53 protein-coding genes, 1 tRNA gene and 2 pseudogenes (2 of these 56 only partly in view) are annotated in these 55,828 nt (G+C 67.5%); 33 read left to right on the forward strand and 23 right to left on the reverse strand.

All coding sequences use genetic code 11. The annotated features are described in order from the left end of the window. From QZ853_RS08055 to QZ853_RS08080, 6 genes are all read right to left on the reverse strand, one after another. Positions 1–528, reverse strand: partial view of a DNA topoisomerase I gene (locus tag QZ853_RS08055; protein ID WP_295571873.1) — the 5' end (the start) only. It extends 1,965 nt beyond the left edge of the window; the window shows 528 of its 2,493 coding nt (coding positions 1–528); it begins with the start codon at positions 526–528; its stop codon lies beyond the left edge, outside the window. A 193-nt stretch (positions 529–721) separates the two neighbouring features. Next, complete coding sequence (locus tag QZ853_RS08060; protein WP_295571874.1) at positions 722–1,654, reverse strand: RDD family protein; 933 nt, start codon at positions 1,652–1,654, stop codon at positions 722–724. Between the two features lie 49 nt (positions 1,655–1,703). Next, positions 1,704–2,447 (reverse strand): pilin, encoded by a 744-nt coding sequence (locus QZ853_RS08065; protein ID WP_295571875.1) that lies wholly within the window; start codon positions 2,445–2,447, stop codon positions 1,704–1,706. Positions 2,448–2,485: 38 nt separating this feature from the next. Continuing rightward, complete coding sequence (locus QZ853_RS08070; protein ID WP_005411195.1) at positions 2,486–2,959, reverse strand: DUF494 family protein; 474 nt, start codon at positions 2,957–2,959, stop codon at positions 2,486–2,488. 43 nt (positions 2,960–3,002) lie between these two features. After that, the gene (gene dprA / locus QZ853_RS08075) at positions 3,003–4,130 is read right to left on the reverse strand and encodes a DNA-processing protein DprA (RefSeq protein ID WP_295571877.1); all 1,128 of its coding nucleotides are present in this window, start codon (positions 4,128–4,130) and stop codon (positions 3,003–3,005) included. Between the two features lie 103 nt (positions 4,131–4,233). Further along, positions 4,234–5,367: a LysM peptidoglycan-binding domain-containing protein gene (locus tag QZ853_RS08080; RefSeq protein WP_295571879.1), complete on the reverse strand. Its 1,134-nt coding sequence runs from the start codon at positions 5,365–5,367 to the stop codon at positions 4,234–4,236. 126 nt (positions 5,368–5,493) lie between these two features. Between QZ853_RS08080 and def the strand changes: the two genes are divergently transcribed. The 5 genes from def (at position 5,494) to QZ853_RS08105 (ending at position 11,545) form a co-directional block, all read left to right on the forward strand. Continuing rightward, the gene (gene def / locus QZ853_RS08085; protein WP_295571881.1) at positions 5,494–6,006 is read left to right on the forward strand and encodes a peptide deformylase; all 513 of its coding nucleotides are present in this window, start codon (positions 5,494–5,496) and stop codon (positions 6,004–6,006) included. A gap of 120 nt (positions 6,007–6,126) precedes the next feature. Next, entirely contained in the window at positions 6,127–7,050 is a 924-nt protein-coding gene (gene fmt, locus QZ853_RS08090; protein WP_295571882.1) for a methionyl-tRNA formyltransferase, read from the forward strand. A 3-nt stretch (positions 7,051–7,053) separates the two neighbouring features. Beyond that, positions 7,054–8,394, forward strand: coding sequence for a 16S rRNA (cytosine(967)-C(5))-methyltransferase RsmB (gene rsmB, locus QZ853_RS08095; protein ID WP_295571883.1), 1,341 nt, complete (start codon positions 7,054–7,056; stop codon positions 8,392–8,394). 22 nt (positions 8,395–8,416) lie between these two features. Beyond that, complete coding sequence (locus QZ853_RS08100) at positions 8,417–10,138, forward strand: glycosyltransferase family 39 protein (RefSeq protein WP_295571885.1); 1,722 nt, start codon at positions 8,417–8,419, stop codon at positions 10,136–10,138. 117 nt (positions 10,139–10,255) lie between these two features. Further along, on the forward strand, positions 10,256–11,545 hold the full coding sequence (locus QZ853_RS08105) for an O-antigen ligase family protein (protein WP_295571888.1): 1,290 nt from the start codon (positions 10,256–10,258) through the stop codon (positions 11,543–11,545). On the opposite strand, the gene QZ853_RS08110 is transcribed toward QZ853_RS08105, so the two are convergent. Both QZ853_RS08110 and QZ853_RS08115 read right to left on the reverse strand, forming a co-directional pair. Then, on the reverse strand, positions 11,518–12,639 hold the full coding sequence (locus QZ853_RS08110; protein WP_295571890.1) for a glycosyltransferase family 4 protein: 1,122 nt from the start codon (positions 12,637–12,639) through the stop codon (positions 11,518–11,520). The two genes, QZ853_RS08105 and QZ853_RS08110, sit on opposite strands and share 28 nt — an antisense overlap. 43 nt (positions 12,640–12,682) lie before the next feature. Beyond that, complete coding sequence (locus tag QZ853_RS08115; RefSeq protein WP_295571892.1) at positions 12,683–13,501, reverse strand: glycosyltransferase family 2 protein; 819 nt, start codon at positions 13,499–13,501, stop codon at positions 12,683–12,685. Between QZ853_RS08115 and QZ853_RS08120 the strand changes: the two genes are divergently transcribed. After that, the gene (locus QZ853_RS08120) at positions 13,500–14,558 is read left to right on the forward strand and encodes a CDP-glycerol glycerophosphotransferase family protein (RefSeq protein WP_295571963.1); all 1,059 of its coding nucleotides are present in this window, start codon (positions 13,500–13,502) and stop codon (positions 14,556–14,558) included. The genes QZ853_RS08115 and QZ853_RS08120 overlap by 2 nt on opposite strands. Before the next feature lie 55 nt (positions 14,559–14,613). On the opposite strand, the gene QZ853_RS08125 is transcribed toward QZ853_RS08120, so the two are convergent. The 4 genes from QZ853_RS08125 to QZ853_RS08140 form a co-directional block, all read right to left on the reverse strand. Further along, positions 14,614–16,152 (reverse strand): PH domain-containing protein, encoded by a 1,539-nt coding sequence (locus QZ853_RS08125; protein ID WP_295571894.1) that lies wholly within the window; start codon positions 16,150–16,152, stop codon positions 14,614–14,616. Then, the gene (locus tag QZ853_RS08130; protein ID WP_295571895.1) at positions 16,149–16,667 is read right to left on the reverse strand and encodes a PH domain-containing protein; all 519 of its coding nucleotides are present in this window, start codon (positions 16,665–16,667) and stop codon (positions 16,149–16,151) included. Before QZ853_RS08130 ends, QZ853_RS08125 begins: the two co-directional genes overlap by 4 nt. A 51-nt stretch (positions 16,668–16,718) precedes the next feature. After that, on the reverse strand, positions 16,719–17,852 hold the full coding sequence (gene ribA, locus QZ853_RS08135) for a GTP cyclohydrolase II RibA (RefSeq protein ID WP_295571897.1): 1,134 nt from the start codon (positions 17,850–17,852) through the stop codon (positions 16,719–16,721). A gap of 65 nt (positions 17,853–17,917) precedes the next feature. Then, a complete protein-coding gene (locus QZ853_RS08140; RefSeq protein WP_345777896.1) occupies positions 17,918–18,838 on the reverse strand; it encodes a lauroyl acyltransferase in 921 nt (306 codons plus the stop codon). Positions 18,839–18,898: 60 nt separating this feature from the next. Between QZ853_RS08140 and dtd the strand changes: the two genes are divergently transcribed. The 7 genes and pseudogenes from dtd to QZ853_RS08175 all read left to right on the forward strand — a co-directional run bounded on the left by dtd (position 18,899) and on the right by QZ853_RS08175 (position 24,078). Next, entirely contained in the window at positions 18,899–19,339 is a 441-nt protein-coding gene (gene dtd / locus QZ853_RS08145; protein ID WP_295571900.1) for a D-aminoacyl-tRNA deacylase, read from the forward strand. 90 nt (positions 19,340–19,429) lie between these two features. Beyond that, on the forward strand, positions 19,430–21,283 hold the full coding sequence (gene rpoD, locus QZ853_RS08150; RefSeq protein WP_125426734.1) for an RNA polymerase sigma factor RpoD: 1,854 nt from the start codon (positions 19,430–19,432) through the stop codon (positions 21,281–21,283). Between the two features lie 561 nt (positions 21,284–21,844). Then, positions 21,845–22,174: a hypothetical protein gene (locus tag QZ853_RS08155; RefSeq protein WP_295571902.1), complete on the forward strand. Its 330-nt coding sequence runs from the start codon at positions 21,845–21,847 to the stop codon at positions 22,172–22,174. Between the two features lie 40 nt (positions 22,175–22,214). Beyond that, a tRNA-Ile gene (locus QZ853_RS08160) sits at positions 22,215–22,290 on the forward strand. A 180-nt stretch (positions 22,291–22,470) separates the two neighbouring features. After that, positions 22,471–22,590: pseudogene (locus QZ853_RS08165) on the forward strand (Arm DNA-binding domain-containing protein); the annotation flags it as partial. Positions 22,591–22,682: 92 nt separating this feature from the next. Then, positions 22,683–23,327, forward strand: coding sequence for a hypothetical protein (locus QZ853_RS08170; protein ID WP_295571904.1), 645 nt, complete (start codon positions 22,683–22,685; stop codon positions 23,325–23,327). A 64-nt stretch (positions 23,328–23,391) separates the two neighbouring features. Beyond that, positions 23,392–24,078, forward strand: coding sequence for a hypothetical protein (locus tag QZ853_RS08175; RefSeq protein ID WP_295571905.1), 687 nt, complete (start codon positions 23,392–23,394; stop codon positions 24,076–24,078). 24 nt (positions 24,079–24,102) lie between these two features. Here QZ853_RS08175 and QZ853_RS08180 read toward each other — a convergent pair whose 3' ends face one another. Continuing rightward, positions 24,103–24,495, reverse strand: coding sequence for a DoxX family protein (locus QZ853_RS08180; protein ID WP_295571907.1), 393 nt, complete (start codon positions 24,493–24,495; stop codon positions 24,103–24,105). Between the two features lie 120 nt (positions 24,496–24,615). Between QZ853_RS08180 and QZ853_RS08185 the strand changes: the two genes are divergently transcribed. The 3 genes from QZ853_RS08185 to QZ853_RS08195 all read left to right on the forward strand — a co-directional run bounded on the left by QZ853_RS08185 (position 24,616) and on the right by QZ853_RS08195 (position 26,594). Then, positions 24,616–25,035, forward strand: coding sequence for an H-NS histone family protein (locus QZ853_RS08185; RefSeq protein WP_295571909.1), 420 nt, complete (start codon positions 24,616–24,618; stop codon positions 25,033–25,035). A gap of 101 nt (positions 25,036–25,136) precedes the next feature. Next, entirely contained in the window at positions 25,137–26,123 is a 987-nt protein-coding gene (locus tag QZ853_RS08190; RefSeq protein WP_295571910.1) for a glycoside hydrolase family 43 protein, read from the forward strand. 63 nt (positions 26,124–26,186) lie between these two features. Further along, positions 26,187–26,594 carry a hypothetical protein gene (locus tag QZ853_RS08195; protein ID WP_295571912.1) on the forward strand — a complete coding sequence of 136 codons (408 nt, stop codon included), beginning with the start codon at positions 26,187–26,189 and terminating at the stop codon, positions 26,592–26,594. 22 nt (positions 26,595–26,616) lie between these two features. On the opposite strand, the gene QZ853_RS08200 is transcribed toward QZ853_RS08195, so the two are convergent. Further along, entirely contained in the window at positions 26,617–27,258 is a 642-nt protein-coding gene (locus tag QZ853_RS08200; protein WP_295571914.1) for a glutathione S-transferase family protein, read from the reverse strand. 477 nt (positions 27,259–27,735) lie between these two features. Between QZ853_RS08200 and QZ853_RS08205 the strand changes: the two genes are divergently transcribed. From QZ853_RS08205 to QZ853_RS08210, 3 genes are all read left to right on the forward strand, one after another. Continuing rightward, positions 27,736–28,188 (forward strand): PA2169 family four-helix-bundle protein, encoded by a 453-nt coding sequence (locus tag QZ853_RS08205; protein ID WP_008267995.1) that lies wholly within the window; start codon positions 27,736–27,738, stop codon positions 28,186–28,188. A gap of 103 nt (positions 28,189–28,291) precedes the next feature. Next, complete coding sequence (locus QZ853_RS20565) at positions 28,292–28,492, forward strand: hypothetical protein (RefSeq protein WP_345777897.1); 201 nt, start codon at positions 28,292–28,294, stop codon at positions 28,490–28,492. Between the two features lie 119 nt (positions 28,493–28,611). Further along, entirely contained in the window at positions 28,612–28,962 is a 351-nt protein-coding gene (locus tag QZ853_RS08210) for a VOC family protein (RefSeq protein WP_295571917.1), read from the forward strand. Between the two features lie 15 nt (positions 28,963–28,977). On the opposite strand, the gene QZ853_RS08215 is transcribed toward QZ853_RS08210, so the two are convergent. Next, a complete protein-coding gene (locus QZ853_RS08215) occupies positions 28,978–29,277 on the reverse strand; it encodes a KGG domain-containing protein (RefSeq protein ID WP_295571919.1) in 300 nt (99 codons plus the stop codon). A gap of 112 nt (positions 29,278–29,389) precedes the next feature. On the opposite strand from QZ853_RS08215, the pseudogene QZ853_RS20570 reads away from it, so the two are divergent. The 3 genes and pseudogenes from QZ853_RS20570 to QZ853_RS08235 all read left to right on the forward strand — a co-directional run bounded on the left by QZ853_RS20570 (position 29,390) and on the right by QZ853_RS08235 (position 33,774). Further along, positions 29,390–30,041 (forward strand): annotated as a pseudogene (locus QZ853_RS20570) (hypothetical protein). Between the two features lie 98 nt (positions 30,042–30,139). Further along, the gene (locus QZ853_RS08230) at positions 30,140–31,033 is read left to right on the forward strand and encodes an NAD(P)-dependent oxidoreductase (protein WP_295571924.1); all 894 of its coding nucleotides are present in this window, start codon (positions 30,140–30,142) and stop codon (positions 31,031–31,033) included. 209 nt (positions 31,034–31,242) lie between these two features. Beyond that, entirely contained in the window at positions 31,243–33,774 is a 2,532-nt protein-coding gene (locus QZ853_RS08235) for a methyl-accepting chemotaxis protein (RefSeq protein WP_295571926.1), read from the forward strand. A gap of 77 nt (positions 33,775–33,851) precedes the next feature. Here QZ853_RS08235 and QZ853_RS08240 read toward each other — a convergent pair whose 3' ends face one another. Beyond that, positions 33,852–34,238 (reverse strand): DUF2628 domain-containing protein, encoded by a 387-nt coding sequence (locus tag QZ853_RS08240; protein ID WP_024957921.1) that lies wholly within the window; start codon positions 34,236–34,238, stop codon positions 33,852–33,854. A gap of 216 nt (positions 34,239–34,454) precedes the next feature. Between QZ853_RS08240 and QZ853_RS08245 the strand changes: the two genes are divergently transcribed. Then, on the forward strand, positions 34,455–34,625 hold the full coding sequence (locus QZ853_RS08245) for a hypothetical protein (protein WP_005419553.1): 171 nt from the start codon (positions 34,455–34,457) through the stop codon (positions 34,623–34,625). Between the two features lie 55 nt (positions 34,626–34,680). Here the strand turns inward: QZ853_RS08245 and QZ853_RS08250 are convergent, their stop codons facing one another. Further along, the gene (locus QZ853_RS08250; protein WP_295571927.1) at positions 34,681–36,726 is read right to left on the reverse strand and encodes a TonB-dependent receptor; all 2,046 of its coding nucleotides are present in this window, start codon (positions 36,724–36,726) and stop codon (positions 34,681–34,683) included. 494 nt (positions 36,727–37,220) lie between these two features. Between QZ853_RS08250 and mdoH the strand changes: the two genes are divergently transcribed. The 5 genes from mdoH (at position 37,221) to hemC (ending at position 43,119) form a co-directional block, all read left to right on the forward strand. After that, positions 37,221–39,146 carry a glucans biosynthesis glucosyltransferase MdoH gene (mdoH, locus tag QZ853_RS08255; RefSeq protein WP_295571929.1) on the forward strand — a complete coding sequence of 642 codons (1,926 nt, stop codon included), beginning with the start codon at positions 37,221–37,223 and terminating at the stop codon, positions 39,144–39,146. Positions 39,147–39,196: 50 nt separating this feature from the next. Further along, entirely contained in the window at positions 39,197–39,856 is a 660-nt protein-coding gene (locus QZ853_RS08260) for an alpha/beta hydrolase (RefSeq protein ID WP_295571931.1), read from the forward strand. A gap of 3 nt (positions 39,857–39,859) precedes the next feature. Continuing rightward, positions 39,860–40,903, forward strand: coding sequence for a sensor histidine kinase (locus QZ853_RS08265; protein ID WP_295571933.1), 1,044 nt, complete (start codon positions 39,860–39,862; stop codon positions 40,901–40,903). A 10-nt stretch (positions 40,904–40,913) separates the two neighbouring features. Then, positions 40,914–41,645 carry a LytTR family DNA-binding domain-containing protein gene (locus tag QZ853_RS08270; RefSeq protein ID WP_295571935.1) on the forward strand — a complete coding sequence of 244 codons (732 nt, stop codon included), beginning with the start codon at positions 40,914–40,916 and terminating at the stop codon, positions 41,643–41,645. A gap of 562 nt (positions 41,646–42,207) precedes the next feature. Beyond that, positions 42,208–43,119: a hydroxymethylbilane synthase gene (gene hemC, locus QZ853_RS08275; protein ID WP_295571964.1), complete on the forward strand. Its 912-nt coding sequence runs from the start codon at positions 42,208–42,210 to the stop codon at positions 43,117–43,119. 109 nt (positions 43,120–43,228) lie between these two features. Here the strand turns inward: hemC and QZ853_RS08280 are convergent, their stop codons facing one another. Then, on the reverse strand, positions 43,229–44,005 hold the full coding sequence (locus tag QZ853_RS08280) for a DUF481 domain-containing protein (protein ID WP_046987542.1): 777 nt from the start codon (positions 44,003–44,005) through the stop codon (positions 43,229–43,231). Positions 44,006–44,111: 106 nt separating this feature from the next. Beyond that, on the reverse strand, positions 44,112–44,714 hold the full coding sequence (locus QZ853_RS08285) for a hypothetical protein (protein WP_295571937.1): 603 nt from the start codon (positions 44,712–44,714) through the stop codon (positions 44,112–44,114). 81 nt (positions 44,715–44,795) lie between these two features. Here QZ853_RS08285 and QZ853_RS08290 point away from each other — a divergent pair, with 81 nt between their 5' ends. Further along, on the forward strand, positions 44,796–45,767 hold the full coding sequence (locus QZ853_RS08290) for a YafY family protein (RefSeq protein ID WP_197584427.1): 972 nt from the start codon (positions 44,796–44,798) through the stop codon (positions 45,765–45,767). 26 nt (positions 45,768–45,793) lie between these two features. Then, positions 45,794–46,588 carry a MetQ/NlpA family ABC transporter substrate-binding protein gene (locus tag QZ853_RS08295; protein ID WP_295571940.1) on the forward strand — a complete coding sequence of 265 codons (795 nt, stop codon included), beginning with the start codon at positions 45,794–45,796 and terminating at the stop codon, positions 46,586–46,588. A gap of 105 nt (positions 46,589–46,693) precedes the next feature. Here QZ853_RS08295 and glpK read toward each other — a convergent pair whose 3' ends face one another. The 3 genes from glpK to QZ853_RS08310 form a co-directional block, all read right to left on the reverse strand. After that, the gene (glpK, locus tag QZ853_RS08300) at positions 46,694–48,193 is read right to left on the reverse strand and encodes a glycerol kinase GlpK (RefSeq protein WP_295571941.1); all 1,500 of its coding nucleotides are present in this window, start codon (positions 48,191–48,193) and stop codon (positions 46,694–46,696) included. A 110-nt stretch (positions 48,194–48,303) separates the two neighbouring features. After that, the gene (glpD, locus tag QZ853_RS08305; protein WP_295571942.1) at positions 48,304–49,788 is read right to left on the reverse strand and encodes a glycerol-3-phosphate dehydrogenase; all 1,485 of its coding nucleotides are present in this window, start codon (positions 49,786–49,788) and stop codon (positions 48,304–48,306) included. Between the two features lie 194 nt (positions 49,789–49,982). Then, complete coding sequence (locus tag QZ853_RS08310; RefSeq protein WP_295571943.1) at positions 49,983–50,618, reverse strand: OmpW family outer membrane protein; 636 nt, start codon at positions 50,616–50,618, stop codon at positions 49,983–49,985. A 186-nt stretch (positions 50,619–50,804) separates the two neighbouring features. On the opposite strand from QZ853_RS08310, the gene QZ853_RS08315 reads away from it, so the two are divergent. The 3 genes from QZ853_RS08315 (at position 50,805) to lpdA (ending at position 55,125) form a co-directional block, all read left to right on the forward strand. Beyond that, complete coding sequence (locus QZ853_RS08315) at positions 50,805–51,320, forward strand: DNA-deoxyinosine glycosylase (RefSeq protein WP_295571945.1); 516 nt, start codon at positions 50,805–50,807, stop codon at positions 51,318–51,320. A gap of 167 nt (positions 51,321–51,487) precedes the next feature. Continuing rightward, entirely contained in the window at positions 51,488–53,209 is a 1,722-nt protein-coding gene (gene aceF, locus QZ853_RS08320) for a dihydrolipoyllysine-residue acetyltransferase (RefSeq protein ID WP_295571948.1), read from the forward strand. Between the two features lie 107 nt (positions 53,210–53,316). Beyond that, complete coding sequence (gene lpdA / locus QZ853_RS08325; protein ID WP_295571950.1) at positions 53,317–55,125, forward strand: dihydrolipoyl dehydrogenase; 1,809 nt, start codon at positions 53,317–53,319, stop codon at positions 55,123–55,125. A 299-nt stretch (positions 55,126–55,424) separates the two neighbouring features. Here the strand turns inward: lpdA and QZ853_RS08330 are convergent, their stop codons facing one another. Further along, positions 55,425–55,828: the 3' end of a hypothetical protein gene (locus QZ853_RS08330; protein ID WP_295571952.1), read on the reverse strand. The gene runs 415 nt beyond the window's last position; 404 of the gene's 819 nt are visible here — the last part of the coding sequence; its start codon lies beyond the right edge, outside the window; it ends in the stop codon at positions 55,425–55,427.

Here is a 55,828-nt window from a genome sequence, read left to right on the forward strand (position 1 = left end):
CAGCGCCGGGCTTTGCACGCGGCCGGCGGACAGGCCGCGCTGGACCTTGCGCCACAGCACCGGCGACAGGTTGAAGCCGACCAGGTAGTCCAGCGCGCGGCGCGCCTGCTGGGCATCGACCAGGTCGCTGGCGATCGCGCGCGGCTGGCTGATCGCTTCCTTGATGGCGCGCGGGGTGATCTCGGTGAACACCACGCGCTGCATCGGCTTGTCCTTGACCAGCCCGCGTTCCTTCAGGATCTCGGCGATGTGCCAGCTGATCGCCTCACCCTCGCGGTCCGGGTCGGTCGCCAGCAGGATGTCGTCGGCGCCCTTGGCAGCCTTGGCGATCGCATCGACGTGCTTCTCGTTCTTGTCGATGACGTCGTAGTGCATGGCGAACCCGTTGTCCGGGTCGACCGCGCCTTCCTTCGGAATCAGGTCACGCACATGCCCATACGAGGCCAGGACCGTGTAGTCCTTGCCGAGGTATTTGTTGATCGTCTTGGCCTTGGCCGGCGATTCGACGATGAGCAGGTGCTTGGGCATGGCAGCAGGGTCTGTGGGGCGAACCGTGGGGAAGGGGCCGCTAGGGTGGAGCAAACGGCCGCATTAGTGAAGCGGCCACGCGCAAATCCATAAACTGAACGCCCGGTAATGTGCCGGGCGTTCAGGTTTCACCTTATTAGAGGAATCACGCCCGGCCGGGCCGTGTCAAGCAGCCAGGCGTGAGGATGGCCATTCAGGAGGCCATCTTGGCAATGAAGCCGACCGCGGCGACCAGCAGCACCAGGCCTGCCAGCATCAGTAGGGCGGTCAGCACCAGGACGAGGAGGGTGACCGTGCCCAGCTCGCGGCGCTGCAGGTGCGGCTGGTCGGTGTAGGCCCAGCGATCGACCACCAGGGTGTCGCAGATCATGTCGTGCAGGCCCTGCTTGCGCTCGGTGAAGGCCGCCATCAGGAAGCCGATGCCGAGGGTGAAGCTGCTCAGCAGCATGGCCCAGTAGCGTCCAAACGCGCGGCCCAGGGTCAGGCGCTCGCCGTTGCTGCGCACGACCTTGATGCCAACCGCCATCTTGCCCAGCGTGGCGCCGCCGCGCGAGGCATGGAACCAAGTGTAGTAGGCCATGCCGATGCCGAAGTTGATCAGTGCGCTGGCCACCTGCGCGACTACTTCGATAGCCGATTCGCCACTGCCGGCCGCGCCCATGCTGGCGCCGAGCACCACGCCGATGATGCCGCCGATGATCGCGCCGGGGATGACCAGCACGAAGTAGTCGATCATGTAGGCCGCTACGCGCTTCCAGAAGCCCGCGTAGACCACTTCACCGCCCACCACCGGCTGCGCATGGCCGGCGGCACCGGCTGCGGCCGGGGCGCTGTAGGGCGAGCTGCTGAGGGCGCCGGTGCCGGGCAGCGGCGCCGTGCCATTGTCGATGGCGGCATAGTCGCCACGCAGGTCGAAACCGCCACTGCTGGTGGCGGTGGTGGCATCGGCCAAGGTCTGCAGGCCAAGCTCGTCGACCACCTGGCGCAGGGCGGCCCACTGCGCCATGCCTTCGCGCCAGACCAGGGAGTCGAGGTTCAGCTGGCCGCGCTGGAAGCGCTGGCGGATCTCCTCGACCGGCATCGGCCCCTGGCGTTGCTGTCCTTCTGCGTAGTACCACTCAGTCATTGCATGTTCCCTGTTGGGTCGTCCTTGGAGGTTTCGGCGTGCCTGCGGCTCAGCCGCGGCACGCGGTCGGCAGGTACTTGTCGTCACTTTCGCCGCTGCATTCCCAGCGACCGCTGTCACGATCGTATTCCAGCCACAGCAGATCGCCGTCGATGCTCTTGCCGGGCATCGCCAGCGTCGCCTCGATGCCGCAGTGGCCGTTGTTGAAGCGGCCGATGTTCACCGCCGAAAGGCCGGCCTGGGTGAAGTCGCCCGGGGCCGGGAAGCCGGCATCGTTGGCGCCGGGGCAGCGGCCCTGCTCGTCGGCGAAATGCTGCACCTGGTCCTGTAGCGGGTGCAGCGCATCGGCTGCGGCAGCAACCTTGGCACGCATGGTGTAGTCGCTGTAGGCCGGCAGGGCGATCGCGGCCAGGATGGCCATGACCGGCACCAGCACCAGCAGCAGGCCGCCACCGATGATGGCAGTCAGCGCACAGCCGGACAGTTTCTTCTTTGGCGGCGGCAGCGTGGTCGCCGCTGCTGCGGTGCTGTAGGGGGTGGAGGGCGGCAGCACCGGCGGCCGCGGCGCTGCTGGCTCGGGTTCCGGCTCAGCCGCTGCGGTCGGCACGTCCAGTGCCGGCACGATCAGGCCCAGTTCGTCCACTACCGTGCGCAACGGCTGCCATTGTGGCAGGCCGTCGCGCCACACCAGGGTGTCCAGGGAGATCTGGTTGTTGCGGAACAATTCAACCAACTGTTCCGCCGGCAGCGGACCCTGCTGCCGGTTGCCTTCTGCATGGAACCACTCACTCACGGGACGCTCCTGAATGCGCTATGCCCCCAAGTGTACGGTCAGTGCAGGGGTTCTGGCTCGTCCATGAACATCTGCGTCTCCATCCAGGCATAGGCTGCTTCGGAGCCGGGCTGGTTGAACAGCACCATCAGCACGACCCATTTGAGGTCGTCCAGGTCCAGTTCGTCCTGGTCCAGGGCCATTGCCCGGTCCAGCACCAGTTCGCGCTGGTCGGCGTCGAGGATGCCGTGCTGTTCCAGATACAGCAGAAAACCGCGGCATTCCACGTCCAGCTTGTCCAGTTCGGGGCCGTGATAGACGCGCACGGGGCCGTCGACCCGCGCCTGGGCCACGCTCGGCCGCTGCGCGGCCAGGGCGTCGAGCCAGTCGAACGCCTTGTTGATCTCGGTTGGGCTGAAACCGGCCTGGATCAGGCCGTTCTGGAGCGAATCGCGGTCACGGATCAGGTCCGCATCTTCGCTGAAATAGTGTTCAAACAGGTACAGCAGTACGTCCAGGATGCTCTCTTTCATTGCCCCTCGGCCTGCGTCGCGCGACGCTGTGGAGGTGAAGAAACTAGGGAGTTCGACAGTAGCGGCCGTGTACGCACACCACGATTCCCGCCAGTTCCATGGCCAGCAGCATGGAGGACACCTGTGACGCCGTCAATCCACAATGCGTGATCAGTGAATCCATACCGCTTGGGTTGTGGTCCAGGGCCCGCCACAAGCACTGGTAGTCAGGGTCGTCGGCCCAGCGTGCCGGCAGGAGTGCCGGCGGTGCCTGTTCAGTGGGGGTGGCCAGCCGCGATTGCAAGGTCGGCAGCTGGTGGCGCAGGGCCGGGGCCAGCAGCTCGAGCACGTCCTCGGGGCGCTCGACCAGCGCCGCACCCTCGCGGATCAGCCGGTGGCAGCCGGCGGCTCGTGGGTTGAGCACCGAGCCGGGCAGGGCGCAGACCTCGCGGCCGGCCTCGGCAGCCAGCCGAGCGGTGATCAGGGCGCCGGAGCGTTGCGCGGCCTCAACGACCACCGTGGCCAGCGCCAGCCCGGCCACCAGCCGGTTGCGCGCCGGGAAGTGGCCAGGGCGTGCCGGCGTGCCCGGCAGGTATTCGCTCAGCAGCGCGCCCTCGGCGACGACCTGCGCCTGCAGCCGGGCATGGCTGTCCGGATACACCCGGTCGGGGCCGGTGCCAATGACCGCCACGGTACAGCCGCCCGCGTCCAGGGTGGCCTGGTGGGCGGCCGCGTCGATGCCGGCCGCGAGCCCACTGGTCACCGCCAGGCCGGCCTCGACGAAGCCGCCGGCAAAGCGTGCCGCCAGCGCCCGTCCGCCCGGCGTCGGCGAGCGGCTGCCGACCAGCGCCACCGAGGGCCGCCAGGCCAGGCTGGGGTCGCCGGCCACGAAAAGCGCCAGCGGTGGGTTGGGCACGTCCAGCAGCGGTGGAGGAAAGGCCGCGTCGGTGAAGGCCAGCAGGTGATGGTGGTCGTCCTGCAGCCAGCGCAGCGCACTTGCCCACGCCTTCGGGTCGGGGCGCTCCAGTGCCGCGCACTGCTCCGGCGTGCAGCCGTGTGCACGCCACCCTGCGACGCCCAGGGCGATGGCCGTCGTGGCGTCCTCGGCCCCCTGCAGCAGGGCCCGCCGCGGCGCCAGCGCGCCGCCCGCCATCATCAGGCGCAGCAGCGCCTCATCCACGTGTCTGGTCATTCCCCCACTATCGGCCGGATGCAACGAAGGCGCCCTAGGGCGCCTTCGCATGTAACCGTCAGGGTTTGCCGGAAGCCGACCCGTAGCGTCGACTGCCAGTCGACTACCGCGCGTCCGGATGCAGGGCGTTGTAGCCCACGCGCACCGGCTTCACGCCCTGCATCACCAGCGCGTAGCTGACGTTGTCGAAGGTACGGAACACCATCGCGTGCGCGGCGTATTCGTCGGGCAGCGAGACCCGGCCTGCGCCGGTGCTGAGCGAATCGTCCATGCGCGACGAGGTCGGGTACTTCATGCGGTGCGCCACGTGGCGGCCCGGGCGCCACAGCGAGAACACGGTGCCGTTGTCCACGCCCTGGCTGCGGCCGGCCGAAATCGCGATCACGTCGCGCGGGCCCCCAGCGGTGAACATGTCGGTCACCGCCAGCACGCGCACGTCGACACCTTCGACGCTGGCCGCCGGCACATGCGGCACGAACTGCAGGTCGTAGGGCCTGGCCTCGATCGGAACCAGGCGGTCACCGGCACGGACCTCACGGCCACCTTCGTTCTTGTCCAGCACCAACGTGGACGCCTCGACCTTGCCGCCGGCGACATGGGTAATGGTGCCGGTGGCGACCTGGGCCAGTTCGTAGCCGAGCACGCCGCGGCGGTGGTTGGGGGCGCTGTAGGCGCGCCACAGGTTGCCGCTGCCCGGTGTGACGTCGCCGTTGGCGGTCAGGTCCTCGGTCGGCTTGGGCTGGGCATAGCGCACGGTCGGGCGCACCACTGCCCAGCGCTGGCCCACCTGGGCGTCGGCCAGGCGCACATAGACGGCGTGGCCGCTGGTGGCGCGCAGGCGTTCTTCTTCCAGGCCGGCCACGTAGGGCAGCTGCTCGATGCTGTCGACTACGCTCAGCTGCTTCAGGAACGGCTCGACCTGGGCCAGCGGAATGGCATTGATCGGGGCCTCCTGGCGCGGGCCGGGCTGCGACGACACGGTCACCCGGTCCAGGTAGGCCAGGCTGAGCACGTCACCGGGATAGATCAGGTGCGGGTTGGCGATCTGCGGATTGGCCTGCCAGATCTCCGGCCAGAGCCACGGCTTCTGCAGGAAACGTGCGGCGATATCCCACAACGTATCCCCTTTTCGGACCACATAGGTGTCCGGGTGCCCGCCATTCACTTCCACGGCGGTAGCATAGGCAGCCACGGTCAGCATCGCCGCGGCGACGACCGTACGAAAACGAAGCAACATAGGTGTGAAGCCCTGATTCCCCAACAGGTCCGCGCACTATAGTCCAGAAACCGGGGCGCAAGGCAAGCGTTGGAGCTAGAATCTGCGACGTATGCCGGCGTGCCGGCCCCCTATCCGGAAACAGCCATGGCCCTTCTCCCCATTCTTGAGTTCCCCGATCCGCGCCTGCGTACCAAGGCCGCGTTGATCGAAGCCGCCGAAGTCACCACGCCGGCCTTCCAGGAGCTGATCGACAACATGTTCCTGACCATGTACGACGCTCCGGGCATCGGCCTGGCCGCCACCCAGGTGGACGTGCACAAGCGCTTCATGGTCATCGACGTCAGCGAACAGAAGAATGAACCGCATGTGTTCATCAACCCGGAGATCGTCGCCAAGGACGGGGGCCGGGTGTACCAGGAAGGCTGCCTGTCGGTACCGGGCATCTTCGCCGACGTCACCCGTGCAGACACCATCACCGTGAAGTACCTGGACCGCAACGGCCAGGAACAGCAGCTCGAAGCCGGCGAAGTGCTGGCGACCTGCATCCAGCACGAGATGGACCATCTGGACGGCAAGCTGTTCATCGACTACCTGTCGCCGCTCAAGCGCGAAATGGTGCGCAAGAAGCTGGCCAAGCAGCGCAAGCACGTGGCGTGATCGCCAATCCGGGCCGCCCTTCGGGTGGCCTGTGCCTGCGCGGCGCGCGCGGGCTGCACGGCGCCGGCCGACGGCGCCGTTTTCTTTCCTGCACGAATCCATCCTGCAAGTGGGGTAGCCATGAGGATTGTCTTTGCCGGTACGCCGGAATTCGCGGTGTCGTCGCTGCGCGCGGCGGCGCGCCTTCATGAAGTAGTGGCGGTCTACACCCAGCCCGATCGCCCGGCCGGCCGTGGCCGTGGCCTGGCGCCGTCGCCGGTCAAGCTCGAAGCCGTGGCCCGCGGCATTCCGGTCTACCAGCCGGACTCGCTGAAGAACGAAGCCGCCCAGCAGCAGCTGCGCGACCTGCAGCCGGACCTGATGGTGGTGGTGGCCTATGGGCTGATCCTGCCGAAGGCGGTGCTGGCAATTCCGACCCACGGCTGCTGGAACGTACACGCCTCGCTGCTGCCGCGCTGGCGCGGTGCCGCGCCGATCCAGCGTGCGATCCAGGCAGGCGACGCGAAGACCGGGGTGTGCCTGATGCAGATGGAAGCCGGCCTGGATACCGGCCCGGTGTTGTTGCACCAGGAACTGCCGATCGCCGCCACCGATACCGGCGGCCAGCTGCACGACAAGCTGGCCGAACTGGGTGCACAGGTGCTGTCCGATGGCCTCGGCCTGCTGCGTGCCGGCATCAAGCCGATCGCACGGCCGCAGCCGGAGCAGGGCGTGACCTACGCGCACAAGCTGGACAAGGCCGAAGCGAAACTGGACTGGGCGCAGGACGCGGCTGCGTTGGCGCGTACCGTGCGTGCGTTCAATCCGTGGCCGATCGCCGAGGCGACGCTGGCCGGTGAGCGCGTGCGCATCCACGGTGCGGTGGCGCTGGATCTGGCACATGGCCAGGCACCGGGCACGGTGCTGGCGGCCGGTCGCGATGGCATCGACATCGCCTGCGGCCAGGGCGCGTTGCGCCTGCGCGTACTGCAGCGTGAAGGTGGCAAGGCGATCACCGCCGCCGACTACCTCAATGCCCGCCGCGACCTGCACGTGGGGGCATAAGCGGTGTCGAAGCAGAACGATTCGTCCGTCGTCAAGGCGGCGCCGGGCGCGGCCACGCGCATGCTGGCCGCGCGCGTGCTGGCGCAAGTGTTCACCCGCGGCCGCTCGCTGAAGGCCGAACTGGCCTGGGCCCTGCCGAAGCTGGCCGACAGCCGCGACCGCGCGCTGCTGGAAGCGCTGTGCTTTGCGGTGCTGCGTCGTCGCAGCACCTATGACGCAGCATTGCAGGGCTGGATGCAGAAGCCTCTGTCGGCGCGCGATGCTGACCTGCGCACCCTGCTGATGGTCGGTTTTGCGCAGCTGGACGTGCTGGAACTGCCAGCGCATGCGGCGCTGTCGGCCACGGTCGATGCGGCGCGCGCGCTGGGCCGTGAACGCCAGGCCGGGCTGGTCAACGCGATCCTGCGCCGTGCGCAGCGGGAAGGTTTCCCGGAACAACCGGCACGCGACGCGTTCCCGGAATGGTTGGCCGATGCGATCGAACGCGACTGGCCAGCCCAGGCCGAGGCGATTTTCGCCGCCAGCCTGCAGCCGGCACCGCTGTGGCTGCGCGCCAATCATCAGCACGGCGGCCGCGACAAGGCGCTGGCGGTGCTGGCCGAGGCCGGCATCGCTGCCGAGGCGGCCGAGGCGAGCACGCTCAGTGCCGATGCGCTGCGGCTGGCCAGCCCCGTTGCGGTGAACCAGCTGCCCGGTTTCGCCGAGGGCGCGCTGTCGGTGCAGGACCTGTCGGCGCAGTGTGCCGCCGATGCGCTGGCGCCGGCCGCCGGTTCGCGCGTGCTGGATGCCTGCGCGGCGCCCGGTGGCAAGTCGGCGCACCTGCTGGAGCGAGACCCGAGCCTGCGCCTGCTTGCGCTGGACATCGATGCGCGCCGCCTGGCCCGTGCACGCGATACCTATGCCCGTACCGGCGTGGGCGATACCGCGCAGACCCTGGTCGCCGATGCCAGCGATCCGGGCGCCTGGTGGGACGGCGTGCCGTTCGATGCGATCCTGCTGGATGCGCCGTGTTCGGCCACTGGCGTGATCCGCCGCCAGCCCGACGTGATGTTCCACCGCCGCGCCGAGGACATCGATGCGCTGGTCGGCGTGCAGGCGCGCCTGCTGGAGGCCTGCTGGTCGATGCTGCGCCCGGGCGGCGTGCTCTTGTATGCCACCTGCTCGATCCTGCGCGCCGAGAACATCGACCAGGTGCGCGCGTTCCTGAAATGGCATCCGGACGCCGTGGCACAGCCCCTTGGTGACGCATTCGGCGTGGATTGCGAAGGCGTGGCACGCCAGCGACTGCCCGGTGACAACGATGCTGACGGTTTCTTCTACGCGCGTCTGATAAAAGCAGCCTGACCCCCGCTGCCGTTTCGAGCCCATGCTGAAAACCAACGCGTCGCGCCAGACGTGGTTGTTCGTGGTGATGGCCCTGCTGGTGCTGGGGGCCGGTCTCGGTCTCCGCGATCCGTGGCCGTCCGACGAGCCGCGCTTCGCGCTGGTGGCCCGGCAGATGGTCGACAGCGGCTACTGGTTGTTCCCGCATCGTGGCACCGAGCTGTATTCGGACAAGCCACCGATGCTGATGTGGTGGCAGGCCACGCTGTACGGCGTGGTCGGCCACTGGCGCGTGGCGTTCCTGCTGCCTTCGCTGCTGGCGGCGCTGGGCACGCTGTGGTGCGTGGTCGACCTCGGCCGCCGCCTGTGGACGCGACGGGTCGGGCTCTACGCTGGCTGGGCGCTGCTGTTCGCACTGCAGTTCACCTTCCAGGCCAAGAAGGCGCAGATCGATCCGCTGCTGGTGCTGTTCATCACCCTGGCCAACTATGGCCTGCTGCGGCACCTGCTGCTGGGCCCGGCCTGGCGCTGGTGGTGGCTGGGCTGGTTTTTCGCCGGCATCGGGGTGATCACCAAGGGCGTGGGCATGCTGGCCCTGCTGATGATCGTGCCCGCCGCCGTGGCCTCGGCGCTGCAGTGGCCGCGGGTGCGCCTTCATGTGCGCGACGGCCGCTTCTGGCTGGCGCCGCTGGCGTTCCTGCTGGCCGTATCGCTGTGGCTGGCGCCGATGCTGCTGACAGGGTGGGCGACCGGCTCGGACCAGTACCGCGCCTACATGAACGACATCCTGTTCCGGCAGACGGCGCGCCGCTACACCCAGTCCTGGGATCACCACCAGCCGTGGTGGTACTTCTTCGGCGTCATGCCGGCGATGTGGATTCCGCCGCTGCTGGCGCTGCCGTGGGCGATTCCGGCCTGGTGCCGGCGTCTGCGCCGCCGCGACCCGCGCTATCTGCTGCCGCTGTCATGGTGGTTGCTGGTCCTGTTGTTCTTCTCGATTCCGCAGGGCAAGCGCGATGTCTACCTGCTGCCGGCGTTGCCGATGTTCTGCCTGGCGCTGGCGCCGCTGCTGCCCGGGTTGCTGAAGCGGCGCGATGTGCAGTGGCTGCTTGCCGCACTCAGCGGCGTGCTGGCGGCTGGCCTGGCGCTGGTCGGTGTACTGGCGCTGCTGGGCGATCCGGACTTCGAGATACGCCTGACCCACGGGCGCGGGCTGCTGCCCGGTGCGACCGATGCGCTGGCCTGGGCGATCCTGGCGATGGGTCTGTTGGGCGGGCTGAGCCTGATCGTGACCGGCTGGCGCCGCAGCCACCTGGCGCTGGTCTCGACGCTGACCGTGGCGTGGGTGCTGTATGGCCTGGTCGGCTATCCGCTGCTGAATGATTCAAGCTCGGCGCGCGGCCTGATGCGCGAGGTTGGCATGCGCCTCGGCCCCGACGCGGAGCTGGGGCTGGTGGCCTGGAAGGAGCAGAACCTGCTGATGGCCGACCGCCCGGCCGCGACGTTCGGTTTCGACAACCGCTGGCACGAGCAACTGCAGGCGGCGGTGCGCTGGCAGCGCTTGGCACCCGGACGGCGCTGGCTGCTGGTGAACGAGGATGCGATGCAGGGGTGCATCGACCGCTCGCGCGCCGGGATGGCCGGCATCTCCAATCGACGCCGCTGGTGGCTGGTCCCCGCTGAAGCCGTGCGCGGGACGTGCGCACCCACGCGGGCGGAGCTGCAGCGTGAGTATCGACTGCAGGGCCCGCCCGAAACGGACTGAACGAACAAGCCACCAACATCACCGGCCTGCACAGATCCGCGGCACGGTCTGCCCTAGAATGAGGGCCGTTCCCGGCGCCGTGCCGGTATTCCGTTTCCGAACTACCGACCGCACCACGTGACCCTGCTTTCCCTGCCTATCTCCCGCGTGACGGGTCTGCTGGCCGGCGCCTACGCCTTGGTGCTGGGAGCGCTGCCGACGCTGCTGATGATCACCATGGAAGGGGGCAGCGCAGGTTTCTACCTGGCGATCCTGCTGTCGATCCTCCTCCTGCTGCTGCCTTCGGCAACGCCGCCGTTGCTGCCCGGCTCGGCCAGGCGCTATGCCTGGATGGGTGCCGGCATGGCGGTGATGCTGGTGGGCGTGCTGACCAGCCTGGCGGTGCACGGCATCTGGAAGGGCTCGGAAGTGGAGAAGGCCGCGCGCCTGCTGTCGACGCTGCTGATCCTGTTCGCGGCGTTGCGGGTGCCGCGCAGGCTGCTCGGGCGTGCGTTGCTGGGTACCTTGCCGGCGGTGTGGGCGGCAGCGGTCATCATCGGCTGGCTGACGCTGGAAACCGGCGTGCGGCCTGCCACCCAGCAATTCAACGCGGTCACCTACGGTGACCTGACCCTGCTGTTCGGCGCGCTGAGCCTGTTGTCGCTGGGCCTGCCGGTGACCCGTTTCCGCCGCATCGAGGCCACCCTGAAGCTGCTGACCGGCGTGCTCGGCCTGGTGGCCTTCCTGTGGACGCAGACCCGCGGCGGCCTGCTGGCGATTCCCTGTTTCCTGCTGATCGGCCTGCTGGTGATGGGGCGTCGGCTGGGCCGGGTGAAGATCGTGCTGGGCCTGGTGCTGGCGGCCGGCGTGGGCATCATCGCCACCCACGATGGCGCGTTGCGCGATCGCATCGACGCCGGCGTGAGCGAATACAGCGACTGCAGTGCCGACCATCTGGCCGACACCTCGGTCTGCATCCGCCTGCAGTTGTGGACCGCAGCGGGCTACATGATCCGTGAGCAACCGTTGTTCGGGGTGGGCGGCGGCGATCGCTTCCGCGTGGAACTGGAGCGACTGGCCGAACAGGGCAAAGTCTCGGCGATGGTCGCGCGCGATTTCGGCGAGACCCACAACGACCTGCTGTACTTCCTGGCGACCTACGGTGTGCTGGGCGGGCTCGGCCTGGTGCTGGTGTACCTGGCGCCCGCGCTGGTGCTCCTGCCGCGGTTGTGGGACGGCGATGAGCGATCGCGGCTGCATGCGGCAGCTGGGCTGAGCATCTGCGTGGCGTTCGCGGTGTTCGGCTTCACCGAGATGATGCTGCGGGACATGCGTACCGCAGCATTCTATGCCGCCTGGGTCGCCCTGCTGCTGGCCCTGTCCGAGCCGCGCAGCGCGGATCAGGACGCCGCCAGCGCGGCCTCGTAACTGGCCAGGGTCGCATCGGCAAACGTCTGCAGGCCGAACTCGGCCAGTGCATGGCGGCGTGCGGCCACGCCCCGTTCCGGCAGCGCCTGGCGTTGCGCGTAGAGGGCCTGCACCTGTGCTGCGATGGCTGGCACATCCCGGGTGGGCACGACCCAGCCGTCGACGCCCTGATCGATGTTTTCCGGCAGGCCGGCAAAATCACTGACCAGCATCGGTTTGCCGCTGGCCATCATTTCGCGGCACGCGAAGGAAATCGTCTCGACGTCGTTGGACAGCACGAAGCCCACGTCACCGGCGGCAATCAGCGGTCGCGTATCGGTCAGCAGGCCGGTGAAGTGCACCTGTGCTGCCACCTCTCCCAGCGCCTGTACCTGCTCGCGCTGCTGTGCACTGGGCAGGTGGCCGGCCACCGCCATGTGCACATGTGGGCGGACCGCATTGGGCAGCAGCGCGATGGCCTGGGCCAGGTCGATCCAGCCCTTGTAGCCGTCGGTGCCGGCATTGCTGACCAGCACCAGCGCCTGCGGGTCCTGCGTCCATTGCCGGCGCAGCGCCTGCCCGGTGTCGGCCGGCATCGGTGCGTAGTGGGCCAGGTCGACGCCGTTGCGCACCACATCGATCGGGCAGCGCCGGTACGGGCCCTGTTCCAGCAGGCGCCCGGTGTGGGCCGATACCGCGATCACGCGGTCGGTGGCCCAGCGCGCGCGGAAGGCGTTGCCCAGGGTGTTGGTCGGCTTGCTGTTGTGCTTGGTGAGCACGATCGGCGGGCGGCGCATGCCGAACAGGCCCTGCATCACGAAGCGGTGGTCGCGGGCACCGTTGACGTGGACCAGGTCGATGCCTTCATCGCGCACCAGCCGGCGCAGCGCGCGCTGTTCGGCCAGTTGTTGCGGCAGGGTCGGCAGGCCGCTGCCAAAGGCCATCGGCAGCGCGGTGGCGATTCCCTCCGCGGCCACCGTGCGCAGCAGGCGGCTGTCGGCGGGGGCGGCGACATGCAGGCTGTGCCGGCCGTGCAGCGCACGCGCCAGCGAAACGATGTACGTGGTGTGGCCGCCACCGTCGCCGTAGTGGAAGTTGGTGTACAGGATTTTCATGGGGCATCTTCAGGCAACGCGCGGGCAGTGTGACACAGCAGGCTCAGGAGCGTTCCGCCGGTGGCGCCGGGTCGGCGACCGCCTGGCCGTTGCCCAGCATCCACAGCATGATGGTCTTCTGCCGCACGTAATTGGCACGCACATAGGCATAGACCAGCCCATGCCAGCCATCGCGGAAACCACCGCGGAACAGCAGCCCGCGCCAGAACCGCCAGGCCGGCGCCAGTACCAGCTTGGCCAGGGTGGCGCGCTTGCCGCGTGCGAACTCATGCTCGGCCATCATCCGCGCGTACTTCTCGGTCTTGGCCAGCTGCTGCTGCAGCGAACGGTACGGATAGTGGATCAGGTCACCGTGCAGGGTGCCGACGCGGCCATCGACGCTGGCCGCCTCGTGGATCTCGCGCTTGCCACGCCAGCCGCCCTGGCGGCGGTCGAACAGGCGCATCACCCGGTCCGGATAGGCGTTGCCGTGGCGCAGGAACTTGCCGAAGTATTCCGACAGCCGGGCGAAGCGGTAGCCGGCATGGCCACTGAAGCCGCCGTCGCGGGCCTGCTCAATGGCCGCGCGCAGCTCCGGGCTGATGCGCTCGTCGGCGTCCAGGCACAGCACCCAGTCGTGGCCGGCCTGCTCGACGCAGAACGCCTTCTGGCTGCGGAAGCCGTCGAACGGGCGCTGCAGCACCCGCGCACCGCCGGCCTCGGCGATGGCCACGGTGGCATCGTTGGAGAACGAGTCGACCACGATGATCTCGTCGCAGAAGGCCAGCGAGGCCAGGCAGTCGCCGATGCGGCCGGCCTCGTTGAACGCGATAATGCAGGCCGAGATGCGAGGCCGTTCGATGGGAGCGGTCGTGGAGGACATGATGGCCGGTTACCTGTTGTTTGCGACGGAGCGTTATGCGCTGCCTATTCTCGCCCCGTTGGCGCAGGCCTTGCACGCCTCCGGGCAGGAGGTGGCGGCCTGGTTCGAGGACGGCGCGGCCGGCAGCAGCCTGCCCGGGGTGCCCAACTTCGGGCTGAAACAGGCCCTGGCGATGCGCCCGCGGGCAGTGTTCAGCGCTGCCAACTGGGTGCCGACCTTCCTGTCCGGGGCCAAGGTGCAACTGTTCCACGGCTTCAACGTTGAGAAGCGTGACAGTGCGCGTGGCCACTTCCGGGTGCGCGGCATGTTCGACCTGTACTGCACACAGGGGCCGGCCACCACCGCGCCGTTCCGCGAGATTGCCGGGCAGCAGGGCCATTTCGCAGTGGCCGAGACCGGTTGGCCGAAGCTGGACCCGCTGTTCCGCGACGATGGCGGCGAGAGTGCCGCGCTGCGCGCGCCGGCAGGTGATCGCCCGGTGATCCTGTTCGGCTCGACCTTCACTGAGCGGCTCAGCGCGGCCCCGCACCTGCACGCGCAGATCGCCGCCGACATCGCCGCCGGCGACCGCTACTGGCTGCTCACCCTGCACCCGAAGTGCGCGCCGGAGCTGTTCGAGCGGTACCGCGCGCTGGCGGGCGCCAACGCACGCTTCATCGAGCCGGAGCAGGTGATGGCGGCACAGCGCGCGGCCGATGTGCTGGTGTCGGACACCTCGTCGATCGTTTCGGAGTTCATCGTCCAGCACAAGCCGGTGGTGACCTTCCGCAACCGTGTGCCGAAGCCGCACATGATCGACTTTGACGACCCGGCGCAGCTGCCGGCGATGCTGCAGCGCGCGCTGCACCCGGATGCCGCGCTGCAGGCGGAGATCGTGCGTTACGCCGATGCCATCCACCCGTACCGCGATGGCCTGTCCAGCGAGCGGGTGATCACCGCCACCGAGGATTTCCTGTCTGGCGAGATGGGCGCGCTGCGCCGCAAGCCGTTCGGCAGCTGGGTACGCGACCTGCAGATCCGCAAGGACCTGGGCTACTGGGGGCCGTCGCAGCGGTGAAGGGTGTGATGTGGAGCCACGCCATCGTGGAGGCACGGCCGGACCCGGCCCGCCGTCACCAGCGCAGCTTGCGCCGCGCCAATGCCACCGCCAGCTGCTCCATCATCTGTTGTGCCTGGGCCTGCGGCAGATAGTTCAGCGCCAGCGCCACATCGCCATGTGCACCTGCGGTATCCAGCTGCAGGCTGCTGGTGCCCAGCAGCTTGTCCAGCGGCGAGCGCTGCAGGCGCAGCCCCTGCACCTTGTCCAGTTCGGCCCAGCGCCACCAGCGCTTCCACCAGCCGCCACGCACCGCCACATAGTGCGCATCCAGATACCAGCCCATGCGCGCCATCTGCTGGTATGCGACCCACAACGCCACCGGCAGCCATGCCAGCACGATCAAGCCCCACGTCCCCCATCGCCAATACGCGGCTGCAGCCAGCACTGGCACCAGCAGCAGTACGCCCAGGCACAGCCGCCACCAGCCGCGCTGCGGAACGGCCTGCCACTGCGCCGGGGGCCAGTGCAGCTGTGGGAGCAGGTGCTGCACCAGCTGTTCGCAGTGCTCCCGGGTTGCCAGCGGGGCGAGTTCGCGCAGGGCACGATCCTCATCGCGCGATGGACCACCGGCGGCGCTGTCGATGCGTAGCTGGCGCAGGCCGAACCAGCGCTGCAGGGTGCCTTCGCGCAGCGTCCAGGCCTGGATGCGGCGGCGCGCCACGCTGCTGCGGGTCCGGCTGAGCAGGCCGGCCGACACCGTCAGGCGGCGCTCCTGTTCGCTCAGGGTGAAGCCGTGATAGCGCAGCAGGGTCAACACCACCGACAGTGCGCGCAGCGCCAGCCAGCCCAGCAACAGCGCCGCGGCCAGCAGCAGGGCGCCGCCAGTCACGCCCGGGTGCAGATTGCTGGCATAGCCGAAGATTTCGCGGCCACCGCGCTGGAGGGCGTCATCCATCACCGGCCGCGGCACGGTCTGGAACAACACGCCGAATGCGGCGATCGCCAGCGCCCAGCCGCGGTTGGACAGCAGGCCCATGCGCATCACGTCCCAACCCGACAGGCGCAGCAGCACCCGTTCGTCACTACTGTCCACGACGTCGGCCGCGGCGACCGTGGCGGCCGCCTGCGGGGCCTGGCCGCGCTGCCGCACCAGCCGTTCCAGCGCCAGCGCCTGCTCCAGTTTCAGTACGCGCATCTCGGCTTCCGGGCGCGTGCCGCCGGCCGACTCCAGGCGCAGTTCGGCCACGCCGAACAGGCGGTGCAGCGGGTTCTGCCGTACTTCCACGTTGTGGATGCGGGCGAACGGAATCTCGCGGCGGTTGCGTGCCAGCAGGCCGCTGCGCACGGTGATCGCATCGCTGCCGATGCGGTAGCGGTAGCTCAGGTACTGCAGCACCGAGACCACCACCAGAACGACGATCGCCGACAGCGGGAGGAGCTGCGCCCACAGCGGATCACGATCACCGCGCTGGCCGAACACCAGCAGCGCGACCAGTGGCAGCAGGTAGTGGCGCAGCTGCATCAGCAGCACGAACAGCCACGACCATGGGTGCAGGCGATGGTCCTCGCCACCGGCAGGCGGTGACGCGGGCAGGGGCGGAGGCAGGCTCACAGGGCGTCGGCGTCCTGGTCCAGCTGGTGCGACAGCGTGTCGCGCAGTCGCTCGGCGTCCGCGTCGTCCAGGCCGCTCACGGTGACCGCGCTCATGCGCGTACCGGCGGTGTGCACGATCAGCGTGGCCAGGCCTGCGCGGCGTTCCAGCGGGCCGCGACGCAGGTCCAGGTGCTGCACGCGCGAAACGGGAATGCGCGTTTCCAGCTGCCACATCAGGTCGCGGCGCAGGCCCAGGCCCTGCGCATCCAGCCGCCAGCGGGTGCGGGTCAAGCGCCGATGGCCCAGCCATGCACCGAAGGCGATACCCAGCAGCAGCCCGGCCGCAGCGGTCCATAGGCCACCGGGCAGATCGAAGAACCACGCGGCCGCCGCCAGCGGCAGGCCCGGCACGAACAGGCCACCGAAGGCGCCTTCCAGTGCGGCCAGGCGCGCGGCGCGTTGCGGCAGGGCCTGCCACTCGGTGGCGGGCGGTGCAGGAATCGAGGCGTCGGTCACGCGGGCTCCGTCAGGCATCAGGGCAGGCGGCGGTCGCCGCATGGCGCAGACGGTAGCAGGTCGGCCGCGTTACTGGGCAGCCTGGATCAGCGCATCCACGTCCAGCATGTGGCCGGCGCGGTCGGCCTTGGTGCGCAGGTAGTGCTCGTTCTCGGCGGTGATCTCGCCGGTGACCGGAATGCAGTCCAGCACCTCGATGCCGGCATTGCGCAGGCGCTGTGCCTTGGTCGGGTTGTTGCTGAGCAGGGCCACGCGGCTGATGCCCAGACCGCGCAGCATCGCCACTGCGCTGCCATAGCGGCGTTCGTCGGCACCGAAGCCCAGCTGTGCATCGGCGTCGATGGTGTCCAGGCCGTCGTGCTGGTAGCCGTAGGCGCGCATCTTGGCCGCGATACCGGTGCCGCGGCCTTCCTGGTCCAGGTACAGCAGCACGCCGCCGCCGAGTTCCTTCAGCTTGCGCAGGCCGCGCCGCAGCTGGTCGCCGCAGTCGCACTTGAGGGAACCGAACAGGTCGCCGGTCAGGCACGAAGAGTGCACGCGTACCGGCACCACCGCCGACAGGTCCGGCTCGCCGACGATGATCGCGACCTGGTCGCGCTGGGCCACGCCACCGCGGAACACCGCGAAGGTGGTCATGCCGACATCGCGCAGCGGCACCGGCGAACGCGCGACCAGCTCGTAGTCGTGGGCGGCGTGTGCCGCGCCCTCGGCGAGGTCGCACAGGGCCACCTCGGCGGCACCGTCGAAGGTGGTGTCGCCTGCCTCCAGGCGCACCGCCACCATCGCCGGCAGCAGCAGGCCGAGGCGGGCCAGCTCCACCGCACCGGCATCGAAGTCGTCACCGGCGCTCCAACACTCCGGCATCGGGCCCGGCTCGCGCAGGTAGCCCAGCGAGGGCAGGGCATCGAAGGCGACCCCGGCCAGCGGCAGGCGTGCGCCCTGCGCGGCTTCCACGCCGAGCACGCGGGCGCGTGTGGCGGTCAGGAACAGGTAATGGCGTTCGCGTGCGGCAGCGGCGAAGGCCGCAAAGCTGCTGGCGGTGGCACTGTCCAGTGCGATCACCGCCAGGCGCTGGCCCCGGCCGTCGTGGAGCAGCACCGGGCGACCGGCGCGCAGTTCGGCCACCGCGCGTTCGCAGCGGATCGCGGCGGGATCGCCGAACAGGGAAGAAGCAGGCATGGCAGGACCGGGGGAGGCGGACATCGCAGTCTCTATGGGGGCACCAGCGTCGTATTCAACGTGTTGCGGCCAGCGGTCGCAGGCGGCCGTCAGTGCGGATGTTCCTCGGTCGCGTACGGGTCTTCCTCGCCGCTGCCCGGTGGCCGCAGCGTATAGCGCTTGTAGGTCCACTGGTACTGGGCCGGGTCGCGGCGGGCAATGCGCTCGATGCCTGCATTGAGCGCGGTGGCCGCCACCTGCGGGTCCGGGTCGGCCACGGCCGGGTCGGTCGGCTCGATGTGCAGGGCGAATTCCATGTCGGGCCCGATGCGTTCACACCAGCCGTACAGGACGGTGGCGCCGGTGCGCTCGGCCAGCCGGTTGACCAGGGTCATGGTCAGCGCCTGCACGCCGAAGAACGGCACGAATACGCCGTCGCCGGCCTTGGGCTGCTGGTCGGGCAGGATGCCGGTGGCACCGCCGTCCTTGAGGACCTTGAACAGCTGGCGCACGGCCGGGCCTTCGGCGCGCACCTGTTGCACGTTCTGGCCACCGCGCACCAGCTGCAGGAAGGCGTCGCTGGCCTCGTCCTCCGGCGGCTTGTAGACGATGGCGATCTGCCCGCGCGAAGCCAGCCACTGGTTCAACAGCTCCCAGTTGCCGAAGTGCGGGGCGGCCACGATCACGCCCTTGCCGCTGGCCAGCGCCGCGTCGTACAGGGCCTCGCCGTGGCGCTGCTTCAGGTGCAGCCGAAGGTTGTCGGCCGGCGTCTGGCTCCACAGCCTAAGGGTTTCGATGGCCTGCAGCGCGGTGGAGCGCAGCAGATCGCGGTGCAGGCGGTCGCGCGCGGCAGCGTCCAGCTCGGGGTAGGCCAGCTCCAGATTGCGCCGGGTGACGCGGCTCTCGCGGGCGTTGAGGGCGATCCAGGCCCACGCCAGGGCGCGCGCGAACCCCCGCAGCAACGGCCAGGGCAGGCGGGCGAACAGGGTGGTGGCGCGGTAGACCAGCCGGGCTTTGCGGTGCGGATTCATCGGCGCCAGTTTAGCCAAGGGCGCTGCTATCGTGGCCGCCCTGTTCATTGGAGGCCCTCGATGCTCATTCTGATCCAGCGTGTCAGCCAGGCCGCCGTCCACGTCGACGAGGTAGCGGTGGGGCAGATCGGCCCCGGCCTGCTGGCCCTGGTCGGCATGGAACCGGGCGATAGCGAGGCCCAGCTGCGGCGGATGGCCGAGCGCCTGCTGGGCTACCGGGTATTCGCCGACGAGGCCGGGAAGATGAACCGCTCGCTGCGCGACACCGGCGGCGGCCTGCTGCTGGTCAGCCAGTTCACCCTGGCCGCCGACACTCGTTCGGGCATGCGGCCGAGCTTCACCACCGCCGCGCCGCCGGACGAGGCTGAACGCGGGTTCAATCGATTTGTCGAGATCTGTCGTGAAAATCACGCACCCGGGGTGGAAACGGGCCGATTTGGTGCCCATATGGTCGTCAGCCTGGTCAATGACGGTCCCGTGACCTTCCTTCTCCGGCCCTGAGCCTGCGGGACCACCGCCCGGCAGGCGGGGCCCCGGGCTGGTATAATGCTACGTTCCCTATTTCTCCCTAGCCGGTGGCGCGAGCACTACATGGCCAACGAACGTCCTGCCCAATCCGAAATCAAGCAACTGATCAGCAAGGGCCTGGAACAGGGCTACCTGACCTACGCCGAAGTCAATGACCATCTGCCCGACGACATGGTCGACCCGGAACAGATCGAAGACATCATCGGCATGATCAACGGCATGGGCATCGATGTCCATGAAGTTGCGCCGGATGTGGAAACCCTGCTTCTCAACGACGGCAACACCGGCAACCGCGAAGTCGATGACACCGCGGCCGAAGAAGCCGCCGCCGCGCTGAGCGCGCTCGACACCGAAGGTGGCCGTACCACTGACCCGGTGCGCATGTACATGCGCGAAATGGGCACCGTCGAGCTGCTGACCCGCGAAGGCGAAATCGCCATCGCCAAGCGCATCGAGGAAGGCCTTTCGCAGGTCCAGGCGGCCCTGGGCCAGTTCCCGGTCTCGGTCGAGTCGCTGCTGACCGACTACGAAGCCCACAAGGAAGGCAAGAAGCGCCTGGCCGAAGTGATCGTCGGCTTCAACGACCTGACCGATGAAGAGCCCGCACCGCCGGCGGCCGCTGCCGATGACAGCAGCGATGCGGACGCCGAAGGCGACGAGGACGAGGACGACGATGTCGACGGTGCCGATGAAGAAGCCGCACCGACCGGTCCGGACCCGGAGGAAGTCGCTGCGCGCATGCAGGCGCTGAGCGATGCCTTCAACGCCTTCAAGAAGGCCGCGACCAAGGGCGACAAGAAGAACCTGCCCCGCCTGCGCGAAGAAATGTCGGCGGTGTTCGTCACCCTGAAGCTGCCGCTGCCGCTGACCGATGTGCTGACCAAGCAGCTGCGCGACACCATGGCGTCGATCAAGGCCCATGAGCGACGCGTGCTGAACCTGGCCACCGTCACTGCCCGCATGCCGCGCAAGGACTTCATCCGTTCCTGGGAAGGCAACCAGACCAACCTGGAGTGGGTGGAAGACGCACTGAAGCGCAAGCAGAAGTGGTCCTCGGCCCTGCGCGAAGTGAAGGACCAGATCATTGCCGAACAGCAGGCGACGATCGACATCGAGACGCTGACCCAGCTGGACCTGGAAGAGCTGAAGGAAATCAGCCGTGCCATGGCCTATGGTGAAGCCAAGGCGCGCAAGGCCAAGAAGGAAATGGTCGAGGCCAACCTGCGCCTGGTGATCTCGATCGCCAAGAAGTACACCAACCGTGGCCTGCAGTTCCTCGACCTGATCCAGGAAGGCAACATCGGCCTGATGAAGGCCGTGGACAAGTTCGAGTACCGCCGCGGCTACAAGTTCTCGACCTATGCCACCTGGTGGATCCGCCAGGCGATCACCCGCTCGATTGCCGACCAGGCACGCACCATCCGTATTCCGGTGCACATGATCGAGACGATCAACAAGCTGAACCGCATTTCCCGCCAGATGCTCCAGCAGTACGGCCGCGAGGCCACGCCGGAGGAGCTGGCCAAGGAAATGGACATGCCGGAAGACAAGATCCGCAAGGTGATGAAGATCGCCAAGGAGCCGATCTCGATGGAAACCCCGATCGGCGACGACGAGGATTCCCATCTGGGCGACTTCATCGAGGACACCAACGTGGAGTCCCCGATCGAGAACACCACCAACATCAACTTGTCTGAAACCGTGCGCGACGTGCTGGCCGGCCTCACCCCGAGGGAAGCCAAGGTGCTGCGCATGCGCTTCGGCATCGACATGAACACCGACCACACGCTGGAAGAGGTCGGCAAGCAGTTCGACGTGACCCGCGAGCGCATCCGCCAGATCGAAGCGAAGGCCCTGCGCAAGCTGCGTCACCCAAGCCGTTCGGAGCAGCTGCGCAGCTTCCTGGATATCGATTGATTTCCAGCGGCTGTTGAAGCGTTGAGAGAAACCCCGCCTGGTGCGGGGTTTTTCTTTTTGCGGTCTGTGTGCTTTCTGCAGAGTCGAGCCAGCTGCTGTTTGCGATGGCGTATCCGGCAGGTCTTCTCGACGGGTGTCGGTTGCTTGCCCCACCTTGTGACGCAACTGGCCTGAGAACTGTTGAGGCCTTCGCTGCGAAGGAGGAGGCCATCCAGCGGAAATCCCACGTGGCTCAACACTGTGAGCTTCCTACCGTGTGTGATCGGTGCGGGCCATGTCGCATTCGCCAATTGAAGCCACTACCTTCGCTTCCACACAGTCCCCTCAGGTGCTCAACACACCTTCGTAGGCGGACTGTCTGCTGCAACAGCAGGCAATCCAAGGTCAAACCACATCACTCGCCATCCCGGTGAGCCCAAGGGTTTCTGGCCGGGTGGCGCGCAGCCATACAAGACCCTGCATAGGGGAAAGCTGCGGGCGGCCCTACGACCGTGTTGAAGCACCCGGTCGCCTCTCTCAGCAGGAGGCGGAAGAGGTTCGACGAATCGTAGGAGAGTGAGCATGGAACTGAAGATGATTGTCGATGCGTGCGGCAAGGATGGATCGGATGCGCAGGACTGCAACTTCCCGCCGTTGTCGGACTGGGGCGATGTGCTGCGTGATGAGCGTGAGGATCCATTAGGGTTCGCCCGACGAGCGGCGTTGGCATTGCTGACACAGTCCGGTGCCGGACTGCTTGCTGGCTTCGGTGGCGGCAACCACAAGGCGCTGGAAGAGGCCAGAAGGACGGTTGCGCTGTTCCAGGCACATCTGCGGCGGCAGATGTGGTTCGCGGAAGCGGCGGAGAAGCGGTTGGGGCGCGTTGCTGAGGTTCTTGCTGCTGCCGGGTAGCCGATCGTGCGCGGCCTCCACTACACTGTGACGCTGCGCAGGGCCTATAGCTCAACGGTTAGAGCAGGGGACTCATAATCCCTTGGTTCCAGGTTCGAATCCTGGTGGGCCCACCAACTGATGATCCTATGTCGTCCTATGAAGGCTGAAATATCCTGAAAAAGCAGGGTGTTCGGCCTTTTTTCGTCCGATTGAGTCGTACTTGATCCAGCAGAATCCAGACTTTTCTGGCGGCATCTTTGGCGGTAACCTCCACCCGCTCCATACCTGTTACCGCCAACTTGGCTACCGCCAACATGTCATTGACCGATACCGCCATTCGCTAGACCAAGCCAACCGCTGTCGCGCAGAAGCTGCGAGACGGTGGAGGCCTGTACCTCCTGCTGAAACCTGATGGCGCCAGATGGTGGCGCTGGGCCAATCGACCTCGCATCACCGACTGCGGATTGTTGCCTCCCTGCATATCCCGCCGCTCCGGCTATAGTTGATCCGCAGACAAGGATCGAACATGCCTGACACCAACGCATGGGTGGAAGACTTCACCACCGAGATCGAAGACAGCCGGCATCTGTTTGCCTGGTGCCTGATGCACTACGGTCAGATTGACGAAGAACTGGCAATCGAACACGCACGCCAACGCTATCCCGACCAGGCCCCTGGCTGCGAGTACGAGCACGCACTGATCTTCCACGACGAGCCCTGGCATTGGGCGATGCTGCACGTGTTGGGTGAAGGGTATTGGCACCAGAACCCGGAACTGGCGTGGCCGTCGCTGGAGTACGACGCTGAGTCGGATGCATTGTGCCTGGCCCGCGGTGAGTCGCTTCCCTTGCTGGATGAGGATGAGTATCTCGGTGCACTTGCCCACGCCCGCCATATGTATGCGTGGACGCTGATCCATCAGGCAGGCATTGCCGAAGAGCAGGCCCAGCAGCAGGCACTCGAACACTACGCCTACTTTCCGCCGCACCATCGTTGCCGCATGCGCGTCCACGACGCGAGCGCTGCATGGGGCGGCGTGATGGGCGCGCTGCACCTCGATGACTACTGGTCACGGCCGGAGCTGCGGAGGCCGCCGGAGGCTTACTGGCACGCGTCACGTGCATTCACCTTGGCGCAGGGGATCCAGCTGCCGAAAGCTCCGCCTCCATGATGAGCGGGGCACGGCAAGAGTGGCATCATGCGGCTTCCGCCGTTCCGCACGACCAGGAGGCCGCATGAAGCGTAGTGCCCGTGTGTTCGTTGCCTTGGCTGCCGTCGCCGCGCTGCCTGCAGCTGCACAGCCTTCTGATCCACCCAAGCACCCATCGGTTGAAACACTGCAGCGCTTGATTGTCGACAAGGCACCGCAGACACGCGTGGAGACGCCGGATCACGAGCGCATCACCGCACGCCGCATCGATATCGTCGATGATACGGGCGTTATCCGCATGACGCTGTCCGGCAAGACGCCGGCACCGATCATCGATGGCCTGCAGTATAAGCGCGCCTTCAACGTTGCCGGCATGGTGCTGTACGACGAAAAGGGCAGCGAGCGCGGTGGCTTCGGCACCGCCGATGTCGACGGCGGCATGGCGGTGCTTGCGCTGGACCATCCGGCGATGGATGCGATCGGCTGGCGGGTATCACCCGATGGTGCGGTGAGCTTTTCGATCAACCAGGCGCCGCAACTGGTCCGCGAGCCTGCATTGGGCAACAAGCTGATTCCCGGGGTGCAGGCACCGACCCGCATCGGCTTGGTGGTCGGTGCTGATGGCACGCCTGCCATCTCCTTGAACGACAAGGCAGATCGCCCCCGACTGCGGCTGACCGTCACTGCGGAAGGCTACGGCGCAATCGAGTTCCTCGATGCGCAGGGCAAGGTGATCCACACATTGGCGCCGGAGGCTGACCTTCGCCGCTAGCGCGTGCAGATCGCGTATCGGTGCCTACCCGCGCCGCCCACGCCCATCAATGCTGTAGCGTCCGGCGCCGGTGCAGGCCAGCAACAGGAAGCCGCCGGCCAACCCCAGGTTTTTCAGGAACATGATCTGCTGGGTCGGGTCGGCAAGGTTGTGGTGGAAGATGAAAGCGGTGACCAGGCTGAAACCCACCAGCACGATCGCCACCAGCCGGGTCTGGAAGCCGAACAGGATGCACAGACCACTGCCGATCTCGAAGGCGATGGTCGGCCACAGCAGGATGCCGGGCACGCCCATCGCTTCCATGTAGCCCTGGGTGCCGCCGAGATCGCCGAGCTTGCCCAGGCCGGAGACCACGAACAGCGCCATCAGCAGGATGCGCGCAAGCAGGCAGGCAAGCGAATGCGATGAAGTGCTCACATCAACGTCCTCGGTAATGGCCGGCGAAGGCGATCGGAGCCCAGCGACGGTGAAGCCGGTGTGTAGGTCCGCCGCCGGAACTGCTTGACAGCCGCAACGCCGCAGTAGACCTTTCCCGCCATGACGATCGATATCGAATCGCTCAGCCTTCGCGAGCTGGGTGCCCTGGTGGTTGCCGCTGAACAGCGCAAACAGCTTGTTTCCAGCCGTCGTCCGGCCGGTACAGTGCGGCGGATGCTGAAGGCTGCGGCGGCGGAAGCCGGTTACACCCTCGAAGAACTCTTCGGTGGCGAAGCCTCGGAAGCACCTGCGCCGGCCCGTAAACCCGCCCGCCGTAAATCCGGCAAAGTCGCGCCCAAGTATCGTGATCCGGAATACAAGCGCCTGACCTGGACCGGTCGCGGACGCATGCCACGCTGGTTGGCGTCCAAGGTGTCGATGGGCCACAAGGCCACCGATTTCCTGATTCCTGGCCTGGCCAAGCCGACCGCTGGCAAGACCAGCAGCATCGGCAAGCGAACCGTCATCAAGAAAGCCTGAGGCCTGCGTCCCACTCCCGCGAACGGGGTGGGGCTGCCTTCGCATTCCGCATCTGAATCGATCTAATATGCTCCCATCTATCCAGCACGGGAGCGCACGGCATGGCGTTGGGCAAGTGGATGATGGCCGCCTGCATGGCAGCGGCACTGGCAACGGGCGCGCAGGCCGCGCCGTCGGCCACCTCGGGTAATCCGATACTGAAGGGCTGGTACGCCGACCCGGAAGCCGCGGTATTCGCCAACCGCTACTGGATATTCCCGACCACATCCGCGGATTACGATGCGCAGACCACCTTCGATGCGTTCTCGTCGCCCGATCTGGTGCAGTGGACCAAGCATGCCGACGTCCTGAACGCCAGGAATGTGCCATGGGCCAAGCGCGCGATGTGGGCGCCGTCCGTGGTGGAAAACAAGGGCAAGTACTACTTCTTCTTCGCCGCCAACGACATCAAGACCGATAGCGAGCTCGGTGGCATCGGCGTCGCCGTGGCCGACCGCCCGCAAGGGCCTTACAAGGACCTGCTCGGCAAGCCGCTGGTCGGCGCGTTCCATAATGGTGCCCAGCCCATCGACCAGTTCGTGTTCAAGGACGACGATGGCGCCTGGTACATGATCTACGGCGGCTGGAAACACGCGAACATGGTGCGGCTGAAAGATGATTTCACCGGCGTGCTGCCGCTGGCCGATGGTTCGCTGTTCAAGGAAATCACCCCGGCGCCGGAATACGTGGAGGGCCCGCTGATGTTCAAGCGTGGTGGCCGCTACTACTTCATGTGGTCCGAGGGTGGCTGGGGCGGTCCTGACTACTCGGTGGCCTATGCCATTGCCAATGCACCGACTGGGCCATTCAAGCGCGTTGGCAAGGTGCTGCAGCAGGACCCGTCCATCGCCACCAGCGCAGGCCACAACTCGGTCATCCAGGTGCCGGGCACCGATCGCTGGTACATCGTCTACCATCGCCGCCCGCTGGGGGACACCGCCCGCGACCATCGGGTGACAGCCATCGAACGCATGGAATTCGATGCGCAGGGCCATATCCTGCCGGTGAAGATCACCCATGAGGGCGTGGCAGCCGACCCGCTACGCTGAGCTTGCCCGGCCCGGCGATAACCACGCTACCCTGCACCGATCGGCCGAAGACGGAGATACGACATGGCATACAGCGGCAACACGACGATTGCACCCAGGGGCCTGTACATCGCAGGCGCGGTGAGTGTGTTGATCAGCGTGCTGGCCTGGTCGGTGGAGTGGAGCGGGTTGGCCTACGTCTGCCCGTATTGCCGCGTGCAGCGGAGCGTGATCGGCGTGCTGGGCGTGCTGCTGCTGTTCGCCCGCCCGGGACGCATCGTGGTGCCATGGCTGGCGTATACCGTGGGCGGCTTCGCCTTCGTGGTCGCGGCGATGCAGCACTTCAACGGCTGGAAGCGCATTTCCGCCGGCGAGTTCAGCCTCAACGCGCAGTGGTATTTCGATCCATGGCTGCTGTCTGGCTGTGCAATGCTGATCCTGGTAGCGCAACTGATGCTGGTCCAGGCGGCTTGCCAGCGCAGCTTGCACTGAGCGTTTCCGTGCATGGGCGCACCTACGTGTTCTGGAACACCGCCAGCTGCGCGGCGAACGCACGCTGGTAGGCCGGCCGCTGCGTCGCGCGCGCGACGTACGCGGCCAGCGCCGGGTAGTCATCGACGATGCCGCTGCTCTTCAGGCGCAGCAGCACCGAGACCATCATCAGGTCGCCCGCACTGAACGCGCCGTCCAGCCAGGTGGCATCGCCCAGTCCTGCCGACAACTGCGTCAGCCGCGTCCGCACGCGCTCGTCGAGCATCGGCAGGCGCTGCGCATACCAGGGCTGCTCGCGTTCCAGCACCCAGGCCATCGAGCGCTCGACGATAGGCGGCTCCACGGTGTTCAGCGCGGCGAACATCCACATGATCGCGCGCATGCGTGCAGGCGGATCGTCGGGCAGCAGGCCGGCATGCTGCTCGGCCAGGTGCAGGACAATCGCTCCGGACTCGAACAGCACCTGTTCGCCTTCCTGCCAGGTGGGAATCTGCCCGAATGGCGTGCGCGCCAGATGCGCGGGTTGCTTCATCTCTGCGAAGGTCAGCAATTGCACCTGGCAGGGCACGCCAAGTTCCTCCAGTGCCCAGCGCACGCGCATGTCGCGGGCCAGGCCCTGCCCGCGGTCGGGGGAGGTGGCGAAAGCAGTGAGAATCGGCGACATCGGGACGCTCCTGCAGGACGAAGGGCCTGCCTTTCCCGATCCGACGAACGACGGCAGCGCGAATCGACATCGCGGATGTCGACGTGCACGTGGCCTGCACGGCTTCTGCACGCGTGCACCGTTGCGGATCGATCAGGCTGCCGAGGTCATCCGCACAGACAGGTAGGCAGACATGAATACTCCAGGCAAGCCCACGCCCAGCTGGCGTCAGCGCAACGTACTGATGGGAGCGCTCGCCGCGGTACTGGTGATCGTGCTGATCATCCTCTTCGTGCCGTGGTAATGCAGGCGAGGGCTGTTCGATGTGAACGGCCCAACGCTGTGGCGTGAAGCAGTCAGTGCGGGTTGGGCGAGGTGATGCGCGCATCAATCGGTACTCACCCGCGAACCACGCCGAGGTGTCCACAGTGGTCCCACAGGCAGCGCATTGATGCTGCTTTTCTCCCCCGCACACATCGATCACAAAGGAGCAACTCCATGAGCACCCAGTCGACCATCGAACATCGCCTCAACGATCTGATCGAGATTGCCCGCGACGGAAAGTCGTTCTACGAAGAAGCCGCAACCAAGGTGAAGGATGCCGAGCTGTCGGCACTGTTCACCCGCATCGCCGGCGTCAAGGGCCGCATCGTCGCTGCGCTGAGCGGCTCGGTCGCTGCCAGCGGCGGCAAGCCGGCCGAGCACGGCACCGTTGTCGGCTCGATGCAGCAGTTCTACGGCAAGGTGCGCGCGGCCTTCGGTGATACCAACTACGGCTACGTGGCCGAGCTGGAAGAATCCGAGGATCGCCTGCTCGGCGCATTCAAGGACGTGCTGAAGGAGAACGACCTGCCGCCGGCCGTGCGCCAGGAAGTGACCCAGCTGCTGCCGGACGTGCAGGAATGCCACAACGTCATGCGCGCGCGCAAGCATGCGATGAAGGCGGCCTGATCGAACAGGGCGGGCACCGTCCCGGGTACCTTCACTCGCCCTCCGGCACGCCGCGCTATGGTGGCGGCGCCTGGGCTCACCAGGCTTGTCAGGGAGTGATGCGATGCATGCTTTCAGGAAGGTGATTGCAGGGGCGGTGTTCGCCTTGGCGTGTACCGGTTCAGTGGCGGTAGCAGGGCCGGTCGAGCCTTGCGACAAGCCGTGCTGGCGGGCTTACCAGATGTGCCTGGCCAGTGGTGGCGAAGCTGCTGAATGCCAGGACGCGTACAACACGTGCGTGGTCGACCTGTGCATGGGCGTGTGAGTCGCGCCGTCTGAGCTGTACGCTGCGTGGAGCCCCGTCATCGACGGGGCTCTTCCGTTTTCCGCGCGGGTGCGGCCCAGGGCTGCGCAAGCCGCTGCGGCATTGCTGCGGAGAAGCACATGGCAGTCCTGCGCGTCATTGCCAATATCGCCACACCCGATCCGGCACAGGCCGCCGCCTTCTACGGTGACCTGCTCGGCATGCCGGTGCTGATGGATCACGGCTGGATCATCACTCACGGCGGGCAGGGCAGCGCCCGCGCCCAGGTCAGTTTCGCCAGCGAGGGCGGCTCCGGAACCCCGGTGCCGGATCTGTCGATCGAAGTGGACGATCTGCAGGAGGTGCTGGACCGCATGCGCGCGGCCGGTGTCGCGCTGGAGTACGGCCCGGTCGATGAGCCCTGGGGCGTGCGCCGCTTCTTCGTGCGCGATCCGTTCGGCCGGTTGCTGAACATTCTCGCCCACGCCTGAGCGACGCATGCCGACTCAACCCTGCTGGCCCTGCGGCCCGCCGCTGCCGGGCTCCGTCTTCTGTTGCTGCTGCTGGCGAGCGTTGGCATGGCGTGCATGCCCACCCTCGCGCCCGATCGTTGCCATGTGCTGGCGATCGCGGCTGATTGCCTGGCCACCTTTGCGGCCGGCGGCGCGTGCTTCGTCCGGGCTGAACTCATGCGCGTTGCCGGAGGCGTGCGCGGCGCGGCCGCCCTTGGCGGCGATCGCACGCTGTTTGTCCTGGTCCATCGATGCGAAACCGCGATGGGAGGTGCCATTCTGTCGGTCAGCCATGTGTTGTCTCCAGTCGGGTGGGCGCCGCCGTTTGCGGCAACGGCGTCATGCTTGGCCAACGCGCGCTAAGTCCAGGTCGCCATCGCTGCGATCGCCTTCACGTGGTCTGCGCATGCGAGCAACGACCGCAGCCATTCAGGCGCCGCAGGCGCCGGCCACCGCAGTACAGGCGAAGTACCTGGACGTGGCCGAAGAAGGCGCGCGCATCGCCGATGCCCTGCGTGAGTGGTCGAGGCAGCAGCGCTACGTGGACCGCTGTGCGGACCCGCAGGCCTTCAGTGCCCGCCTGAACCAGGACCTGGATGTGTTCGACGGCCATTTTCACGTCGAGCGGGCGACGCCAGTGCCGGCCACGAGGACGGGGTGACGGCCTGGCGCGCCGACGCGCGCGGCAACGGTGCCGGCGTGCGCGCGGTGCAGGTGCTGGAGGGCAACATCGGCCATCTGCGCCTGAGCACGTTCTGCCTCGTGGACCTGGCCTGGCCCAAGCTGGCGTCGTCGTTCGCCCTGCTGGCCGACACCGACGGCGTGGTGCTGGACCTGCCCGCATCGTCGGCGGTTGCAGGGGCGGCGCCGCGCATATGTTCGATGATCCTGTGTAACTGCCGGACGGTTATCAGATCAGCATTCCGGACCCGCAGCCGGACAACCTGTGCACCTGCGGCGGCTGGGAGCGCACCGGTGTCACGCCCGATATTGCAGGCGGCGACGTTCCGCCGTTCATCGCACGGCAGTTGCCGGTGCCCTCGAAGTCGTCAGGATGAACGCACATTTGCAACGCCGCCCTATCGCGGGCCACAGGCGGCATGCCTAGAATCGAGGCATCCCGGTAGTTCCCGGGCGCTTCGAGTGAATGGACTCAATGAAGATCCTGTTGACCGGCAGTTCCGGGCGGATCGGGCGCGCGATCTTCGGCGCGCTGGCGGCTGCGCATGAGGTGGTGGGGCTGGATCGGAGCCCGTTCGCAACCACCCGCATCATTGCCGATGTCACCGATCATCAGGCCGTGGCGCGCGCCATGCAGGGCATCGATGCGGTGATCCACACCGCCGCACTGCACGCGCCGCACGTCGGGCTGGTGCCGGATGCGGTGTTCCAGCAGATCAACGTGGACGCGACCGCGCACCTGCTGCGCGCTGCACGCGAGGCCGGTGCCCGCCGCTTCGTGCTGACCAGCACCACCGCGCTGTATGGCCATGCCGTGGTGGCCGGTGGATGCCGCTGGATCGACGAAGACACCGAGCCGTTGCCGCGCACGATCTACCACCGCAGCAAGCTGCAGGCCGAGGCGCTGGCCGAAGCGGCGGCCAGTGCCGATTTCCAGGTACGCGTGCTGCGCATGGGCCGTTGCTTCCCCGAACCGCCCGATCGGATGGCGATGTTCCGCCTGCACCGTGGCATCGACGCGCGCGACGTGGCCAGTGCGCATGCCGCGCTGCTGCACGATCAGGGCGCGGCGTTCGCGCGCTACATCGCCTGTGCGCCGACCCCGTTCAGGCGCGAGGACTGCCTGCAGCTGGCGACCCAGCCACGCAGCGTGCTGGCGCGGCGGGTGCCGCAGCTGCTCGCCGAGTTCGAGCGCCGCGGCTGGCCGTTGCCGTTGAGCATTGATCGGGTCTACGACAGTGCGCGCCTGCGCACGGCACTGGGATGGCAGCCGCGCTTCGGCCCCGACGACGTGCTGCAGCAGTACGCCGCCGGCAGCATCGAGGTGCTGCCACGGGCGGAATGGATCAAGGACCGCGTCGCCGAATAGCGGCGGCAGGGCAGGGTGCATGAGCCCTCCCTGAGCAGATTCAGGAAAGTGGCGGCCGGCCGCCTCAACCTCCTTGGCTGGCGGCCGCTAACCCGGTGCGCTTCCAGCGCCGGGCGCGGCCCGGCCGCTGGTGGCCTGCGCGACGGATCGCGCGCCTGCACGGTGCCCTCGCGGTGCCGGTCGTCCTGAACTGCCATGCGGACCCTTCCATGCCTCCTTCCCGCTCCGCCGCTGCCCGCCGCCCGGGCAGCATCGCCCACAAGTTGATGCTGGGCACCGCCGCGATCGCGCTGCTGTGCTTCGGCCTGACCGCGTTCCTGATCTACCGCCAGGCCAGCGCCAGCCTGATCGACGCCTCGCGCCAGACCATGACCAGCGAAGCCAACGCCGAGGCGCGCCAGGTCGCGGCCGACCTGGGCACGGCCTTTGCCAGCAACGATGCCATGGTGGAAGCCGTGCTCGCCCAGCGTGCGCGTGGCGATATGCCGAACCGCGCCAGCCTGGCCGCCGTGCTGGGCGAGCAGCTGCGCACCCATCCCGAGTGGCTGGGCAAGAGCACCATGTGGGAAGCCGATGCCTTCGATGGCAAGGACGCCGAGTTCGTCAACAGCGAGGCGCACGACGCCACCGGCCGCTACATGAGCTATTGGGCTTGGCACGACGGCAGGCCGCAGCAGTCGGCCATGACCGACTACACCGAAGCCGCCGACGGCTCGGCCGACTGGTACGTGGGCCCGAGCCGCGACAAGCTGCCCAAGGTCAGCGAGCCGTATGCGTATGACATCAGCGGCCAGCAGGTGCTGATGAGCACGCTGAGCACGCCGATCATCGAGAACGGCAGCTTCCTTGGCGTGTTCACCGTCGACTTCTCGCTGGCGGCGCTGCAGAAGCACCTGGCCACACTGACGCCGATGGGCGCGGGCCGCGTCGAACTGCTTTCGCCCAAGGGCGTGGTGCTGGCGTCGCCGAACGCGGCCGAGATCGGCAAGCCGCGCACCGATGCGCTGACTCGCCGCATGCTGGCCGATATCGCCGCCGACCGGAGGTTTGAAGCTTTCACCCCGGACGCGGCCGGCAACGTGCGCGTGTACGTGCCGCTGCGCGTGGGCGAGGCCCCGCAGCGCTTCGCACTGGGCGTGGTGATGCCGCATGCGGTGATCGTCGCAGAGGCGCGCCAGCTGCTGTGGCTGACCTTGCTGGTCGGCGTGGTGGCTGCCTTGACCCTCAGCGCCGGTGTCTACGTGCTGCTCCGCCGCTTGGCGATCCGGCCGCTGGCCGAAGCCGTGCGCGTGGCCGGCGATGTGGCCGCGGGCAAGCTGGACAGCACGCTGCCGGCGCGCAGCAACGATGAAGTGGGCCGCCTGCTGGAGGCGATGCAGGGCATGCGCGGACAGCTGCAGGCGGTGATGGCCGCGCAGGCGGAAATGGCGCGCCGCCATGACGCCGGCGAGCTGAGCTACCGCATGGACGCCAGCGCCTTCCCCGGCGAGTACGGACGCATGGTGGCCGACAGCAACCAGCTGGTCGCCGCCAGCAATGCGGTCACCCAGCGCCTGGTGGACGTGATGCAGCGCTACGCCGTGGGTGACCTCAGCGTCGACATGGAAGCCCTGCCGGGCGAGAAGGCGGTGTTCACGGCTGCGATGGCCACCACCAAGCACAATTTGGCCGCGATCAACGAGCAGATCCAGCAGCTGGCTGCGGCCGCCGCCGCCGGTGACTTTGCCGTGCGCGGTGATGCGCTGCGCTTCGACCACGATTTCCGTCGGATGGTGGAGACCCTCAACACCATGATGGAAGTCAGCGACCACAACCTGGCCGCACTGTCGACGCTGCTGCGCGCGATCGCCGCCGGTGACCTGAGCAGCCGCATGCACGGTGACTTCCACGGTGTGTTCGCGGTGATGCGCGATGATGCCAACAGCACCGTGCAACAGCTGACCCAGATCGTCGGGCAGATCCAGCAGTCGGCCGCGAGCATCCGCCTGGCTGCGGGCGAGATCGCCGCCGGCAACAGCGACCTGTCGCGGCGTACCGAACAGCAGGCTGCCAACCTGGAAGAGACTGCCGCGTCGATGGAGGAACTGACCTCCACCGTGCGCCAGAACGCCGACCACGCACTGCAGGCCAACACTCTGGCCGGCTCTGCGGCCGGTGTGGCCAGCGAGGGTGGCCAGGTGGTCAGCCAGGTGGTGCAGACCATGGAGCAGATCGAATCGTCGTCGCAGCGCATCGCCGAGATCATTTCGGTGATCGATGGCATCGCCTTCCAGACCAATATCCTGGCGCTGAACGCGGCGGTTGAAGCGGCGCGTGCGGGTGAACAGGGCCGCGGTTTCGCCGTGGTCGCCAGCGAAGTGCGCGCGCTGGCCCAGCGCTCGGCGGGCGCTGCCAAGGAGATCAAGGAACTGATCGACGCTTCGGTGGCGCAGGTCGGCGCCGGTGCGCAGCTGGTGCACGGCGCCGGCCGCACCATGCAGGAAATCGTCGGCCAGGTCGGCCGGGTCAACGAGATCATGGCCGAGATCTCAGCGGCCTCGCGCGAGCAGTCGGCTGGTATCGAGCAGGTCAACCAGACCGTAGTGCAGATGGACGAGACCACCCAGCAGAACGCCGCGCTGGTGGAGGAGGCCAGTGCCGCCGCGCGCGCGATGGAAGAGCAGGCCGAGCAGCTGGCGGTGGCGGTCTCGCGCTTCCGCCTGCAGGCCGAACCGGAGGCCATGGCCCGTCGCGCGGCCTGATCCCGGAAACGAAGACGCCCGGCGGGGGCCGGGCGTCGGTTGCATCCTTGCCGCGCATCCTGCGCAGGTCTGATGGCTCAGAACATTCCTTCAAACGGGTTCCAGCTGGTGCGTCCTTCCACCTTCTCCAGGTAGTAGCTGTAGTTGGTGCTGGAGGCGACCAGCAGATTCATGGCGATGAACAGCATGCGCCCGACGACGTCGGGAAGGAACATGGTGATGATGGCCAGCGCGATGTTGATGCCGATCACCACCAGTGCCTTGCGCCACATGCCGAGAATCAGCAGGTAGATGGCACCGAAGAACAGTGCGAAGAAGTTCAGGTTGATCTTCAGGCGGTCACCAAAGGACAGCGCCTTCCAGGCCTGCTTGAAGCCGGGGTTCTTGGGGGCGCCGTGCTGGCGGAAGAAGTTGAAGCGGAACTGCCACTTCGGGCTGAACTGGGACAGGTCAGTGGTATTCATTGGGGGAAACATCCCTGTGAGAAAACGTTTTCATGATAGGACAAGTCCTATTCAGGATCCAAGCGTCACCGTCAAAAATGTGACGCCTGCCAAGTTCCGGCTGCTGCGCCAGCGGCGCGCGCCGTCACCCGCCCGCCTCGTTTTTAGGATAGGGTGCGCAGTTCCGCTGCCGCACCCGCTGAATCCGTGCGGCGGCGGGATGTCCATGGAGGTTGCATGACCACACCTGCTACACCGGAAAACGCACCGGGACCGGTGCTCCTGCCGACACCTGAAGTGGTGCAGGCACAACAACTGCTCGCACGCCAGCAACTGGCGGTGGCGATGGACCGTGCACGCACGGCCGCCACGCGGGATGCGGCACCGGCCGCGCTGGAAAGCGAGTAAACCGCAACACCGCCGATCGCGCTGGCATGCCGCCAGCGCGATCGCGGCATGCGCATCAGAAGCGTGCGGTCATGCTGAGGAAGCAGCTGCGCCCGGCCACGAAGTAGTCCGTGGAGCCTTCCGCATAGAGCTTCTTGTCGGCCAGGTTGCTGACGCCACCGCGCACGGTCAGCACTTCATTGACGTTCCACGCGGCGGTCAGGTCATACAGGGTGTAGGCCTTGAGGAAGGTGGTGGCGACACCGTCCTGCTTGCCGGTGTACTGCGCCGACAGGCTGCTGGAGAACGCGGTGTTCGGCGTCCAGTCCAGCGACGAATAGCCCGAGAACTCCGGCGTGTCGATCAGGTTGCGGCCGGTGGTCAGGTTCTTGGCTTCCTTCATCCAGGTGGCCGACGTACGCCAGCGCCAGTGCTCGCCGAAACGCACGTTCAGATTGCCTTCCATGCCGCTGGTGCGTGCGCGTTGCACGTTGCTCATGCGCGTCCACCAGATGCCGTTGAACCGGCCCAGAGGGGCGTACTCGATCTTGTTCCTGAAGTCGGTATGGAAATAGGTCAGGCCGGCATCGAACAGATCATTGTCGAAGCTGACGCCGATCTCGCGGTTGGTGCTGGTTTCCGGGTCCAGGTCCGGGTTGCCGGCCATGTAGCAGCCGCCGCGGGTGTAGCCCAGCGGGATCAGCGAGGTGCAGCCACGGCCACCGGACTGGGTGGCGGCGCTCGCCGAATTCTCGGTCAGGCTGGGCGCGCGGAAACCCTTGGAGACGCCACCACGGATCGTCCACTGCTCGGCCGGGTGCCAGACCAGGTAGGCGCGCGGGCTGACATGACCGCCAAACTTCTCGTGGTGATCCAGGCGCGCGCCCAGGGTCAGGGCCAGGGTGCGGTGCAGCTTCAGTTCGTCCTCGACGAACAGCGCCCAGGTATCGACCTGCAGATCGGAGCCGCTGACCGCATTGCCGGCGTAGTCGATCGGTGCGCGGCCGATGGTGTCGGTGTTGGTCAGTTCCTGGCGCTTCCATTGGCCCCCCACCGCGAACTGGTGTTCCACGCCGAGGGTGAACGGGGTGGTCAGGCTGCCCTCGATGATGGTGTCGGTGGCCTCGGAACGGCCGGTGGCGCCAATGTCGTTCTTGTATTCGGTCCAGTACGCGCTGATCTTCGAGTTGCCGAAGCGCCACTTGCCGTCGTGGTTCAGGGCCAGCGAGCTGCGCTTGAGTTCACTGGCGCCCCAGGCACCTTCGTCCTGCTTTTCCAGCGCGGCATCGATGAAGGCCTGCTGCACGCCATGACCGGCCTCCAACGAGAGTTGCTGCGCGTCGCTGAGCGTCCACTGCAGCAGCGCATCGACATTGCGGTCCTTCTCGCCGGCATAGGCATTGCCGTAGACGCCGCCGTTGGACTGGTCCGAGTCGCGGCGCATGCTGTTGGCGCCGATGCGCAGGCCGAAGCGTTCGCCCAGCGGGCCGGAGAGGGTGGCGCCGATCTGCTGGGTGTCGCCGCGCTCGCTGTCGCCGGGGCGGGTGTAGCTGTGGGTGGCGCTGCCGTTCCAGGCATCACCGATGCGCTTGGTGATGATGTTGATCACACCGCCCATGGCATCGGAGCCGTAAAGCGAGGACATCGGGCCGCGCACCACCTCGATGCGCTCGATCTGGTCGGGCGCAATCCAGTTCAGGTCCTGGCGGCCCAGATCGGGGCGGTAATTGGTCGCGGCCGAGCTGCCCATGCGCTTGCCGTCCACCAGCACCAGCGTGTAGTTGGATGGCATGCCGCGCAGCTTGATCTTGGACTGCTCGCCGGCGGCGCTTAGACCGCCGGTCACGCCCGGCACGCGGCTGAGCAGGGTGGCCAGGTCGTGCACCGGCTGGCGTTCGATGTCTTCGCGGCTGATCACGCTGATGCTGGCAGGCGCATCCTTGATCCATTGCTGGTTGCCCGAGGCGGTCACCACCACGGTATCGAGGTCCTTGGTGGAGGCATCGGCGCTGGCCTCGGCGGCGGCCGGGCCGGGCAGGGCGAGCAGGCAGGCGCTGGCCAGCGTGTTGGCCAGGCGGGTGCGCGGCAGGCGCGCGGAACGGGAACGGGACGGCAGGGACATGACGGCTTCCATGGGAGAAATGAGGGACCCGGTGGAAGCGCAGGCGCAGGCAGACAGCAGGCAGCCCCCCTTCCGTGGGTCGTTGGCGCACGGTTCGCTCCGGCGCCGCTGGGTGGGTCGCGGCCGTCCGGGAGACGGTGACCTGCCTGGTTAATGAAATGATAACCGTTCGCGTTTGTTACGATCCAGTACTGGACGCAACGCGGTGACACCCGCCCCCCGCACGGCGCGCTCGCCTGCTATTTGCTGAATGGGGACAAATCCCGGCGTAGACCTTCGCACCCGGCTTACATTCGGCCCCATAAACTGGGCCGCATTTTCGATTCCGCCCCGTTGGAGATCGTGTGGGTTCCGGTAGTGACAGACAGCGACTGTGCGGCCAAGGGCCGGCACAGCCAGGACAAGTGCGGGCGCCGGGAAGGCGCGCCGGGAACCTTCGTGCATGCAGCCTGGCCGGGACGGCCGGCCATGCCGCCCGTGCGGAGTAAGCGGTGATGGGGGGTCACACCATCCACGCGGGAGCGGAAGTGCCCCGGCTCGACGCTGGCTGGGCGCTGCTGCCCGACGAGTCCCCGCTGCCGATGCCCGAGCAGACCCTGCGCGAAGGCGAGCTGAAGGTCCGCCGCCATCGCACCTCTCCGCGCCTGATCGGCCTGCGCCGGTTCTACATCTTCGGTGGCACCCTGGCCATGACCGCGGTTGCCACGCGCATGATGTGGCGGGTGCTGTCGGCCAATGGCATCAGCGTGCTCGAAGCCTGCCTGCTGGTGCTGTTCGTGGGCCTGTTCGCCTGGATCGCGCTTTCCTTCGCCAGCGCCCTGGCCGGCTTCCTGACTGCCGTGTTCGACCGCGGCTATCGCCTTGGCATCGACCCGGACAAGCCGCTGCCGACCGTGCACAGCCGCACCGCGCTGCTGATGCCGACCTACAACGAAGATCCGCGCCGGCTGCTGGCGGGCCTGCAGGCAATCTACGAATCGGTGGCGGCCACCGGCCAACTCGAACGCTTCGACTTCTTCGTGCTCAGCGACACCCGCCGCGAGGACATCGCACGCGCCGAGGAGCAGGTGTTCGCCGAATTGCGTGAGCGGGTGCCGGAGGGCATGACGCGGCTGTTCTATCGCCGCCGTGGCGACAACAGCGGGCGCAAGGCCGGCAACATTGCCGACTGGGTGCGCCGCTTCGGTGGCGCCTACCCGCAGATGCTGATCCTCGACGCCGACAGCCTGATGACCGGCGACAGCATCGTGCGCCTGGTGGCCGGCATGGAGCACAACGCTGACGTCGGCCTGATCCAGACCCTGCCGTCGGTGATCGGCGGTCGCACCCTGTTCGCGCGCATGCAGCAGTTCGGCGGACGCGTGTACGGGCCGGTCATCGCCCGTGGCGTGGCCTGGTGGCATGGCGCCGAGAGCAACTACTGGGGCCACAACGCGATCATCCGCACCCGTGCCTTCGCCGACCACGCCGGCCTGCCGGCGCTGCCCGGGCGCAAGCCGTTCGGCGGCCACGTGCTCAGCCACGATTTCGTCGAAGCGGCGCTGATGCGTCGTGGGGGCTGGGCCGCGCACATGGTGCCGTACCTGGGTGGCAGCTACGAAGAAGGCCCGCCGACGCTGACCGACCTGCTGGTGCGCGACCGCCGCTGGTGCCAGGGTAACCTGCAGCACGGCAAGGTGGTCGGCAGCCGCGGCCTGCACTGGATCAGCCGCACCCACATGCTGATCGGCATCGGCCATTACTTCACCGCGCCGATGTGGGCGATGCTGATGCTGATCGGCATCGCGATCCCGCTGTTCCAGGAAGGCATCGATTTCAACGCCCTGCTGCACCTCTCGCCCAGTGTCTACTGGCGCGCCCAGGACGAAGAGCAGGTGGTGCGCCTGTTCGCTGCCACCATGGCGGTGCTGCTGCTGCCTAAAGTGCTGGGCTATCTGGCGATGCTGCTGGACCCGGTCGATCGTCGCGGTTGTGGCGGTGCGATCCGTGCGTTCGTGTCGATGCTGGTGGAAACCGTGCTGGCCGCGCTGATGGCGCCGGTGGTCATGTACGTGCAGTCGCGCGGCGTGGCCGAAGTACTGTCCGGCCGCGATTCCGGCTGGGACGCGCAGCAGCGCGACGATGGCGGCATCTCGTGGATGGCCCTGATCCGCGGCTACGGCGGGCTGGGTGTGTTCGGCGCGTTCATGGGCGTGCTGGCGTGGGCGGTGTCGCCGTCGCTGGCGGCCTGGATGGCGCCGGTGGTCATCGGCATGGTGCTGGCCGTTCCGGTGGTGGCGCTGACGTCCTCGCGTGGCCCGGGGGCCTTCCTGCATCGGCTCGGCCTGCTCGATATCCCCGAAGAGAACATCCCGCCGACCGTGCTGGTGCGCGCCGCGCAGCTGCGCCGGGAAGCGGCCGAGCAACCGCCGCTGTACTGATCGCCGCGTGCCAGCGGCATAATGCGGCTCGAACTTGAAGGAGCCGCATCATGCTGCAAACGGTGGAACAGGAAACCGGCGCTTCGCCGCAGTGGTCGGTGATCTGGCTGCACGGGCTCGGCGCCGACGGCCACGACTTCGCGCCGATCGTGCCGGAACTGGTGCGGCCGCATTGGCCCGCCCTGCGTTTCGTGTTCCCGCACGCACCGGTGCGGCCGATCACGATCAACAACGGCGTGCCGATGCGCGGCTGGTACGACATCGTCGGCATGGATTTCCGCTCGCGCGCCGACATGGCCGGCGTGCAGGAATCGGTGCAGCAGCTGGATGCGTTGATCGCACGCGAGATCGAGCGCGGCATCGCGCCGGAGAAGATCTTCCTGGCCGGTTTCTCGCAGGGCGGCGCGATCATCCTCACCGCCGCACTGTCGCGCACCGCGCCGCTGGCTGGCCTGATCGCACTGTCCACTTACCTGCCGGAAGCCGGGAGCGCCAAGCGCGTTGACGATGCGGTGCAGGTGCCGGTGTTCATGGCCCACGGCAGCAGCGACCCGGTGATTCCGCAGGCGGTGGCCGTACACAGCGCGCAGGCCCTGCAGGCGCTGGGCCTGGACGTGGAATGGCACAGCTACCCGATGGCGCACCAGGTCTGCGCCGAAGAGATCGATGCGCTGGGGGACTGGCTGCAGGAACGGCTGGGCGCCGCCTGATCCATGTCCCCGGCCAGCACACCGCCGTGGATGCCGGAACTGTGCCGCCTGCCGCGGCTGGCGGCGATGCTCGGCCTGGCCGAGCTGGTGGTGGTGGTGCTGGCGCTGGCGCCCGATGGCAGCCGTCACTGGACCCTCGGTGAGCTGCTGTCGGCCAGTGGCTTCGCGCTGTGGCTGGCGCTGGCGGTGACCGCCAGCCTGTGCCTGCTGCGGCAGGCACTGTCGAGGCTCCCGCAGGTGCTGGGCGCGGTCGCTGGGATCGTGCTGGCGGCCCTGATCGCGGTGATCTGCGCCGGCATCGTGCATGCCCTGTACGCGGTGCTGGGTGACAATTTCGCCAGCGGCATCAGCTTCTGGCGCTTTACCCTCGGCAGCGCGGCCACTACCGCGCTGATCACCGCGCTGGCACTGCGCTACTTCTATGTCAGCGACCGCTGGGCCGCACAGGTGCAGGCCAACGCGCGCGCCCAGGCCGATGCGTTGCAGGCGCGGATCCGCCCGCATTTCCTGTTCAACAGCATGAACCTGATCGCCAGCCTGCTGCATCGCGACCCGGCCGTGGCCGAGCGCGCAGTGCTGGACCTGTCGGATCTGTTCCGTGCCGCGTTGGGGGCGGGCGAGGGCGATTCCACGTTGCGCGACGAATGCGAGCTGGCCGAGCGCTATCTGTCGATCGAATCGCTGCGCCTGGGCGAACGCCTGCAGGTGCGCTGGCAACGCGACGAGCCGCTGCCGTGGGACCTGCCACTGCCGAGGCTGGTCCTGCAACCGCTGGTGGAGAATGCCGTGCTGCACGGCATTTCACGCCTGCCCGAGGGCGGCACCATCGAGCTGCAGCTGGCCTGCGAAGGCAACGAACTGCAGATCCGCGTGCGCAATCCGGCACCCGACCCGCAATCGCCCGGGCTGGCCCTGGCGCGTGGCGCCGGGCATGCCCAGCACAGCATCGGCCATCGGCTGGCCTGGCGCTTCGGCAGCGCCGCGCGGATGACGGCCGGCTGGACCGAAGGCTACTATGCCTGCCAGGTGACAGTGCCGATCCAGTGAGGGAGTGATCGTGAGGGTAGTCATCGCCGATGACGAACCGCTGGCGCGCGAGCGCCTGCGCAGCCTGCTGGCGGCGCAGGACGGCGTGGATGTGGTGGCCGAGGCCGGCAACGGCGAGCAGGCCTTGCACGCGTGCGCGGAACTGCAGCCGGACCTGGTCCTGCTGGATATCGCGATGCCGGGGCTGGATGGCCTGGAAGCGGCGCGCCACCTGGCCAGCTTCGAGCCACGGCCGGCGGTGGTGTTCTGCACCGCTTACGACGCGCATGCGTTGTCGGCCTTCGAAGCGGCTGCGATCGATTACCTGATGAAGCCGGTTCGCGCCGAGCGCCTGGCCGCAGCGATCGCGCGTGCGCGTACCTTCCTGGCCGGTCGCGGCGGCCCGCCACAGGACCGCGGCGGCCAGCAGGCGCGCAGCATGCTGTGCGCGCGCCTGCGCGGCAGCCTGCGGCTGATCCCGCTGGACGATATCCATTACCTGCAGGCCGAAGAAAAGTACGTGGTGGTGCACCACGCGCGCGGCGAGGACCTGATCGAGGAGTCGCTGAGGTCGCTGGAAGAGGAGTTCTCCAGCCGCTTCATCCGCATCCATCGCAACTGCCTGGTGGCGCGCCACGAGCTGGTGGAGCTGCGCCGTGGTACTGGCGGGCAGGTGCAGGCGGTGCTGCGGCATGGCAAGCAGCCGCTGGAAGTCAGTCGGCGCTGCGTGGCGACGCTGAAGCAGGAATTGCGGCATCTGTGAGTGGTTCCGCGCGGCCAGCGGCCGCGACTGCTTACGAGCAACGTCGAAAGCAACAGCAACAGCAACAGCAACAGCAACAGCCGGTTGGTCGGCTCGTTGTTGCTACGTGCTGGGTCGGGGCGGGGGGGGGGGGGCGGGACCCGCCGTAAACCCAGCCCGGGGGGCTCGATGGCGCCATCCATGGCGCCAACGGTCCCGCCACCCCACCCCGGCCCAACCCTCTCGTTGTCCACCGCGACGGACAGCAAAAGCGTTGGTGTTATCGGAGTGGAGAAATGTAGAGTCGAGCCATGCTCGACTCCGAGCGAAGCGACCCGCTCTTGCTCTGCTTTTCTTTTGATCTTCCGTGGCTGACGCACACGGAAACTGTCAAAGGCCGGGGCGGTGGGGTCAGGCGGGGTGTCCGCGGCATGGATGCCGCGGCCAAGCCCCCAGGGATGGGTTCACGGCGTCCCCGCATGACCCCACCGCCCCGGCCAAGCACGGCTTCTGCTTTGATAGCCCCAGCCACGAGGGGCTCCGCCGTTGGCCGTATCCGCGCCGAAGGCGCGATAATGCCGTGATGGAAACCGTCCGCATTGCCACCCGCAAGAGCCCGCTCGCCCTCTGGCAGAGCGAACACGTCGCCGACCGCCTGCGCCAGGCCCACCCCGGCCTGCATGTGGAACTGGTGCCGATGAGCACCCGCGGCGACGAGGTGCTGGACCGCTCGCTGGCCGCCATCGGTGGCAAGGGCCTGTTCCTGAAGGAACTGGAGCTGGCCATGCTGCGCGGTGAGGCCGACTGTGCGGTGCATTCGCTGAAGGACGTACCGATGGAGCTGGACGCGCCATTTGCGTTGCCGGCGATGCTGACCCGCCACGATCCGGCCGATGGTTTCGTCTCCAACCTGTACGCCTCGCTGGATGCACTGCCGATCGGTGCACGGGTCGGCACCTCGTCATTGCGCCGCCAGGCCCAGCTGCGTGCGCTGCGCCCGGACCTGGAACTGCTGGACCTGCGCGGCAACGTCAACACCCGCCTGGCCAAGCTCGACAACGGTGGCTATGACGCCATCGTGCTGGCCGTGGCCGGGCTGGAGCGGCTGGGCCTGGGTGAGCGCATCGTCGCGCGCCTGCAGCCACCTCAGTGGTTGCCGGCACCGGCACAGGGGGCGGTGGCGGTGGAGTGCGATGGCAGCAATGTGGGGCTGATGGCGCTGTTCGCTGGCCTGGATGATGCAGCGACGCGTGCCTGCGTCGAGGCCGAGCGGGCGATGAACCGAGCGCTGCATGGCAGCTGCCACGTGCCGGTGGCGGCGATCGCGCAGTGGCAGGGCCAGGATCTTCACCTGCAGGGACTGGTCGGCAGCGCCAGCGATGGCCGCGCGGTCCGCGCAGAAGCGGTCGGGCCGGCCGGCGATCCGGAAGCGCTGGGCCAGCAGGTGGCCAAGCTGCTGCTGGATGCCGGTGCCGGCGGACTGCTGGATGTCTGAGCCGGAACCGACGTGGTAGAGCCGACCGTCAGTCGGCTCTACCCCATAGGCTCCGCCCAGCCTGCCCATCGCGGTGAAAGAAAACGGGCGCCCTGGGCGCCCGTTCTGCTTACTTGAACTTGTAGACCACGTTCATCGTGGTCAGCGTATCGGTCTTGCGCTTGTCTTCGGCCACGTCACTGTTGTAACGCGCCTGCCAGCCGGCCTTCAGCGCCAGGTGCTCGTTCATGCTCACCGAGACACCAAAGTCGTTCTGGCCGAAGGTGTTGTACGAACCGGATTCAACCAGCAGGGTGTTGACCAGGTCGGTGTTGTCAGTCAGCGAGTACTTCAGGTCGAACAGGCCTCGACCGATCATGCCGGTACGGGTGCGGTCGTCCTCGGTGCTGTGGGTGCGGCGCACACCGGGGCCGATCTGTGCATCGAACGAGAAGCGCTCGGTGTTCCACAGGCGGGTGCCGTAACCCAGACCGAACGAGCTCTGGCGGTCGTAGGTGGCGAAATCATCGCGTTCGGTACGCACCGTCGCGGTCAGCTGGCGGTGCTCGCCCAGCTGCAGCGCGCTGCCGGCACTGCCGGTGTAGCGGTTGGCGGTGGTGTTGTTGCGACGGGTGGTGGTGCCGTCGTCGTTGGTCTCGGTCACCTTGGAGCTGGAGCGCAGGCCGAACAGGTCCATGCTGTGCACCCAGTCGCCGTCGGTGTAGCGCAGGCGCAGGCGACCGTTGAAGCTCTCGGTGCTGCTGTTGCCACGTGCCGAGGCGAAGCCGAGCTCGCCGCCGCTGCCGCTCCACGGCGAGGACATCGCCGCCAGCTCGGAGGCGTCCTGCGCGTATGCGAGCGGCGCACACAGCAGCAGGGGGATCAGCAGGGACACGCGCAGGGACATCGAGGCTTCTCCGAAACGGTTAACAGCCGGTGATGATACTGGAAGCGTGATGGCGGTCCGAATCGATCCAAAGCGTGCTTCAGCAGGCGTTGCCGCGATCGCCCATTCAGGGCAGATCGATGCGCAGTGCCGGGTCGTTGAAGCGCGAATAGCGCAGGCGCAGCTGGAAGCTGCGGCCGTTGCTGCTGCCGCTGCGCACGATCTGCCGTGGCAGGCCCTGGGCGTCCACCCAGTACTCCATGCGCTCGCCGGGCTGCGCGCCGCGCAGGCGGTAGTGGCGGGTCTGGACGCCGTCCAGCGCCTGGCTGCCGAGATCCTCGGCCTGCAGGTCGGCGGGCAGGGCATCGGCCGGCAGCGGGTTGCGCCACTGTTCGAGCAGGCCCGCCGGGGCCGGCACCTGGCGGATCGCGCCGTCGGCCTGCAGGAACAGGGTGTCGCCGATGATCGTCTGCAGCCCGGCCGGTGTCTGCACCCGGAAACGGTCGGGGGCGACGAAGTCCATGGCGCTGCGCACCGGCTGCGGCGCGCCCAGCACCTCCAGTTCGGCGTGGAAGCTGCGCAGGGCGGCAAACCGCTGGCTGGCGCCCAGCACCGCCTGCGCCGGATCGGCAGCCGGCACGGCGGCCTCGCCGTGGGTTGGTGCCGGCGCGCGATCGCAGGCGGCCAGCAGCAGACAGGCCAGCAGGGACAGGGCGGGCAACCGGCGCATCGGGCGTTCCATGGGGGCAGGGGCGACCACGATAGCCCAAACGTCCCACACAAGACCCGCGAGTCGGACATAATCGGGGGCATGGACCGATACGAACGCATCACCGCCCTGCATCGTCTGCTCAAGTCCGCGCGCTATCCGGTGACGGTGGCGACCCTGCAGGACAAGCTCGGTTGTTCACGCGCCACCGTCTACCGCGACCTGGCCTTCCTGCGCGATGCGCTGATGGCGCCGATCGAGGGCGACGGTGAGGCCGGCTTCCGCTACCACGCCGACGAGAGCGACCGCTTCGAGCTGCCCGGCCTGTGGCTGAGCTCGGAGGAACTGCACGCCCTGCTGGCCTCGCAGCATCTGCTGGCGCGTACCGGCGGCGGTGTGCTGTCTTCGGTGCTGGCGCCGCTGCAGCAGCGCATCGAGAGCCTGCTGGCGGCCCAGGCCGGCGTTTCCAGCTGGCCGGTGGACCGCGTGCGGGTGATCCCGCACCGCGGCCGCAAGTTCGATGAAGGCAGTTTCCGCAGCGTGGCCTCGGCCGTGCTGGAGCGCCGCCAGCTGGCGTTCGAATACCGCGCCCGCTCCACCGACGAGCCGACCAAGCGCACCGTCTCGCCGCAGCGCCTGACCCACTATCGCGACAACTGGTACCTGGATGCCTGGGACCACGACCGCGAGGCACTGCGCAGCTTCGCCGTCGACCGCATCTACAAGGCACGGGTGGTCGACAGCACCGCCCGCGATGTGGCCGACAGCGAACTGGACGAACAGCTCGGTGCCAGCTACGGCATCTTCTCCGGCGCGCCGAAGGGCTGGGCGACCATCCTGTTCAGTGCCAAGGCGGCGCGCTGGGTGGCCGACGAGCATTGGCATTCCAAGCAGCAGGGCCGCTTCCTGGCCGATGGCCGCTATGAACTGAAGGTGCCGTACAGCGTTTCGCGCGAGCTGTTGATGGACGTGCTGCACTATGGCTCGGATGCCGAGATCGTCGAGCCGGTGATGCTGCGCGAGCAGGCCAAGGCCCTGCTCGAGCTTGCCCTGAGCAACTACGACAACGCCTGACACTCCCCCACGAGACCCCCCCGCCCATGAAGAAGACCCTGTTGCTGCCCCTGCTTGCCGCTGCGCTGGCCCTGACCGCCTGCGGCAAGTCCGGCGAGCCCTCGCAGAAGCTGGTGGTGGCCGCCACGGCCGTGCCGCACGCCGAGATCCTCGAGGTGGTCAAGCCGATCCTCAAGCAGGAAGGCGTGGACCTGGACGTGCGCGTGTTCAACGACTACGTGCAGCCCAACGACCAGCTGGTGCAGAAGCAGGTGGACGCCAATTACTTCCAGACCGAGCCGTACCTGGAGGCCTACAACCGCGACCGCAAGACCGACCTGGTCAAGGTGATCGGCGTGCACATCGAGCCGTTCGGTGCGTACTCGCGCAAGATCAAGTCGCTGGCCGAGCTGCGCGAAGGCGCCGATGTGGTGATCCCGAACGACCCGAGCAACAACAGCCGCGCGCTGATCCTGCTGCACAAGGCCGGCGTAATCGAGCTGAAGGACCCGACCAATGCCTTGGCGACCCAGCGTGACATCATCGCCAACCCGAAGAACCTGAAGTTCCGCGAGCTGGACTCGGCAATGCTGCCGCGCGTGCTGGACCAGGTCGATCTGGCCCTGATCAACACCAACTACGCGCTGGATGCCGGCCTCAACCCGACCCAGGATGCGCTGGCGATCGAGAGCAAGGATTCGCCGTATGTGAACTTCCTGGTCGCGCGCCCGGACAACAAGGATGACGCCCGCGTGCAGAAGCTGGCCACGGCGCTGACCAGCCCGCAGGTGAAGGCCTTCATCGAAACCAAGTACAAGGGCGCGGTGCTGCCGGCGTTCTGACCGGGCCGCGGAGGTTCTGGCCGTGCGGTAGTGCCGGCCGCTGGCCGGCACTCTGCAAACGCCGCCAAAGATCATGGGGTTGCCGGCCAGCGGCCGGCACTGCCATCAATCGACGTGGAAGGCGAGGGTGGCGGCTACCGCCTGCTGCCACCCTGCGTACAGCTTCTCGCGCCGGGCCACGTCCATCTGTGGCTCGAAGCGCCTGTCCAGGCCCCACTGTGCGGCGATCTGTTCGCGGCTGGTCCAGAACCCCACCGCCAGGCCAGCCAGATAGGCCGCGCCCCGCGCGGTGGTCTCGGTCAGCCGTGGCCGCAGCAGCGGCACGCCGAGGATATCGGCCTGGAAGCCGGCCAGGAAGTCATTGCCGATCGCACCGCCATCAGCACGCAGCTCGGTCAGCGCGATGCCCGCATCGGACTGCATCGCGTCGAGTACGTCGCGGGTCTGGTAGGCCATCGACTCCAGCGCCGCACGCACGAAGTGCGCCTTGCGGGTGCCACGAGTCAGGCCGAACATCGCGCCGCGCACATCACTGCGCCAGTATGGCGCGCCCAGACCGACGAAGGCGGGCACCAAGTAGGCGCCGCCGCTGTCGGGCACCTGCGCCGCCAGCGCCTGGCTGTCACCGGCGCGCTCGATCATGCGCAGGCCATCGCGCAGCCACTGCACCACCGAGCCGGCGATGAAGATCGAGCCTTCCAGCGCGTACTCGACGCACCCGTCCACGCCCCAGGCGATGGTGGTCAGCAGGCCATTACGCGAACGCACCGCCTGCGTGCCGGTGTGCATCAGCATGAAGCAACCGGTGCCGTAGGTGTTCTTGACCATGCCCGGCTGGAAGCAGGCCTGGCCGAACAGCGCCGCCTGCTGGTCGCCGGCGATGCCGGCGATCGGGATCGGATGATCGAAGAAGAACTGCGGCCGGGTGTGCGCGTACACCGAACTGGAATCGCGCACCTGCGGCAGCATCGCGCGCGGGATGTCCAGCAGCGCCAGCAGGTCGTCATCCCAGTCCAGCGTGTGGATGTTGAACAGCAGGGTGCGCGCGGCATTGCTGTAATCGGTCACGTGCGCCTGGCCGCCGCTGAGGTTCCACACCAGCCAACTGTCGATGGTGCCGAACAGCAGCTCGCCCCGCTCGGCGCGCTGCTGTGCACCCTCCACGTGGTCGAGGATCCAGCGCACCTTGGTCGCAGAGAAATAGGCATCGATCAGCAGCCCGGTACGCTCGCGGATCAGCGCCTCATGCCCTTCGGATTTCAGCCGCTCGCAGATCGCGTGGCTCTGCCGCGACTGCCAGACGATGGCGTTGTGGATCGGCTGGCCGGTGGTGCGGTCCCAGACCACGGTGGTCTCGCGCTGGTTGGTGATGCCCAGGGCGGCAATGTGGCGCGGGTCGATCTGCCCGCGGCTGAGCAGTTCGGTCAGCGTGGCATAGACACTGGTGAGGATCTCGCGCGGATCGTGCTCGACCCAGCCGGGCTGCGGGAAGATCTGCGCGAACTCGCGCTGCGCGCTGCCGACGATGTCGCCGGCTCGATCGAACAGGATCGCGCGCGAACTGGTGGTGCCCTGATCGATGGCCAGCACGTAGCGGGGCGTCATGCAGCGTCTCCGGTAGCGATGGGGAAATCCTACGGTATCGCCATGGACCGTGCGGTGTGCGGGCTTGCCCGGAACCCGCATGGGCGTGCTGTACGGGATTGCGCGGATTTCTACGCAGCGGGTTGCATCCACGCCTGCAACCGCGCCATCTGCGTCGCATCCAGCCGCAGGCCCAGCTTGCTGCGTCGCCACAGCACATCCTCGGCGCTGCGTGCCCATTCGTAGTCGCGCAGGAAGATCACTTCGCGTGCATGCAGCCCAGCACCGAAATCCTCGCCAAGATCGGCCAAGCCCCGGGCGTCCTGCAGCAGGGCCTCGCTGCGGCTGCCGTATGCCCCCGCCCAGCGCCGCGCGATATCCGCGGGCAGCCACGGTGCCAGCGCCTGCAGGCGTGCGCCGGCCTGCGTGGCATCGCCCCAGTCGCTACCCGGCAGCGGCGTCCCCGTTGCGGTCCAGGCCGGCCCCATTTCCGGCAGGGCCGGGCGCAGCAGCTCCAGGGCCTCTTCGGCCAGCACCCGATAGGTGGTCAGCTTGCCGCCCAGCACATGCAGGGCCGGTGCCGGCTCGGACTGTACCTGCAGGCGGTAATCGCGGCTCAGCTTCGCCGCGCGCGGGTCCGGGTCGGCCAGCAACGGGCGCACGCCGGCGAACTGCCAGACCACGTCTTCCGGAGCGATGGGCTCGCGCAGGTAACGATTGGCGGCCTCGCACAGGTACGCCACTTCGGACGGCAGCACGCTGCAGCGCGCCGGGTTGCCGCGGTAGTCGGTGTCGGTGGTGCCGACCAGCAGATGGTCGTGGGCGAACGGCAGCAGGAACACGATGCGGCCGTCCGGTTGTTGCAGCAGGCAGGCGCTGTCAGCGGGCCAGGCCCGGCGCAGCACGATGTGGCTGCCTTGCACCAGTCGCAGCACGGGGCCGCCACAGCGCGCCTGCATGCGCTCCAGCAGGCCGCCGGCCCAAGGGCCGGCCGCATTGGCCACTGCGCGGGCGAGCACCGTGCGTTGCTGGCCGTCGCCGGTCTCCAGCCGCACGCGCCAGCGCCCCTGTTCGGCGTGCAGGTCCACGCAGCGGCTGCCCACCTGCATCTGCGCGCCGCGCTGCGCGGCATCCAGTGCGTTGAGCAGGACCAGCCGCGCATCGTCCACCTGCGCATCGGCATAGCTGAATGCCTGGCGCAGTGACGAGGAAAGGGTAGTGCCCAGCGGGTCGCGTTGCAGATCCAGGGCCTGCGCGGCGGGGAAGGCCGGACTGCGCCGGCCCAGATGGTCGTACAGCCACAGTCCGGCGCGCAGCATCCAGCGTGGGCGCAGGTGCGGTTCCCACGGCAGCACGAAGCGCAGTGGGTGGACCAGATAGGGGGCTTGCCGGCGCACCACCTCGCGCTCACCCAGTGCCTTGCGCACCAGGCCGAATTCGGCCTGCTCCAGGTAGCGCAGGCCGCCGTGGATGAGTTTGCTGCTGGCGCTGGAGGTATGCGCGGCGAGGTCGTGCTGCTCACACAGCAGCACGCGCAGGCCCCGGCCACTGGCGTCGCGGGCGATGCCGGCACCGTTGATGCCACCGCCGATCACCAGCAGGTCGACTTCGTCCATCGCGGCTCCGTGTCCTGTGTGCGTGCGTAGCGTCGACCGTCAGTCGACTGCCTCTTGTAGCGTCGAGCCATGCTCGACATCTGGAAGAGAAGAGCAGTCGACTGACCGTGGACTCTACAGGCAGCGGGTGACGGAAACGACGACGGGCCCCTAAGGGCCCGTCGCGTTACCTCACTGAAGCGGTGTTGCCTGGATCAGAAGCGGGCGCCGATGCCGAAGCCGACGGTCCACGGATCCATCTTGGCTTCGCCGATCTTCTCGCCGCCGACCTTGACATCCGGGCGGGCGCGCATGTAGCGGGCGTCGGCACGGGCGAACCAGGTGGAGTTGATGTTCATGTCCACGCCGACGGTGCCGATCACGCCCTTGGCATCCTTCAGGCGGATGTCGGAGCTGCTGCCGTCAGCCAGCTTCTCGCTGCTGAAGCTCGACTGGTAGTAGCCGACGCCCACGAACGGACGGAACACGTTGTCAGCCTGACCGAAGTGGTACTGGCCGCTCAGTGCGACCGGCTGCTGCTCGACCGAGCCCACGCGGGCGTTGTTCGGGCCCTTGAACGTGTTGTCGAACTTGTCGGCGGCGCCCCACAGCTCAACGGCCCAGTTGTCGTTGACGTAGTAGCTGAAGCTGACGGTCGGCGCCGGGCCGCCATCGGTCTTCTTGATGCCGTCGATCGGATCATTCTTCGGCTGCAGCAGCGAGACGCCGCCAACAACGGCAAAATGCTTGCCCGAAGCGGTGTCGGTGCTGCTGCTGTCCTGGGCGAAAGCGGCCGGCGCGAAGGCGGCGGAGGTCAGCAGGGCGAGACTCAGGATACGGATGGAGCGCATGGGGGTATCTCCTAATGTTTCTTGTTTTGGGCCCCCGGTTGCGGGGCGAGCACACCGTAGTCGCCCCAACATGAATCGAATCCGACGCGCGTTAAAAAATGGTTTTCCTCGTTCAGCGAATGGTGCGAAAAGCCTGTTTTCATGGGCTTTTCGGCCACTGCTGGCATTCACCAAGTTGGAGAAGATGTGAGCACGGCAACACGATGCATCGGCTTGCAAGCGCAGGTGAATCCGGCATGCCGGGTGCTCCTGCTGGGTTCGATGCCGGGCGTGGCATCGCTGCAGGCGCAGCGCTACTACGCGCATCCACGCAACCGCTTCTGGCCGCTGGTGGCTGAAATCTGTGGGTTCGACGCAGGATTGCCCTACCCGCAACGCATGAACGCGCTGCAGGCCGCAGGCGTGGGCGTGTGGGATGTGATCGGGCAGTGCGAGCGACGCGGCAGCCTGGACGCCGACATCGTGCGTGGCACGGAAGTGCCCAATGCAGTGCCGGAACTGATCGCCTCGCTACCTGAGCTGGAGCTGATCGGTTGCAATGGCGGCGCCGCGCTGAAGGCCTTCCAGCGCTGGGTACTGCCGCAGCTGGACAGCCCGCCGAGGGTGTTGGCGCTACCCTCGACCAGCCCGGCCAATGCAGCGTGGTCGTTGCCGCGCCTGCGCCAGGCCTGGCAGCCGGTGGCCGACGCGCTGGCGACATGAGGCCGACATGGTCCGGACAATACGCTACCGACTGGTCGCCGCCGCATCCCTCGGGCAACAGCCTGTCCCGGCTGCGTGCGTACTGAAAACACCTGTAACGGTTGGCGCTGGCCCCCGCTGGCCGCACAATAGACGTTTCCCTACACCAGATTGCCGGAGTTATCCCCATGGCCGAAATCAAGGAAGCACTTGTCCCCGATATCGGTGACTACAGCGATATCCCGGTAATCGAGGTGCTTGTCGCCGTCGGCGACACGGTCAAGAAGGACCAGGGCTTGGTTACGCTGGAAAGCGACAAGGCCACCATGGAGGTACCGTCTTCGGTAGCGGGCGTGGTCAAGGAACTGAAGGTCAAAGTCGGCGACAGCCTGTCCGAGGGCAAAGTCGTGGCGCTGATCGAAGTCGCTGAAGGCGAGGCCGCTGCGCCGGCCGCTGCCGCCCCCGCACCGGCCAAGGCCGCTGCCCCGGCTGCCGCTACCCAGAGCGCACCGGCTCCGGCCGCTGCTGCCCCGGCCGCTCCGGCTGCCCCGGCCTCCAGCGGCGGTGCCGTTGAAGCGCTGGTGCCGGATATCGGCGATTACGCCGGCATCCCGGTCATCGAGGTGCTGGTCGCCGTCGGCGACACGGTCAAGAAGGACCAGGGCCTGGTCACGCTGGAAAGCGACAAGGCCACCATGGAAGTGCCGTCGTCGGTCGCCGGCGTGGTCAAGGAGATCAAGGTCAAGGTTGGCGACAACCTGTCGCAGGGCAATGTGGTCGCCATCATCGAAGCCGAGGGCGCTGCCGCGCCGGCGCCGACCAAGGCGGCCGCTGCTGCCGCTCCGGCTGCCGCCGAGACCGCCACCAAGGTCGAGCCGGTCGCTGTACCGGCGCAGCCGGACAAGCTGGCGGCCCGCGAGATCGCCTCGGCCGGCACCCCGAGCAGCCCGCCGGTGCAGTTCAACGCCGATGGCGTGCTGCCGGCCAAGGTGCCGTACGCCACCCCGGCGGTGCGCGTGTTCGCCCGCGAGCTGGGCGTGGACCTGCTGCAGATCAACGGCACCGAGAAGGGTGGCCGCATCACCAAGGGTGACGTACAGAAGTTCGTCAAGGCGGCACTCAGCAATGGCGTGCCGGCGGCTGCCGGTGGCGTCGTTGCCGCTGGCGGTGGCCTGAACCTTCTGCCGTGGCCGAAGGTCGACTTCAGCAAGTTCGGCGAGACCGAAGTGCAACCGCTGTCGCGGATCAAGAAGATCTCCGGCGCGAACCTGGCCCGCAACTGGGCGATGATCCCGCACGTCACCCAGTTCGAGCAGGCCGACATCACCGACCTGGAAGGCCTGCGCGTGGCACTGAACAAGGAAAACGAGAAGGCCGGCATCAAGCTGACCATGCTCGCCTTCCTGATCAAGGCCAGCGCCGCAGCGCTGAAGAAGTTCCCGGAATTCAACGCCTCGCTCGACGCCAGCGGTGAAAACCTGACCCTGAAGAAGTACTTCCACATCGGCTTCGCTGCCGACACGCCGAACGGCCTGGTCGTGCCGGTGATCCGCGATGTGGACAAGAAGGGTGTGGTGCAGATCGCGCAGGAAACCGGCGAACTGGCCAAGAAGGCGCGCGACGGCAAGCTCGGCCCGGCCGACATGAGCGGCGGCTGCTTCTCGATCAGCTCGCTGGGCGGCATCGGCGGCACCGCGTTCACCCCGATCGTCAATGCACCGGAAGTGGCCATCCTCGGCGTCTCCAAGTCTTCCATCCAGCCGGTCTGGAACGGCAAGGAGTTCGCGCCGAAGCTGATGCTGCCGCTGTCGCTGAGCTACGACCACCGCGTCATCGACGGCGCTCTGGCCGCACGCTTCACCACGTACCTGTCGCAGGTACTGGCCGACATGCGCCGCGTGCTGCTGTAAGGCACCGCTTCGCCCCCACCGTGCGGCTGCCGCCCTTGGCGCGGCCGCGTGAACAGATGCAGTGACAGCCCGCCGGCGATGCCGGGCGGGCACGAGGAAAACCCACCATGGCCACGATTGAAGTCAAGGTTCCCGACATCGGCGATTACAGCGATGTGCCGGTGATCGAAGTGTTGGTCGCCGTCGGCGACACGGTGAAGAAGGATCAGGGTCTGGTGACCCTGGAATCGGACAAGGCCACCCTGGAAGTGCCGTCCTCGGCCGCCGGTGTGGTCAAGGAGCTGAAAGTCAAGCTCGGCGACGGCCTGTCCGAAGGCGCGGTGGTCGTGGTGCTGGAGACCGAAGGTGCCGCTGAAGCCCCGGCCAAGGCCGCTGCGCCGGCCCCGGCGGCGGCCGCCCCGGCCAGCAAGCCGCCGGTGACCCCGTCGCACCGCGCCCCGGCTGAGCCGGCGGCACCGAAGCCGGCGCTGTCCAGCGGCAAGCCGGCCGACATCGAATGCGAAATGGTCGTGCTGGGCTCGGGCCCGGGCGGCTACACCGCTGCCTTCCGCGCCGCCGACGTCGGCCTGGACACCGTGCTGGTCGAGCGTTACGCCAGCCTCGGCGGCGTCTGCCTCAACGTGGGCTGCATTCCGTCCAAGGCGCTGCTGCATGCCGCCGCGGTGATCGACGAAGTCGCCCACGCCGGTGATTTCGGCGTCGAGTTCGGCAAGCCGACCATCACCCTGGACAAGCTGCGCCAGTACAAGGAAAAGGTCGTCAACCAGCTGACCAAGGGCCTGGCCGGCATGGCCAAGCAGCGGAAGGTCCGCAACGTGCAGGGCGTCGGCAGGTTCCTTTCGGCCAACGAGCTGGAAATCACCGCCGCTGACGGCAGCACCCAGCTGCTGCGCTTCCAGAAGTGCATCATCGCCGCCGGTTCGCAGGCGGTGAAGCTGCCGAACTTCCCGTGGGACGACAAGCGCGTGATGGATTCCACCGATGCGCTGGAACTGGCCGAAGTGCCGGCTTCGCTGCTGGTCGTGGGTGGCGGCATCATCGGCCTGGAAATGGCCACCGTGTATGGCGCGCTGGGCAGCAAGGTGACCGTGGTCGAGTTCATGGACCAGCTGATGCCGGGCGCCGACAAGGACCTGGTCAAGCCGCTGGCCGACCGCCTGAAGAAGCAGGGCATTGAAGTGCACCTGAAGACCAAGGCGTCGGGCGTCACCGCCGATGCCAAGGGCATCACCGTGACCTTCGAGGCCGCCGAGGAAGGCCAGTCGCCTGCGTTGGCGCAGGGCACTTTCGACCGTGTGCTGGTCGCCGTGGGCCGTTCGCCGAACGGCAGGAAGATCGATGCCGAGAAGGCCGGCGTGCAGGTCACCGACCGTGGATTCATCCCGGTTGATCGCCAGATGCGTACCAACGTGCCGCACATCTTTGCCATCGGTGACATCGTCGGCAACCCGATGCTGGCACACAAGGCCACGCACGAGGGCAAGCTGGCGGCTGAAGTGGCGGCTGGCCACAAGAAGGAGTGGGTGGCCCGCGTGATTCCGTCGGTGGCCTACACCAACCCGGAAATCGCCTGGGTCGGCGTGACCGAGACCGAAGCCAAGGCCAAGGGGCTGAAGGTCGGCGTGGCCAAGTTCCCGTGGGCCGCCAGCGGCCGTGCGATCGGCATCGGCCGTACCGAGGGCTTCACCAAGCTGATCTTCGACGAAGAGACCCACCGCATCATCGGTGGTGCGATCGTCGGCGTGCATGCCGGCGACCTGCTGGCCGAGATCGGGCTGGCGATCGAGATGGGTGCGGAAGCCGAAGACATCGGCCACACCATCCATGCGCATCCGACGCTGAGCGAATCGGTGGCGATGGCCTCGGAAATCTACGACGGCACGATCACCGATCTGTACATGCCGAAGAAGAAGTAAGGCGCCCGCGCCGTTCCGAACGAGAAGCCCTGGCATCTGCCGGGGCTTTTTGTTGGCTGCGGGGGATGCCTTCGGCAGCACATCGCGAGGGTCTGGGCCGCTGCGCGGGTGGCAGGCGTTTGGACAAAGTAAAGGAGGAGACGACCGCCACAGGCGGGCGGCGGGGGACATTCGCACGCAAGCCCCTCTTCCCCCAGCGCTCGACCAGCCTGCTTCCCTGGTCGACGCTGCAAAGAAAAAGCGCGGCCCCGATTTTCCGGAGGCCGCGCCAGGAGAGAGCGTGTGGAAGGGGCGGGGGATCAGAACACGAAGCTGACGCCGGCCACCGGACCCTTGAATTCCTGCTTCAGGCCGACGGTGCCGTCGCTGCCCTTCTTGTCCACGTCCAGCTTGAACCAGTCGTAGCCGGCGAACACGCCGAAGTTCTTGGTGAAGCGGTAATCGACGATGGCATTGGCGCGGCTCAGGTCGCCCTTGTAGTCATCGAAGCTGCCCCAACGGGTGTTCAGGTACTGGCCCTGCAGCGTGATCATCCAGCGCTCGGACGGGGTGAAGGTCATGCGCGCACCCACCACCGGCGCGACGCCGTCGGCCTTTTCGTCGAGGAACTGGCCTTCGTAGACGGTGCCCAGGTCGGCATAGCCCTTGGTGCTGACCTTGGCGTACTCACCACCGATCTGCAGGCCGAGGTCGAAGGTGTCGG

This window comes from uncultured Stenotrophomonas sp. (assembly GCF_913778665.1).
In the GTDB taxonomy this organism is placed as follows: Bacteria; Pseudomonadota; Gammaproteobacteria; order Xanthomonadales; family Xanthomonadaceae; genus Stenotrophomonas.

Excerpts from the sequence above, each read along its gene's own strand:
- def (WP_295571881.1), top strand. The coding sequence starts at position 5,494 with ATGGCCCTTCTCCCCATTCTTGAGTTCCCCGATCCGCGCCTGCGTACC.
- QZ853_RS08265 (WP_295571933.1), top strand. The coding sequence starts at position 39,860 with ATGTCCCCGGCCAGCACACCGCCGTGGATGCCGGAACTGTGCCGCCTG.
- dtd (WP_295571900.1), top strand. The coding sequence starts at position 18,899 with ATGCTCATTCTGATCCAGCGTGTCAGCCAGGCCGCCGTCCACGTCGAC.
- lpdA (WP_295571950.1), top strand. The coding sequence starts at position 53,317 with ATGGCCACGATTGAAGTCAAGGTTCCCGACATCGGCGATTACAGCGAT.
- QZ853_RS08120 (WP_295571963.1), top strand. The coding sequence starts at position 13,500 with ATGATGGCCGGTTACCTGTTGTTTGCGACGGAGCGTTATGCGCTGCCT.
- QZ853_RS08205 (WP_008267995.1), top strand. The coding sequence starts at position 27,736 with ATGAGCACCCAGTCGACCATCGAACATCGCCTCAACGATCTGATCGAG.
- dprA (WP_295571877.1), bottom strand. The coding sequence starts at position 4,130 with ATGACCAGACACGTGGATGAGGCGCTGCTGCGCCTGATGATGGCGGGC.
- fmt (WP_295571882.1), top strand. The coding sequence starts at position 6,127 with ATGAGGATTGTCTTTGCCGGTACGCCGGAATTCGCGGTGTCGTCGCTG.
- glpD (WP_295571942.1), bottom strand. The coding sequence starts at position 49,788 with ATGGACGAAGTCGACCTGCTGGTGATCGGCGGTGGCATCAACGGTGCC.
- QZ853_RS08260 (WP_295571931.1), top strand. The coding sequence starts at position 39,197 with ATGCTGCAAACGGTGGAACAGGAAACCGGCGCTTCGCCGCAGTGGTCG.
- glpK (WP_295571941.1), bottom strand. The coding sequence starts at position 48,193 with ATGACGCCCCGCTACGTGCTGGCCATCGATCAGGGCACCACCAGTTCG.
- QZ853_RS08240 (WP_024957921.1), bottom strand. The coding sequence starts at position 34,238 with ATGAATACCACTGACCTGTCCCAGTTCAGCCCGAAGTGGCAGTTCCGC.
- QZ853_RS08295 (WP_295571940.1), top strand. The coding sequence starts at position 45,794 with ATGAAGAAGACCCTGTTGCTGCCCCTGCTTGCCGCTGCGCTGGCCCTG.
- QZ853_RS08235 (WP_295571926.1), top strand. The coding sequence starts at position 31,243 with ATGCCTCCTTCCCGCTCCGCCGCTGCCCGCCGCCCGGGCAGCATCGCC.
- QZ853_RS08230 (WP_295571924.1), top strand. The coding sequence starts at position 30,140 with ATGAAGATCCTGTTGACCGGCAGTTCCGGGCGGATCGGGCGCGCGATC.
- QZ853_RS08100 (WP_295571885.1), top strand. The coding sequence starts at position 8,417 with ATGCTGAAAACCAACGCGTCGCGCCAGACGTGGTTGTTCGTGGTGATG.
- ribA (WP_295571897.1), bottom strand. The coding sequence starts at position 17,852 with ATGTCCGCCTCCCCCGGTCCTGCCATGCCTGCTTCTTCCCTGTTCGGC.
- QZ853_RS08080 (WP_295571879.1), bottom strand. The coding sequence starts at position 5,367 with ATGTTGCTTCGTTTTCGTACGGTCGTCGCCGCGGCGATGCTGACCGTG.
- QZ853_RS08210 (WP_295571917.1), top strand. The coding sequence starts at position 28,612 with ATGGCAGTCCTGCGCGTCATTGCCAATATCGCCACACCCGATCCGGCA.
- QZ853_RS08155 (WP_295571902.1), top strand. The coding sequence starts at position 21,845 with ATGGAACTGAAGATGATTGTCGATGCGTGCGGCAAGGATGGATCGGAT.
- QZ853_RS08190 (WP_295571910.1), top strand. The coding sequence starts at position 25,137 with ATGGCGTTGGGCAAGTGGATGATGGCCGCCTGCATGGCAGCGGCACTG.
- QZ853_RS08250 (WP_295571927.1), bottom strand. The coding sequence starts at position 36,726 with ATGTCCCTGCCGTCCCGTTCCCGTTCCGCGCGCCTGCCGCGCACCCGC.
- QZ853_RS08060 (WP_295571874.1), bottom strand. The coding sequence starts at position 1,654 with ATGACTGAGTGGTACTACGCAGAAGGACAGCAACGCCAGGGGCCGATG.
- QZ853_RS08185 (WP_295571909.1), top strand. The coding sequence starts at position 24,616 with ATGACGATCGATATCGAATCGCTCAGCCTTCGCGAGCTGGGTGCCCTG.
- aceF (WP_295571948.1), top strand. The coding sequence starts at position 51,488 with ATGGCCGAAATCAAGGAAGCACTTGTCCCCGATATCGGTGACTACAGC.
- QZ853_RS20565 (WP_345777897.1), top strand. The coding sequence starts at position 28,292 with ATGCATGCTTTCAGGAAGGTGATTGCAGGGGCGGTGTTCGCCTTGGCG.
- QZ853_RS08285 (WP_295571937.1), bottom strand. The coding sequence starts at position 44,714 with ATGCGCCGGTTGCCCGCCCTGTCCCTGCTGGCCTGTCTGCTGCTGGCC.
- QZ853_RS08215 (WP_295571919.1), bottom strand. The coding sequence starts at position 29,277 with ATGGCTGACCGACAGAATGGCACCTCCCATCGCGGTTTCGCATCGATG.
- QZ853_RS08310 (WP_295571943.1), bottom strand. The coding sequence starts at position 50,618 with ATGCGCTCCATCCGTATCCTGAGTCTCGCCCTGCTGACCTCCGCCGCC.
- QZ853_RS08200 (WP_295571914.1), bottom strand. The coding sequence starts at position 27,258 with ATGTCGCCGATTCTCACTGCTTTCGCCACCTCCCCCGACCGCGGGCAG.
- QZ853_RS08115 (WP_295571892.1), bottom strand. The coding sequence starts at position 13,501 with ATGTCCTCCACGACCGCTCCCATCGAACGGCCTCGCATCTCGGCCTGC.
- QZ853_RS08245 (WP_005419553.1), top strand. The coding sequence starts at position 34,455 with ATGACCACACCTGCTACACCGGAAAACGCACCGGGACCGGTGCTCCTG.
- QZ853_RS08070 (WP_005411195.1), bottom strand. The coding sequence starts at position 2,959 with ATGAAAGAGAGCATCCTGGACGTACTGCTGTACCTGTTTGAACACTAT.
- QZ853_RS08280 (WP_046987542.1), bottom strand. The coding sequence starts at position 44,005 with ATGTCCCTGCGCGTGTCCCTGCTGATCCCCCTGCTGCTGTGTGCGCCG.
- QZ853_RS08130 (WP_295571895.1), bottom strand. The coding sequence starts at position 16,667 with ATGCCTGACGGAGCCCGCGTGACCGACGCCTCGATTCCTGCACCGCCC.
- mdoH (WP_295571929.1), top strand. The coding sequence starts at position 37,221 with ATGGGGGGTCACACCATCCACGCGGGAGCGGAAGTGCCCCGGCTCGAC.
- QZ853_RS08140 (WP_345777896.1), bottom strand. The coding sequence starts at position 18,838 with ATGAATCCGCACCGCAAAGCCCGGCTGGTCTACCGCGCCACCACCCTG.
- rpoD (WP_125426734.1), top strand. The coding sequence starts at position 19,430 with ATGGCCAACGAACGTCCTGCCCAATCCGAAATCAAGCAACTGATCAGC.
- QZ853_RS08290 (WP_197584427.1), top strand. The coding sequence starts at position 44,796 with ATGGACCGATACGAACGCATCACCGCCCTGCATCGTCTGCTCAAGTCC.
- QZ853_RS08170 (WP_295571904.1), top strand. The coding sequence starts at position 22,683 with ATGCCTGACACCAACGCATGGGTGGAAGACTTCACCACCGAGATCGAA.
- hemC (WP_295571964.1), top strand. The coding sequence starts at position 42,208 with ATGGAAACCGTCCGCATTGCCACCCGCAAGAGCCCGCTCGCCCTCTGG.
- QZ853_RS08195 (WP_295571912.1), top strand. The coding sequence starts at position 26,187 with ATGGCATACAGCGGCAACACGACGATTGCACCCAGGGGCCTGTACATC.
- QZ853_RS08110 (WP_295571890.1), bottom strand. The coding sequence starts at position 12,639 with ATGAAAATCCTGTACACCAACTTCCACTACGGCGACGGTGGCGGCCAC.
- QZ853_RS08175 (WP_295571905.1), top strand. The coding sequence starts at position 23,392 with ATGAAGCGTAGTGCCCGTGTGTTCGTTGCCTTGGCTGCCGTCGCCGCG.